Origin of the sequence: Actinotalea alkalitolerans, assembly GCF_023369855.1 — a bacterium.
GTDB lineage: Bacteria > Actinomycetota > Actinomycetes > Actinomycetales > Cellulomonadaceae > Actinotalea.
In genome coordinates this window covers 112,860-168,436 of the sequence record NZ_JAMBPP010000008.1, presented here as the reverse complement: position 1 = coordinate 168,436, position 55,577 = coordinate 112,860, and the positions used below count along the sequence as shown (strand labels likewise).

56 protein-coding genes (2 of these 56 cut by a window edge) are annotated in these 55,577 nt (G+C 72.4%); 23 read left to right on the top strand and 33 right to left on the bottom strand.

The features are described 5' to 3' along the window. The 3 genes in view from M1R94_RS11945 to M1R94_RS11935 are tightly spaced (each overlapping or abutting the next) and all read left to right on the top strand, a layout consistent with a single transcriptional unit that may run on beyond the window. Positions 1-690 carry the 3' portion of a carbohydrate ABC transporter permease gene (locus M1R94_RS11945; protein ID WP_249381925.1) on the top strand. The gene continues 237 nt to the left of window position 1, outside the view, so 690 of the gene's 927 nt are visible here — the last part of the coding sequence; its start codon lies beyond the left edge, outside the window; it ends in the stop codon at positions 688-690. After that, entirely contained in the window at positions 687-1,679 is a 993-nt protein-coding gene (locus M1R94_RS11940; protein WP_249381924.1) for an N-acetylglucosamine kinase, read from the top strand. Before M1R94_RS11945 ends, M1R94_RS11940 begins: the two co-directional genes overlap by 4 nt. Further along, positions 1,670-2,770: a serine hydrolase domain-containing protein gene (locus M1R94_RS11935; RefSeq protein ID WP_249381923.1), complete on the top strand. Its 1,101-nt coding sequence runs from the start codon at positions 1,670-1,672 to the stop codon at positions 2,768-2,770. Before M1R94_RS11940 ends, M1R94_RS11935 begins: the two co-directional genes overlap by 10 nt. A 21-nt stretch (positions 2,771-2,791) precedes the next feature. Here the strand turns inward: M1R94_RS11935 and M1R94_RS11930 are convergent, their stop codons facing one another. From M1R94_RS11930 to M1R94_RS11910, 5 genes are all read right to left on the bottom strand, one after another. After that, entirely contained in the window at positions 2,792-5,752 is a 2,961-nt protein-coding gene (locus tag M1R94_RS11930; RefSeq protein WP_249381922.1) for a glycoside hydrolase family 2 TIM barrel-domain containing protein, read from the bottom strand. Between the two features lie 25 nt (positions 5,753-5,777). After that, positions 5,778-6,596 carry a carbohydrate ABC transporter permease gene (locus M1R94_RS11925; protein ID WP_249381921.1) on the bottom strand — a complete coding sequence of 273 codons (819 nt, stop codon included), beginning with the start codon at positions 6,594-6,596 and terminating at the stop codon, positions 5,778-5,780. Beyond that, a complete protein-coding gene (locus tag M1R94_RS11920) occupies positions 6,593-7,561 on the bottom strand; it encodes a carbohydrate ABC transporter permease (RefSeq protein ID WP_249381920.1) in 969 nt (322 codons plus the stop codon). The genes M1R94_RS11925 and M1R94_RS11920 overlap by 4 nt, the downstream gene beginning before the upstream one ends. Positions 7,562-7,632: 71 nt before the next feature. Further along, entirely contained in the window at positions 7,633-8,916 is a 1,284-nt protein-coding gene (locus M1R94_RS11915; RefSeq protein ID WP_249381919.1) for an ABC transporter substrate-binding protein, read from the bottom strand. A gap of 12 nt (positions 8,917-8,928) precedes the next feature. Continuing rightward, the gene (locus M1R94_RS11910) at positions 8,929-9,849 is read right to left on the bottom strand and encodes a family 43 glycosylhydrolase (RefSeq protein ID WP_249381918.1); all 921 of its coding nucleotides are present in this window, start codon (positions 9,847-9,849) and stop codon (positions 8,929-8,931) included. A gap of 421 nt (positions 9,850-10,270) precedes the next feature. On the opposite strand from M1R94_RS11910, the gene M1R94_RS11905 reads away from it, so the two are divergent. Then, positions 10,271-11,284 carry a LacI family DNA-binding transcriptional regulator gene (locus M1R94_RS11905; protein WP_249382005.1) on the top strand — a complete coding sequence of 338 codons (1,014 nt, stop codon included), beginning with the start codon at positions 10,271-10,273 and terminating at the stop codon, positions 11,282-11,284. A 161-nt stretch (positions 11,285-11,445) separates the two neighbouring features. On the opposite strand, the gene M1R94_RS20780 is transcribed toward M1R94_RS11905, so the two are convergent. Beyond that, positions 11,446-12,831: a methyl-accepting chemotaxis protein gene (locus tag M1R94_RS20780; protein ID WP_249381917.1), complete on the bottom strand. Its 1,386-nt coding sequence runs from the start codon at positions 12,829-12,831 to the stop codon at positions 11,446-11,448. Between the two features lie 88 nt (positions 12,832-12,919). On the opposite strand from M1R94_RS20780, the gene M1R94_RS11895 reads away from it, so the two are divergent. Further along, a complete protein-coding gene (locus tag M1R94_RS11895) occupies positions 12,920-13,069 on the top strand; it encodes a hypothetical protein (RefSeq protein WP_249381916.1) in 150 nt (49 codons plus the stop codon). Positions 13,070-13,217: 148 nt separating this feature from the next. On the opposite strand, the gene M1R94_RS11890 is transcribed toward M1R94_RS11895, so the two are convergent. From M1R94_RS11890 to M1R94_RS11865, 6 genes are read right to left on the bottom strand one after another with little or no spacing between them, the layout of a single operon-like run. Continuing rightward, positions 13,218-14,969 carry an ABC transporter ATP-binding protein gene (locus M1R94_RS11890; protein WP_249381915.1) on the bottom strand — a complete coding sequence of 584 codons (1,752 nt, stop codon included), beginning with the start codon at positions 14,967-14,969 and terminating at the stop codon, positions 13,218-13,220. After that, positions 14,969-16,714: an ABC transporter ATP-binding protein gene (locus tag M1R94_RS11885; RefSeq protein WP_249381914.1), complete on the bottom strand. Its 1,746-nt coding sequence runs from the start codon at positions 16,712-16,714 to the stop codon at positions 14,969-14,971. The genes M1R94_RS11890 and M1R94_RS11885 overlap by 1 nt, the downstream gene beginning before the upstream one ends. After that, the gene (locus M1R94_RS11880) at positions 16,711-18,129 is read right to left on the bottom strand and encodes an ABC transporter ATP-binding protein (protein ID WP_249381913.1); all 1,419 of its coding nucleotides are present in this window, start codon (positions 18,127-18,129) and stop codon (positions 16,711-16,713) included. The genes M1R94_RS11885 and M1R94_RS11880 overlap by 4 nt, the downstream gene beginning before the upstream one ends. Next, on the bottom strand, positions 18,126-18,944 hold the full coding sequence (locus tag M1R94_RS11875; RefSeq protein ID WP_249381912.1) for an ABC transporter permease: 819 nt from the start codon (positions 18,942-18,944) through the stop codon (positions 18,126-18,128). Before M1R94_RS11875 ends, M1R94_RS11880 begins: the two co-directional genes overlap by 4 nt. Beyond that, positions 18,941-19,906 carry an ABC transporter permease gene (locus M1R94_RS11870; protein WP_249381911.1) on the bottom strand — a complete coding sequence of 322 codons (966 nt, stop codon included), beginning with the start codon at positions 19,904-19,906 and terminating at the stop codon, positions 18,941-18,943. Before M1R94_RS11870 ends, M1R94_RS11875 begins: the two co-directional genes overlap by 4 nt. Positions 19,907-19,909: 3 nt before the next feature. Beyond that, the gene (locus M1R94_RS11865; protein WP_249381910.1) at positions 19,910-21,424 is read right to left on the bottom strand and encodes an ABC transporter substrate-binding protein; all 1,515 of its coding nucleotides are present in this window, start codon (positions 21,422-21,424) and stop codon (positions 19,910-19,912) included. 126 nt (positions 21,425-21,550) lie between these two features. Here M1R94_RS11865 and M1R94_RS11860 point away from each other — a divergent pair, with 126 nt between their 5' ends. Both M1R94_RS11860 and M1R94_RS11855 read left to right on the top strand, forming a co-directional pair. Continuing rightward, positions 21,551-22,225: a TetR/AcrR family transcriptional regulator gene (locus M1R94_RS11860; RefSeq protein WP_249381909.1), complete on the top strand. Its 675-nt coding sequence runs from the start codon at positions 21,551-21,553 to the stop codon at positions 22,223-22,225. 143 nt (positions 22,226-22,368) lie between these two features. Next, a complete protein-coding gene (locus tag M1R94_RS11855; protein ID WP_249381908.1) occupies positions 22,369-23,862 on the top strand; it encodes a vWA domain-containing protein in 1,494 nt (497 codons plus the stop codon). A 114-nt stretch (positions 23,863-23,976) separates the two neighbouring features. On the opposite strand, the gene M1R94_RS11850 is transcribed toward M1R94_RS11855, so the two are convergent. Beyond that, positions 23,977-25,272, bottom strand: coding sequence for a cellulase-like family protein (locus M1R94_RS11850; protein WP_249381907.1), 1,296 nt, complete (start codon positions 25,270-25,272; stop codon positions 23,977-23,979). After that, positions 25,263-27,740: a beta-galactosidase gene (locus tag M1R94_RS11845; RefSeq protein ID WP_249381906.1), complete on the bottom strand. Its 2,478-nt coding sequence runs from the start codon at positions 27,738-27,740 to the stop codon at positions 25,263-25,265. Before M1R94_RS11845 ends, M1R94_RS11850 begins: the two co-directional genes overlap by 10 nt. Before the next feature lie 157 nt (positions 27,741-27,897). Here M1R94_RS11845 and M1R94_RS20775 point away from each other — a divergent pair, with 157 nt between their 5' ends. Both M1R94_RS20775 and M1R94_RS11830 read left to right on the top strand, forming a co-directional pair. After that, entirely contained in the window at positions 27,898-28,647 is a 750-nt protein-coding gene (locus M1R94_RS20775; RefSeq protein WP_308199907.1) for a VOC family protein, read from the top strand. A 9-nt stretch (positions 28,648-28,656) separates the two neighbouring features. Next, positions 28,657-28,944 (top strand): GNAT family N-acetyltransferase, encoded by a 288-nt coding sequence (locus M1R94_RS11830; RefSeq protein WP_249381905.1) that lies wholly within the window; start codon positions 28,657-28,659, stop codon positions 28,942-28,944. Between the two features lie 70 nt (positions 28,945-29,014). Here the strand turns inward: M1R94_RS11830 and M1R94_RS11825 are convergent, their stop codons facing one another. Beyond that, positions 29,015-29,506: a MarR family winged helix-turn-helix transcriptional regulator gene (locus tag M1R94_RS11825; protein WP_249381904.1), complete on the bottom strand. Its 492-nt coding sequence runs from the start codon at positions 29,504-29,506 to the stop codon at positions 29,015-29,017. A gap of 119 nt (positions 29,507-29,625) precedes the next feature. Here M1R94_RS11825 and M1R94_RS11820 point away from each other — a divergent pair, with 119 nt between their 5' ends. Beyond that, positions 29,626-30,486 (top strand): VOC family protein, encoded by an 861-nt coding sequence (locus M1R94_RS11820; RefSeq protein WP_249381903.1) that lies wholly within the window; start codon positions 29,626-29,628, stop codon positions 30,484-30,486. 24 nt (positions 30,487-30,510) lie between these two features. Here M1R94_RS11820 and M1R94_RS11815 read toward each other — a convergent pair whose 3' ends face one another. Beyond that, the gene (locus tag M1R94_RS11815) at positions 30,511-30,936 is read right to left on the bottom strand and encodes a DUF1761 domain-containing protein (RefSeq protein WP_249381902.1); all 426 of its coding nucleotides are present in this window, start codon (positions 30,934-30,936) and stop codon (positions 30,511-30,513) included. 121 nt (positions 30,937-31,057) lie between these two features. Further along, a complete protein-coding gene (locus tag M1R94_RS11810; RefSeq protein ID WP_249381901.1) occupies positions 31,058-31,639 on the bottom strand; it encodes a GNAT family N-acetyltransferase in 582 nt (193 codons plus the stop codon). A 322-nt stretch (positions 31,640-31,961) separates the two neighbouring features. Between M1R94_RS11810 and M1R94_RS11805 the strand changes: the two genes are divergently transcribed. After that, positions 31,962-32,453: a hypothetical protein gene (locus M1R94_RS11805; protein ID WP_249381900.1), complete on the top strand. Its 492-nt coding sequence runs from the start codon at positions 31,962-31,964 to the stop codon at positions 32,451-32,453. Here the strand turns inward: M1R94_RS11805 and M1R94_RS11800 are convergent. Genes M1R94_RS11800 through M1R94_RS11790 form a run of 3 tightly spaced genes read right to left on the bottom strand, consistent with a single transcriptional unit; the run spans position 32,347 to position 34,025 of the window. Then, on the bottom strand, positions 32,347-32,904 hold the full coding sequence (locus M1R94_RS11800; RefSeq protein WP_249381899.1) for a TetR/AcrR family transcriptional regulator: 558 nt from the start codon (positions 32,902-32,904) through the stop codon (positions 32,347-32,349). The genes M1R94_RS11805 and M1R94_RS11800 overlap by 107 nt on opposite strands. Before the next feature lie 14 nt (positions 32,905-32,918). Then, positions 32,919-33,515: a sugar O-acetyltransferase gene (locus M1R94_RS11795; protein ID WP_249381898.1), complete on the bottom strand. Its 597-nt coding sequence runs from the start codon at positions 33,513-33,515 to the stop codon at positions 32,919-32,921. Between the two features lie 48 nt (positions 33,516-33,563). Next, on the bottom strand, positions 33,564-34,025 hold the full coding sequence (locus tag M1R94_RS11790; RefSeq protein WP_249381897.1) for a type II toxin-antitoxin system PemK/MazF family toxin: 462 nt from the start codon (positions 34,023-34,025) through the stop codon (positions 33,564-33,566). 90 nt (positions 34,026-34,115) lie between these two features. Between M1R94_RS11790 and M1R94_RS11785 the strand changes: the two genes are divergently transcribed. After that, entirely contained in the window at positions 34,116-34,544 is a 429-nt protein-coding gene (locus M1R94_RS11785; protein ID WP_249381896.1) for a VOC family protein, read from the top strand. 4 nt (positions 34,545-34,548) lie between these two features. Here M1R94_RS11785 and M1R94_RS11780 read toward each other — a convergent pair whose 3' ends face one another. Continuing rightward, a complete protein-coding gene (locus tag M1R94_RS11780; RefSeq protein ID WP_249381895.1) occupies positions 34,549-36,021 on the bottom strand; it encodes a glutamate synthase subunit beta in 1,473 nt (490 codons plus the stop codon). 301 nt (positions 36,022-36,322) lie between these two features. Here M1R94_RS11780 and M1R94_RS11775 point away from each other — a divergent pair, with 301 nt between their 5' ends. Beyond that, positions 36,323-37,150 carry a S1 family peptidase gene (locus M1R94_RS11775; RefSeq protein WP_249381894.1) on the top strand — a complete coding sequence of 276 codons (828 nt, stop codon included), beginning with the start codon at positions 36,323-36,325 and terminating at the stop codon, positions 37,148-37,150. A gap of 57 nt (positions 37,151-37,207) precedes the next feature. On the opposite strand, the gene M1R94_RS11770 is transcribed toward M1R94_RS11775, so the two are convergent. Both M1R94_RS11770 and M1R94_RS11765 read right to left on the bottom strand, forming a co-directional pair. Beyond that, entirely contained in the window at positions 37,208-38,197 is a 990-nt protein-coding gene (locus tag M1R94_RS11770; protein WP_249381893.1) for a pirin family protein, read from the bottom strand. Between the two features lie 629 nt (positions 38,198-38,826). Continuing rightward, positions 38,827-39,354 carry a DinB family protein gene (locus M1R94_RS11765; protein ID WP_249381892.1) on the bottom strand — a complete coding sequence of 176 codons (528 nt, stop codon included), beginning with the start codon at positions 39,352-39,354 and terminating at the stop codon, positions 38,827-38,829. Positions 39,355-39,392: 38 nt separating this feature from the next. Between M1R94_RS11765 and M1R94_RS11760 the strand changes: the two genes are divergently transcribed. Further along, positions 39,393-39,983: a TetR/AcrR family transcriptional regulator gene (locus M1R94_RS11760; protein WP_249381891.1), complete on the top strand. Its 591-nt coding sequence runs from the start codon at positions 39,393-39,395 to the stop codon at positions 39,981-39,983. A 43-nt stretch (positions 39,984-40,026) separates the two neighbouring features. After that, on the top strand, positions 40,027-40,524 hold the full coding sequence (locus M1R94_RS11755; protein ID WP_249381890.1) for a CinA family protein: 498 nt from the start codon (positions 40,027-40,029) through the stop codon (positions 40,522-40,524). 75 nt (positions 40,525-40,599) lie between these two features. Here M1R94_RS11755 and M1R94_RS11750 read toward each other — a convergent pair whose 3' ends face one another. From M1R94_RS11750 to M1R94_RS11740, 3 genes are all read right to left on the bottom strand, one after another. Beyond that, positions 40,600-42,540 (bottom strand): NHL domain-containing thioredoxin family protein, encoded by a 1,941-nt coding sequence (locus tag M1R94_RS11750; protein WP_249381889.1) that lies wholly within the window; start codon positions 42,538-42,540, stop codon positions 40,600-40,602. A 77-nt stretch (positions 42,541-42,617) separates the two neighbouring features. After that, entirely contained in the window at positions 42,618-42,953 is a 336-nt protein-coding gene (locus M1R94_RS11745) for a hypothetical protein (RefSeq protein ID WP_249381888.1), read from the bottom strand. Beyond that, positions 42,950-43,165, bottom strand: a complete 216-nt coding sequence (locus tag M1R94_RS11740; RefSeq protein ID WP_249381887.1) for a thioredoxin domain-containing protein — start codon at positions 43,163-43,165, stop codon at positions 42,950-42,952. Before M1R94_RS11740 ends, M1R94_RS11745 begins: the two co-directional genes overlap by 4 nt. A gap of 145 nt (positions 43,166-43,310) precedes the next feature. Between M1R94_RS11740 and M1R94_RS11735 the strand changes: the two genes are divergently transcribed. Beyond that, complete coding sequence (locus tag M1R94_RS11735) at positions 43,311-43,799, top strand: hypothetical protein (RefSeq protein ID WP_249381886.1); 489 nt, start codon at positions 43,311-43,313, stop codon at positions 43,797-43,799. An 87-nt stretch (positions 43,800-43,886) separates the two neighbouring features. On the opposite strand, the gene M1R94_RS11730 is transcribed toward M1R94_RS11735, so the two are convergent. The 3 genes from M1R94_RS11730 to M1R94_RS11720 all read right to left on the bottom strand — a co-directional run bounded on the left by M1R94_RS11730 (position 43,887) and on the right by M1R94_RS11720 (position 45,998). Further along, positions 43,887-44,105 carry a hypothetical protein gene (locus M1R94_RS11730; RefSeq protein WP_249381885.1) on the bottom strand — a complete coding sequence of 73 codons (219 nt, stop codon included), beginning with the start codon at positions 44,103-44,105 and terminating at the stop codon, positions 43,887-43,889. 65 nt (positions 44,106-44,170) lie between these two features. Next, on the bottom strand, positions 44,171-45,172 hold the full coding sequence (locus M1R94_RS11725) for a S1 family peptidase (protein WP_249381884.1): 1,002 nt from the start codon (positions 45,170-45,172) through the stop codon (positions 44,171-44,173). 67 nt (positions 45,173-45,239) lie between these two features. Next, positions 45,240-45,998, bottom strand: coding sequence for a helix-turn-helix transcriptional regulator (locus M1R94_RS11720; RefSeq protein WP_249381883.1), 759 nt, complete (start codon positions 45,996-45,998; stop codon positions 45,240-45,242). Positions 45,999-46,101: 103 nt separating this feature from the next. Here M1R94_RS11720 and M1R94_RS11715 point away from each other — a divergent pair, with 103 nt between their 5' ends. From M1R94_RS11715 to M1R94_RS11685, 7 genes are all read left to right on the top strand, one after another. After that, positions 46,102-46,857 (top strand): alpha/beta fold hydrolase, encoded by a 756-nt coding sequence (locus M1R94_RS11715; protein WP_249381882.1) that lies wholly within the window; start codon positions 46,102-46,104, stop codon positions 46,855-46,857. A gap of 178 nt (positions 46,858-47,035) precedes the next feature. Further along, complete coding sequence (locus M1R94_RS11710; protein WP_249381881.1) at positions 47,036-47,866, top strand: DUF4397 domain-containing protein; 831 nt, start codon at positions 47,036-47,038, stop codon at positions 47,864-47,866. 240 nt (positions 47,867-48,106) lie between these two features. Then, positions 48,107-48,784 carry a class F sortase gene (locus M1R94_RS11705; RefSeq protein WP_249381880.1) on the top strand — a complete coding sequence of 226 codons (678 nt, stop codon included), beginning with the start codon at positions 48,107-48,109 and terminating at the stop codon, positions 48,782-48,784. Then, positions 48,781-49,434, top strand: coding sequence for an RNA polymerase sigma factor (locus M1R94_RS11700; protein ID WP_249381879.1), 654 nt, complete (start codon positions 48,781-48,783; stop codon positions 49,432-49,434). Before M1R94_RS11705 ends, M1R94_RS11700 begins: the two co-directional genes overlap by 4 nt. Next, the gene (locus M1R94_RS11695) at positions 49,418-50,278 is read left to right on the top strand and encodes an anti-sigma factor (RefSeq protein ID WP_249381878.1); all 861 of its coding nucleotides are present in this window, start codon (positions 49,418-49,420) and stop codon (positions 50,276-50,278) included. The genes M1R94_RS11700 and M1R94_RS11695 overlap by 17 nt, the downstream gene beginning before the upstream one ends. Positions 50,279-50,375: 97 nt before the next feature. Next, positions 50,376-50,954: an ArsR/SmtB family transcription factor gene (locus tag M1R94_RS11690; RefSeq protein ID WP_249381877.1), complete on the top strand. Its 579-nt coding sequence runs from the start codon at positions 50,376-50,378 to the stop codon at positions 50,952-50,954. Beyond that, entirely contained in the window at positions 50,951-51,742 is a 792-nt protein-coding gene (locus M1R94_RS11685; protein WP_249381876.1) for an SRPBCC family protein, read from the top strand. The genes M1R94_RS11690 and M1R94_RS11685 overlap by 4 nt, the downstream gene beginning before the upstream one ends. Positions 51,743-51,848: 106 nt before the next feature. Here M1R94_RS11685 and M1R94_RS11680 read toward each other — a convergent pair whose 3' ends face one another. The 4 genes from M1R94_RS11680 to M1R94_RS11665 form a co-directional block, all read right to left on the bottom strand. Beyond that, complete coding sequence (locus M1R94_RS11680; protein WP_249381875.1) at positions 51,849-52,079, bottom strand: DUF6458 family protein; 231 nt, start codon at positions 52,077-52,079, stop codon at positions 51,849-51,851. Between the two features lie 109 nt (positions 52,080-52,188). After that, on the bottom strand, positions 52,189-54,216 hold the full coding sequence (locus M1R94_RS11675) for a bifunctional copper resistance protein CopD/cytochrome c oxidase assembly protein (RefSeq protein ID WP_249381874.1): 2,028 nt from the start codon (positions 54,214-54,216) through the stop codon (positions 52,189-52,191). An 84-nt stretch (positions 54,217-54,300) separates the two neighbouring features. After that, the gene (locus tag M1R94_RS11670) at positions 54,301-54,912 is read right to left on the bottom strand and encodes a hypothetical protein (RefSeq protein ID WP_249381873.1); all 612 of its coding nucleotides are present in this window, start codon (positions 54,910-54,912) and stop codon (positions 54,301-54,303) included. A 99-nt stretch (positions 54,913-55,011) separates the two neighbouring features. Next, positions 55,012-55,577, bottom strand: partial view of a dihydrolipoamide acetyltransferase family protein gene (locus M1R94_RS11665; protein ID WP_249381872.1) — the 3' end only. Its footprint extends 910 nt past the window's final position; 566 of the gene's 1,476 nt are visible here — the last part of the coding sequence; its start codon lies off the right edge, out of view — the gene reads right to left on this strand; the stop codon is at positions 55,012-55,014.

The window sequence follows — 55,577 nt, the reverse complement described above, 5'->3', positions numbered from 1 at the left end:
GGTCTGCCGTTGGAGCCGACCCTCGACAGCTACCGGGAGGCGTGGCTCACCGCGTCCTTCGAGACGTACTTCATCAACTCCGCGATCGTGACCGTCGGGTCGGTCGCCCTGGGCACCGTCGTCTCGGTGCTCGCCGCCTACGCCTTCGCCCGCAGCCGCAGCCGGTTCCTGGCCGGCACGGAGATGGTGTTCCTGTCCGGGCTGATGCTCCCGGTGCACCTGGCGATCCTGCCGCTGTTCTACATGCTCGACGCCCTGGGCATGACCAGCAGCCGGCTCAGCCTGATCCTGGTGTACGCGGCGCTCGGGATCCCGTTCAGCACCTTCGTGCTCGCGGTGTTCTTCCGCCAGATGCCCGTCGAGCTCGAGGAGGCCGCGCGCCTGGACGGGGCCGGACCGTTCCAGACCTTCGTCCGCGTGCTGCTCCCGCTGGTCCGCCCGGCCCTGGCCACGGTGATCGTCTTCCGCTTCGTGCCGGTCTGGAACGACTTCTTCTACCCGCTGATCCTGCTGCGCGACCGCGACACCTACACCCTGCCCGTGGGGCTGACCCGCTTCTTCGGGGAGTACTCGACCGACTGGCCGCAGCTGTTCGCGGGCCTGACCATCGCGACGGTCCCGCTGGTGATCATCTTCCTCATCGCGACCAAGCAGATCATCAACGGCCTCACCGCCGGCATGAGCAAGTGACTCCGGGCGTGCTGGTCGCGGTCGACGTCGGCGGCAGCAGCAGCCGCGCGGTCGCCGTCCGCGACGACGGCACGACGATCGCCTCGGTCGTGGCGCCGGGAGCGGCGAAGACGGGCGCGGCGATCGAGGCCGCGGTCCTCGGAGTGGTCCGCACGGTGCTGGGGGATGTCCGGGCCGCTGCCGGGGGCGGCGGAGCGGTCGCCTCGATCGCGGTCGGCGCCACGGGCATGTCCTCGCTCGCCGCCGAGCACGGCCGGTTCGCCGCGCGGCTCGTCGAGGTGAGCGGGACCACCCGGGTCGCCCTGGCTGCCGACGCGCTCACCGCGCACCTCGGCGCCCTCGGCGACGGTCCGGGCGCGGTGCTGGCCGTGGGGACCGGGTCGGTCGCTCTCGGCCGGACCGACGACGGGCACTGGTACCGCGCCGACGGCTGGGGGCACCTGCTGGGGGACGACGGCGGTGCCGCGTGGCTGGGTGCGCAAGGACTGCGGCGGGCACTCGCCGAGCACGACGGCCGGGCAGTCGACGGCGCTGCGGTCGACGGCGGCACGGGGGCCGGTGCAGACGGCGCGACCCTGCTCGCTGCCGGTCGCGACCTGCTCGGCGACCCCTCCGGGTGGCCGCGTGCGGTGCACGGCCGGGACGATCCGGCGACCCTCTTCGCCTCCTTCGCGCCGGCCGTCACGGCGCTCGCCGCGGCGGGTGACCGGGCGGCCACGGAGCTCGTCGACCGCGCCGGTCGCGCGCTCGCAGCCACCGCCTCCGCGGTGCTGCGCGACGGGGTGCCGCCCGTGCTGTCCGGGGTCGGCGGGGTGCTCGACGTCCCCACCGTGAGCACTGCGTTCCGGCGTCACCTGGCCACCGCACGACCCGAGGTTCGGCTGGTCGACCCGGCCGGTGACCCGCTCGCCGGGGCCGTCGCCCTGGCCCGTGCCCTGGCGGCCGGTGATCCGCCGGTCGAGGCGGTGAGCGGGCTGCTATGGACCTGAGCACCACGCAGCCCTCCGCTGTCCCCGAGGCCCGAGCGGCGGACGACGCACTCGAGCGGGCGGTCACCCGCGTCTTCGACGAGGCCCATGCCGCAGGAGTGCCGGGCACTGCGGTATCGGTCGCCGTGCACGCACCGGGCGGGCCGCCCGTGCGGCTCCTGCAGGGGCGGGCCGCCGAGGGCGGCGCGGAGCTCACGGCGGGCGACCGGTTCGACCTCGCCTCGTTGACCAAGGTCGTCGTCGCCGTCGCGGCACTGTCCCTCGTCGAGGAGGGCGTGGTCGAGCTGGACGCCCCGGTCGCGCAGACCCTGCAGGTCGGCACGGGCGAGGGTGCCGACGAGATCACGCTGCGACACCTGCTCACGCACACCGCAGGGCTGCCGCCGACGTCGACGCTGTGGCAGGCCGAGCGTGGGCAGCGGCTGCTCGACCGCGTGCTCACCACCCCGCTCGAGGCGCCGCCCGGCACCCGCCCGGACTACTCCTGCCTGGGGTTCGTCGCCGTCGGCCGCTTGCTCGAGCTGGTGACAGGGGCCCGTCTCGACGAGATCCTCCGCGATCGCGCGCTCGTCCCGCTCGGCGCCGGCTCGATGGCGTTCGGACCGGTCGACCTGCCGGCTGCTGTCGCCACCGAGACCCAACCGCACCGCGGGAGCATCCGAGGCGAGGTCCACGACGAGCTCGCCCACGCCCTCGGCCGACCGGTCGGCAACGCCGGACTCTTCGGCACAGCCGACGACGTCCTCGCCGTCGGGCAGATGGTGCTGCGGTCCGGCGAGGGCCGGGCCGGGCGTGTGCTCGACGCCGCGTCCGTCGAGCTCCTGGTGCACCCTGCTGTCGCCTCACCCGCCGGCTACGGGCAGGCAGCCGGCTTCCGGGTCGCCGACGCGACCTTCATGGGCTCGGTATGCGGGATCGGCCACACCGGGTTCACCGGCACATCCCTCGTCGTCGACCCCGTGGGGGGGACGGTGACCGTCCTGCTGACGAACAGGGTGCACCCCACGCGCGTGGGCACGGACGTCGGACCGCTCCGACGCGCGCTCGCGGAGGCCGTTGCCGCGGTCGCGACGCCGCACGCGAGCTCCTGACGCCCGACGACTCCACCGGGCTCACCCCACCGTCAACCTGATCTGCAGTGTCACCGGCGTCGGGCGCAGCACAGCGTTCGGCAGCACACCGGGGCCGCACGCCGCCGACCCGAGCCCGTGCTGGGCAGCGTCGACGTGCAGCCACAGCACGCCGTCGGGGGCGAGCTCGTGCGGGTGGGCGGCGGCGTCGAGCGCGGTGTCCGACCAGGGTCGGGCGGTGAGCTCGACGCCGTGCACGGGACGCCCACCGACCCGCACCTCGACCGCGCGCAACGTGAGCGGACCGGCCGCGAGGTCCAGGCGTGCCCGGGTCACCCCGCGGCGAGCACCGTTCTCCTGCGGGTGGGTGTATCGGGTCTGCCAGTCGTCGACGGTGTGCCGCCACCGGCCCGCGAGGGCGGCCCGGGCGGAGTCGGCGTAGGACTCGTGCGGCCCGAGGCCGGTCCAGTCCACGGTCACGTCACCAGCGCTGGGCTGCTCGAGCGCCAGGAGCCACCCGAGCCGCGGTACCGAGCCCGGCCAGCTCCCCTCGGGGGTGAGCCGGAGGACGAGGTCGGCGGTCGTGTCGTCGACGGTCCGCCACTCGTACCGCACGGTGAAGCCGCAGTCGCTGGCCGCACCCGCGGTGCGTGCGGTCACGACGAGCGTGTCGCCCTCGAGCTCCACACGGTCCACGCGCTCGTGGAGTCGGTCCAGCCCGGCCCGCCGCCAGGCCTCGCCGTCCCCGATCGGATCACCCCAGGCGCGCCGGGCGTCGTTGTCGGTGAGCGCGCGCCAGGCGTCCATACGTGCGAGCCGCACCGGGGTCGCCCCGACGCGCAGGAGACGACCTGTGGCATCGAGCACCACCGGGCCGACGGCGTGGTGGCCGTCCGCGGTCCGGGTGAGGGGACCGCGCGCCGGGGCCAGCGGTGCCGCCTGCCGGACCAGCACCTGCCCGGCGCCGAGGTCGAAGGCCTCCGGCGCCCACGACGGCGCCTCGCGCGGCACCGCCCGGACCAGCCACCACAGCCCGCCGTCGCCGGCCGACTCGATGAGCGCGTCGCCGACGACCTCCGCTGCACCGACCACCCGCGACTCACCGGGCGCGAGGATCTCCTCCAGCTCTCCCTGCCCGACGACGCCGTCCTCCCCCATCAGGGTCCACTCGAGGCGGGCGCCCTCGGTGCTCGTGAACGCGTACCGGTTGCGCAGCTCGAGTGCCCCCGGACGCGCGGCGGCCGGCCGCACCTGCAACGGCGCGTACGCCGCAGCGAGCTCGACGAGCCCCGGAGACGGGGTCCGGTCGGGCAGGAGCAGGCCGTCGGCGATGAACGTGCCGTCGTGCAGCTCCTCGCCGAAGTCGCCCCCGTAGGCGTAGAACGGTGTGCCGTCGGCGTCCCGCCGCACGATGCCATGGTCGATCCACTCCCAGACGAACCCGCCCATCAGTCGCGGGTGGGCGTCGATCAGATCGAGGTAGTCGGTGTACCCGCCGGGGCCGTTGCCCATCGCGTGCGCGTACTCGCACAGCACGAACGGCAGGCCGCGTCGGTGACTGTCCAACGCTCCGTCGGGCAGTGCGGTCTCCTCACCGCGGCCGATGAGGGCGACCTCCGGGCTCGCGGCGTACATCCGCGAGTACATGTCGACCTCGCCGCTCGCCCAGTCCCCCTCGTAGTGCAGCGGGCGCGAGCCGTCGAGACTGCGCACCGCCTGGGCCATGGCGGCGAGGTTCTGGCCACGCCCGGCCTCGTTGCCGAGCGACCACACGACGACGCTCGGGTGGTGGGCGTCGCGTCGAACCATCCGCACGACCCGATCCACCAGCAGCGGCGCCCACGCCTGGTCGTCGGTCGGGTTGCCGCGCCAACCGAGCGGCTCGAAGCCGTGCGTCTCGAGGTCGTTCTCGTCGACGACGTACAGCCCGTGCTCGTCGCACAGGTCGAGGAAGTGGGGGTGCGGCGGGTAGTGGCTGGTCCGCACGGCGTTGACGTGGTGCTGCTTCATCAGCAGCACGTCCGCGAGCATCGTCTCGGGGGTGACGGCACGGCCGCGGGTGGGCTCGAACTCGTGGCGGTTGACGCCGTAGAGCTTCACGGCCCTGCCGTTGACGCGGAACACGCCATCCTCGGTGGTGACGGTTCGGAAGCCGACGCGCAGGGTGACCGTCTCGGCAGGAGTGGAGACGGCGACGTCGTACAGCCGCGGGCTCTCGGCGCTCCACGGCTCGACCGGCACCCGGACCGTCTCGCCGTCCCGCGCCTCCACGCCGAGCTCGGCCACCCGGACGACGGCGGAGCCCGCGCCGGTCTCCACGTCGACGCGCAGCTCGCCCGCTCCTGTGCGGTGGTCGTACCCGGCCGTCACCGAGACGTGCTCGAGGCCGCCGACGGGCCGGTGCTCGAGGCTGACGCTGCGGAAGATGCCGGACAGCCACCACTGGTCCTGGTCCTCGACGTAGGTCTGTGCCGACCACTGCGTGACGCGCGCCGCGAGCAGGTTCTCCCCGTCGACCAGGGCATCGGTGACGTCCACCTCGGTGGGCAGTCGCGACCCGTGGGACTGCGCCAGCACCTGACCGTTGACCGCGACCTCGAACCACGAGTCCACGCCCTCGAACCGCAGGACCACGCGGCCCTGGCTGCGCCACGCCGGAGGGACGGCAAACGTGCGCCGGTACTCACCGGTGGGGTTGGCGCGCGGCACCCGCGGTGGGTCCACCGGGATCGGGAACTGCACGTTGGTGTAGGCAGGAGTCCCGTACGGCCACGCGTCGGGCGCCCCGGCGAGCTGCCAGTGCCCAGGGACGTCGAGGGTGGCCCAGTCGGACCCGGCGTCGGCGGGATCGGCTCCCGTCGTCGCCTCGGGGTAGAGACGGAAGCGCCAGGGACCGTCGAGGCTCTGGCTGGCGGTGCTCGACGCGCCGGCCGGCGGGCGGAACCGCGGCGCTCGCACCCCCTGGGGGAGGACGACCGACTCGTGGGTGTGCTGTGCCGTCATGACTGCGGGTCCTTCCGTTGCGGGCTCATCCCTTGACACCGCCGGCGACCAGGCCGCTGACGATGAAGCGCTGCATCGTGACGAAGAAGATCACCATCGGGATCAGCACGATCACGGTCAGGGTCATGAACATCGGCCAGTTGACGGAGAACTGCCCGACGGCGGAGTAGACGAGCAGCACGAGGGTCCGGTTGCCGGTCGAGCTGATGAACACGTTGGGGATGATGAAGTCGTTCCACACCCACATGGTCTGGAAGACGCCGACGGTGATGAGGATTGGTCGGATGAGCGGCATGACCACGTTCCAGAAGATCCGGAGCGGCCCGGCGCCATCCAGACGCGCAGCCTCGATGATCTCCGTCGGCACCGTGCGCATGTACCCGAGGATGAGGAAGTAGCAGAAGATCGCCCCCGTGGCGTAGAGCACCACCAGACCCTGGAGCGTGTCCACGAGCCGGGCGGTCACAAGCATCCGGTACAGCGGCAGCAGGGTGGCCTGGAAGGGCACCAGGAAGGCGAGCACCATCAGGGCGCCGAACCACGTGTTGAACCGGGTGCTGCGGATGATCATGCCGAAGGCGCCCATCGCGCCGATCAGCAGCATCGTGGTCACCGAGGCGGCCGTCACGATGACGGTGTTGAGGAGGTTCTGCAGCACCGGGAGGGTCTCGAACACCTCGACGTAGTTGTCGAGGCGGAGCCCGCTCGGAAGCGCGAGCGGGGAGGTCGCCGTCTCCTGGTGCGTCTTGAAGGTGTTGACCACGATGTAGTAGAAGGGCACGGCCACCAGTGCCGCGAGCGGCACCATGACCAGGCTCGTGAGGACGTGACGGCTCTTGTTCACTGGATGCGCCTCTCCAGTCGTCGGGCGACGGCGAGCTGCGCGGCGACGATCAGGCCGATGACGAGCATGAAGACGACGGCCAGCGCCGAGGCCTGCCCGAACTCGGACTGGGCGATGCCGCGCTGGATGATCGCCTGGGTGAGGGTGAAGGTCGAGTAGCCCGGTCCCCCGCCCGTCAGGGTGACGGGTAGGTCGTACACCTTGAGCCCTCCGGTCAGCAGGAGGAGCTGGCTGACGGTCATGGCCGGCGCGAGCATCGGCAGGGTGATGTGGAAGAACCGTTGACGGCCGTTGGCCCCGTCGATGATGGCCACCTCGGTCAGCTCCTCCGGGATGGCCTGCAGGTAGGCGAGGTAGAGGATCGCGTGCCAACCGACCTGGCTCCACACGCCCACGAGGATCACCGAGAAGCGCGCGAGGCCAGGAGTCGACAACCAGGGGACCGACGCGCCGCCGAACGTCTCGATGACGCGGTTGATCACACCGCTTCCCAACGGCGACAGGATGAAGCCCCACACGAGGCCGAGCACCGCGATGCTGGGGATCGCGGGGAAGAAGAAGGCCGACCGGACGAAGTTGCGTCCGATGAACTTCCGGTTGAGGACGACGGCGAGCGGGATCGCCAGGCAGGTCACGACGAGGGTCGTCGCCACGGTGTAGAGCAGCGTGAAGACGAAGCCGGAGACCATCGCGGTGTCGGAGAACAGCCGGCCGTAGTTCGCCAGCCCCACGAAGTCGTAGTCCGGTGTGTAGCCGTTGTAGTTGGTCAGGCTCCACCACCCTGACCGGATGACGGGGATGAGGAAGAGAACGACGAAGACGACGCCGACCGGTAGCAGGAACAGCCGGTCGGCAACCGCCGCGCGGTCCCATCGTCGCCCTCGAGCCCGGGGCTCGGTCCCGGTCCCCTCACCCGGTCCGACGCGATCGCCCACCGCGAGGGGAGCTGGTGCTTGCTGTGACATGGCGCCTCCTTCCGATACGGAGCCTGACCGCCCGCGCCCGGCCGGTCGTCCGGCGGGGCGCGGGCGAGTGGTCAGCTCTGCTGCTCCAGCACCTCGTCGAGGGCGGTGGCCACATCGGCGGGCTCACGCTGGCCGAGGATGACCTGCTGCAGGCTCGCGACGGCAGTGGTCATCAGCACGTCCTCGTAGCGAGGCCAGGAGATCTGGGCCAGGTAGACGCGGCCTTCCCGGATGGGCTCCACGACGTCCTCCAGGACCGGGTCGACGGTCGGCTCGAAGTCTCCCGTGGTCGTGATGGCGGAGCTGGACTCGTTGTAGAGCTGGACGCCCTCGGGGCTGGCCAGGAAGGCGAGGAAGGTCTTGGCAGCCTCCTCGTTGTCCGTGGCCGAGTTGATGGCGTACCCGGGGGACGCCGCACCCGGGAGGTAGGCCTCCTGGCCGGCCGGCGCTGGGAACGGCATGAACCCGAAGTCCATGTCGGGTGCGGTCTCGCGGATGGTCGGCAGGCTCCACGGCCCGGTGGCCATCATCGCGACGCGACCGTTGGCGAACTCGTCCAGGATCTGGTCGCCGCTGAGCCCGACGACGTCCGGAGACATCAGGCCGTCCTCGAACAGCGCCGCCCAGGTCTGCAGGGGCTCGGTCCACTCCGCCTCGAAGGTCGTCTCTCCGTCGAAGATGCGCTGATCGACGGTGAAGTCGCTCTCGTAGGAGCCACCCACGAGTGCCTGGAGGGACATCGGGATCTCCTGCAGGTTCTCGTAGAACGCAGCGACCCCGGTGTCCTCCAGGTCAGCGAGCAGGTCACGGAAGGCGTCCCAGTCCGTCGGCGGATCGCTCATCCCGACGGCATCGGTGTGCTCGCGGTTGTAGACGATCCCGCCGCCCCAGGACGACAACGACATCGCGTACACCTCGCCGTCGGCGCCGTACGTCTGCTGGTTGAACTCGGCGATGTTCTCCATGAACGGCTCACCGGTGAGCGGCACGACGAACTCGCCCTCGATGAGGTTGGTCTTGTTCTCCGCGGCCATGATGAAGACGTCTGCCGCGGTGCCGGACGAGATGCGGGTCTGGAGCGTGGAGATGTACTCCTGGACCGGTGGAGCGCTCGAGAACTCGATCTGGATGTCCTGGTGCTGCTCCTCGAACGCCTCGATGACGGGCGCCATCACCGGTTCGCCGTCCCACGAGAAGAAGCTCAGGGTCGTCGTCCCGCCTGCGTCCTGCTCGCCGTCCGTGCTGCAGGCCGAGAGAGCGAGGAGGGAGCCGGCGACCGCTGCTGCGATGCCGACGCGGGCTGGAGCACGCCGCACACCCGACGTCGGGCTCGGACGGTTCGTGAGGATGGACATGTCAGCTTCTCTCTACTGGGTGGCGAATCGGGTCAGGGGGTACGTGAAGGCGTCCGGGCTGTTCCGCACCGGTTCCAGGAGCCCGTCGGGCCGGTGTCTGAGCTCGTCGAAGACGAGCTCGCGGTGATAGCCGTCGCCGTCCGGGACGGCGAAGCGGTGGTAGGCGATGAGCCATGCGTCCAGGCCGGGAAGGCGCAGGATCGCGTGGTGCCCCGTCCCGCGGATCCCACGGCTGAGCTCCTTCTCGAGCAGGACACCGCGGTGGGTCCACGGCCCGAACGGACCTGGGCCGGTCGCATATCGGACCCGGTAGTCCTCTTCGCGGGTGTCGTTCTCGGACCAGGACAGGTAGTAGATGGCTCCACGGCGGTGGACCCAGCCTGCTTCCCGGAAGCCTGGCGGCTCCCAGCTCCGAACCTCGGCGGGGTCGAACGACACCAGGTCGTCCGCCAGGCGTACGCCGTGCAGGACACCGTTCCCCCAGTACAGGTAGGCGGCCCCGTCGTCGTCGACGAACACCGCCGGGTCGATCGTCGTCCCGGGGAACTGCCCGCGCTCGACCAGGGGATGCCCGATGTCCTGGAACGGTCCGGTCGGGTGGTCGGCGACCGCGACACCGATGTTCTCGTCGGCGGTGAAGTACAGGTACACCTTCCCGCCGTGGACCAGGGCCGCGGGAGCCCAGGCCCGACGGTCTGCCCACTGGACCTCTCGCCCGAGGCGAAGGACCTCTCCGTGGTCCTCCCACTCGATCAGGTCGACCGACGACAGGACGCGGAAGGCGTCCGCGCCCCAGTCGGCGCGCCCATCGGTCGTCGGGTAGACGTAGTACCGGCCGTCTGACATGACGACTGCCGGATCGGCGTAGCTGCCGGAGATGGTCGACGGACCGGCCGGACGTGTGCCCTGGCCGGTCGAGGGAGGTCTCGTCATCGAGTGCTCCAGTGTCAGGAGGGGGAGGCGTCCGATCCACAGCGATCGGTCGACGCCCGGAGGCTCGCGTCCACGGCGCCGGGTGTGCGCGTCCGGCGGCTCTCATGCTGGGGTGCCGGTAGGCGCCCTCAGCACGACTCCGTCGTCGCGACCCCGATGTCTGCGTCAGCGACTTTAACGTTACATCGCGATCTGCAGCCTGCGCAAGCGCTGCGACCTGGGTCTTTGTTCAACCAGCCCCTCACGAGGGCTGAACTCATGTAGCGTTACATGTGCGAGATGCTGGGCGTACCCCGAAGAACCGATGGCGCAGAGGTGCTCTCCGATGCCCCGGTTCCCGCCTCCGGCGCCTGCGCAGCTGCCGCCGGCCGCCCCCTGAGGGAGCGACAGACGTGACGATGGGAGGCTCGCCGTGGTGACGATGCAGGACGTGGCGCGCGCGAGCGGGGTCTCCGTGATGACCGTGTCCAACGTGATCAACGGCCGCAACGTCAGCCCCGAGACGCGAGGCCGGGTGCTCGAGGCGATCGACACCCTGGGATATCGGGTCAACCTCGCCGCCCGCAACCTGCGCAAGGGCCGCACCGGGACGATCGGCCTCGCTGTGCCCGAGGTCGACAGCCCCTACTTCGCCCAGCTGGCCGCACGGATCATCACCCACGCCGAGGCAGCCGGGTTCCGCGTGGCGATCGAGCAGACCGGCCTGAGCCGGGAGAAGGAGCTGACCACACTCGCGCAGTCGCGCAACTACCAGTACGACGGCGTGATCCTCAGCGTGGTGGGCCTCGGCAAGGAGGACGCAGCACTGCTCCAGGTGGACTTCCCTGCAGTGATCCTGGGGGAGCGGATCTTCGACGGTCCGCTGGATCACCTCGCCATGGCCAACGTCGAAGGGGCGAGGGCAGCGACCGAGCACCTCCTGGGCGCCGGGCGACGTCGCATCGCCATGATCGCCGAGGTGGAGGCCGAGCCCGACTCCGGTGTCGCCAGCCTGCGGTTCCACGGCTACCGCGACGCACTCCTGGGCGCCGGCATCGCGGTCGACCCCGATCTGGTCGTCGCACCGCGGAACGTCACCATGCCGGCGGGCCGTGACGCCGTGCGCGAGCTCCTGGACCGAGGGCACGACATCGACGCGGTGTTCTGCCTCACCGACACCTTGGCCATCGGGGCGATGCGAGGGCTTGCGGATGCCGGTCTGCGGGTGCCGGACGACGTGATGGTCATCGGCTTCGATGACATCATCGAGGCCCGGTTCACCATCCCGTCACTGTCCACGGTGGATCCCGGCCACGACTTCATGGCCCGCACCGCTGTCGAGATGCTGATCGAACGGATCGAGCGCAAGGGCACCGCCGGGCCACCGCGGGAGGTCATCTCCCCAGCCCGCGTGGTGGCCCGCGAGTCAACCCGACCGGCCGCGGACCGCGCCTGACCGCGGCGGGTCTTGCGGTCCGACCTAGGCCACCGCCCCGGTGCGCGAGCAGCTCGAAGGTCGCTGATCACGGCTTCGGCTCCGGCTGCGCGTACCGCCGGATCGTCACAGGATGCAGATGCAGCCCCACTCCCTCACGCGATGGAAGCGCGTGGACGGTGTCAGTGCTGGCTGGCGAAGCGGGAGATGTCGCTGTGGAGGGTCTCGGCAAGGTCGGACAGGCCTTGGTTCCCACCGGCCGCCTGTGCGATGGCCACGACCTGGTCGTTCATCTCGTGGATGGCTCCTGCGACGCGGTCGATGGCCTGGACGGCGACCTCGGTCGCAGCGCGGGAAGCCGCGACCTGTGCAGTGATGTCGTCGGACGAACGGGCGGACTCGTCGGCCAACGTCTTGACCTCCGCGGCGACGACCGCGAAGCCTCGGCCGAACTCGCCTGCGCGGGCGGCCTCGATGGTCGCATTCAAGGCGAGAAGTCGGGTCTGTGACGCGACGTTCTTGATCATCAAGACTGCCTGCTGGATCTCCTTCGCCGACAGCTCAAGTGCCTGCACGGTGCTCAGTGCGGCGTTCGCCTCGTCCACGCCGGACTGCGCTGACGCTGCCAGGACCTGGGCAGAGGCGCCGAGCTCGGTCGAGGCGGACGCGACGTGCACCGAGACCTCGATGGCCTTGTCGACCATGAGCTGGCGGGTCGCGTTCTGCTCCTCGAGGGAGCGGGCGCCGTCGCGCATGGAGTCCCGCGCGGTGTTGATGCGCTGCGCACCATCGCGGAAGGTGCCGGGCATGCCCCGGACGAGGAACTGGCGGTGGAAACGGCCTTGTGCGGCGGCGGTCAGGGAGGCCCCGGACTCACGGACGAACGCGTCCATCACGTCGAGGCTGAGATTCACGTCATCGCGCAGCGCGGCGAGCGCCGACGGCCCGGCCAGCGGCGGGATGCGGACCTCAAGATCCCCACCGGCCACGCTGACGAACGCCTGCGCGAGCACGTCGACCGCGCGACGGTAGCTCTCGAGCTCGGCGAGGCTCCACACATACTCGTCGTAGGTCATCTCGAGCGTCGCGAGCTCGTGCTCCAGGAGCAGCCCCGAGGCATTCATCGCGTCCGCGGGCCGGCTGTGCTTGCCCTCCTCGGCACTGAGCCGACGGTACAAGCTGTCAACCGCCTGGACCGCGCCACGACCCGGGCTGCGGCGGTTGGAGTGATAGCCGACGGGAGTTCCGTTGCTTGCTGTCGAGGGTGTGATGTGGGCGAAGACCCAGTAGTGCGCGCCGTCGGAGGCGAGGTTGTTCACGTACGCGAACATCTCCTGGCCGTCCTGGATGGTCTCCCACATCACCTTGGAGATGATCCTGGGCATCTCGGGGTGGCGGATCTTGCTGTGAGGTTGGCCGATCAGGTCGGCCTCGTCGTACTCGGACACCCGCAGGAGGTCCGCGTTGGCATAGGTGAAGCGACCCTTGGCGTCAATCTTGGACACGATGATCTCGTCGTCTCCGAAGGTGCGCTCGACACCGGTCGGGAGAACGCTCGTTGCACGCACGCAGTCCTACTTCTCCTCGGAACGGCAGACCATCGGATCTGATATCGGCGGCCTCACGGCCCATGTGAGGTGCCCAGGGGGTGAAGACGTGGTCCGCGCGTCTCACGCGCGCGGACAGGTGCTCGTCGAGGTTGTCTACGGGGCACTGATCAGCTTCACCCTTGCGCCCTTGCGCTGGTGGAGCCCCGCCCACGCCGGCCTTCTCGTCGTCTTCGCGATCCTGCCGTTGGCGTCTTGACCGACACCCGCGCAGAACACCAACGCTACGAGTAGCGACGCGAGGACCACGAGCGCTGCCGCCGAGCACTCGCGGAGAGCCCCGAGGCCGCTCCACCAACCTGCCGGTGTATGGCAGCGCGGCGGGCCTCGAGGGCGTACACACCGATCTAGGCGAACCGACCCGATGTGCCTCTGACGCCCGCCACCTCACCACCCGCATGGTCCCGCAGCAGCTCCCGATACCGGCCAGGCCTGTCGAGGAGCTGCGCGTGCGTCCCCTGCTGGACGATCCGGCCACGGTCGAGCACGAGGACCTGGTCGGCGTGGACGACGGTGTCAAGGTGGTGGGCGATCACCAGCACGCTGCTCGTCCGGGCGAGCTCACGGGCCGCCGCGCTGACCAGGCGCGCGTTCTCAGGGTCGAGGGCCGAGGTGGCCTCGTCCATGATCGTGAGCGGGGCGGCCTTGAGGAGCGCCCGGGCGATCGACACCCGTTGGCGCTGCCCCCCGGACAGGCGGGAACCGCCGGGTCCGTTGGGGGTGTCGAGCCCCGCCGGGAGCTCGACGATGGTCGAGTCCAGTCCCGCGGCGTGGACGGCGTGGTCGAGCTCTGCCTGTGTCGCGCCCGGGTTGGCGGCACGGATGTTCTGCCCGATGGTGCCGTCGGGCAGGTAGTCGTCCTGGAGGACCATCGCGATGCCGGCGTAGAGCGCGTCGGGCTCGAGGGTGCGCAGGTCCGCCCCTGCCAGCAGGACACGGCCCGCGCGGGGGTCCCAGAAGCGGGCGAGCAGCCGGCTGATGGTCGTCTTGCCCGAGCCCGACGGCCCGACCAGCGCGGTCAGGCCACGTCGCGGCAGGGTGAAGCTGACGTCGTCGATCACCGTGGTGTCGTCGTAGCCGAAGGTCACGCCCTGGACCTCCACGAGCACCTCGTCCCGTGGTTCGGGTTGCGCGCCCGGCACGTCGAGCACCTCGAGGGGCTGCACGCCCAGCACGTCACCGATGCGGTCGAGGGCACCGCGCTGCAGGCACAGACCGGCGGCGAGCTCGGCACCGGCCGCGACCAGCGAGATCAGCCGCGCCGTGGTCACGAGCAGCCCGACGAACGCGGCGGCCGAGAGGGTCGCGTCGGTGACCCAGAGGACCCCCACCGCGATGAGCGCGGCAAACAGGGCGTTGAGCGTGAAGCTGAACAGCAGCAGCCCGGGCAGCACCGTGACCGTCGACCGACGAGACTCACGGGCGGCCTCGTGGAGGGCGCGCTCGAGCACGTCGTCGTCCTCGGGGCGCAGGTCGGTACGGATCACCGGCTGCCGGACGGCGTACTCGAGGATGCGGTGGGCAGCCTCGGCGTCGGTCCGGTGGCCTCGGTCATCGACGGTCTGCGCGAGGTGCCGGCTCAACGTGCTGACGTACCAGGCCACGACGCACGCGGCGAGCACCGCGAGGCTGAAGCGCCAGTCCAGGACGGCCAGGGTCGCCGCGGCGGCGACCGGGGTGACCGCGGCGGTGATCGCGGGTCGCAGCAGGATCGCCGGGTAGGACATCAGCTGGGGAACACCCGTGGTCGCGGTGTCGACGAGCTCGGCCTGCCTGGCGGGGGTGAACCACCCCAGCGGGACCCGCGCGACGTGCTCACCGAGCGAGAGGTGCAGGGCACGGGCAGTCTGGCTACCGGTGCGGAAGGCGATCATCTGCGCCACCCACTGCACGACGACGAAGGCGGCCGCGGTGACCGCGAGCGCGACCAGCCAGGGCCGCGCGCCCTGGTAGCCGGTGTCCACGAGAGCGGCGACGGCGACCCCCGCCACTCCCAGCACGACGCCCTGCAGGACGGCCGAGGCGACCAGCCACGCGGTGAGGACGGACAGCGCCCGGGCGTCGGCGGCGGGGAGCAGGCGGTGCAGTGCGCGGAGCATCAGACGTCCTTCGGGGTGGCGGCGACGGGGGTCCGGTACCGCTCCGGGGGCGGGGGCGGCTCGGTCTCCCAGAGGGTCCGGTAGGCCGCGCAACCTTCGAGCAGCTCGTGGTGGGTCCCGACCCCGGCCAGCCGTCCGGACTCGAGCACGACCACCTGGTCCGCCCGGGTCACCGTGGCCAGCTGATGGGTCAGGAGCAGGACCGTCCGCTCGGTCGCCTCACGGGTGAGGGTCTCCATCACGACCGCGCGGGTGGTGGGGTCCAGCGCCGAGGTCGCCTCGTCGAGCACGAGCACGGTTGGACGACGCAGCAGGGCGCGCGCCAGGCACAGGCGTTGACGTTGCCCACCGGACAGGTCGGTGTCCTGGCCCAGGACGGTGTCGTATCCCCGCGACAGGGCGAGGACGTCGTCGTGGATCGCCGCCGCGACCGCAGCCCAGACGACGTCCCGCTCGGGGGTGGGCCGGCCCCCGGTCAGGACGTCACGGATGCTGGCCTGGCGCAGCCCGGTGTCCTGGAAGACGAACCCGACCTGCTGGTACAGGGTCTCCTCGCTCAGCTCGCGCAGGTCCACGCCACCGAGCCGGACGCTGCCCTGGGTGGGGTCGATGAAGCGCGCGAGCAGCCCGGCCAGGGTGCTCTTGCCGCTGCCGGACTCCCCGACGACGGCGACCAGGCCCGTGGCGGGCAGCTCGAGGGTCACGTCGACCAGTGCCGCCTGCTCGTCGCCGTAGGCGTAGCTGACGTGGTCGAGGCGCAGCACGCCCGTCCCACCCGGCGTACCGCCGTCCCCCCAGACCAGACGGGGTTGCGCCAAGAAGGCGTTGATGGACCCCACCGCGGACAGCCCCGTGCGGATCGCCTGGATCCGTGGCCCGACGACGGCCACGGGCGCGCAGACCGCAGGCCCGAGGAGCACCCCGGCGACCAGCGCGGTCGGGGTCACCCAGCCGAACCGCAGGCCGACGGCGCCCGCAAGGGTGAGCAGGGCGACTGCCACCGCCGGCGTCACCACGAGCCACGACGCGGTCGTCGCCGGGGCGGTGCCCCGGGACCACGCCCGGAAGAAGTCGTGGAAGTCGGTGACCGCCGAGCGGAAGCGGGCCTGCGCGCTGCCGGGGCCGCCGTAGACCTTCGCCACGGGCAGCCCGCGCACGAAGTCCACGATCGCGGTGCTGATCCGCTGCTGCTGGGTCGCGTACTGGACGAAGTTCGCGGCCGAGCCGCGCATCGCCCGGACGAAGCACCCGGTACCGACAACGAGCGGCAGCAGGGCCAGCAGGGCCAGGCGCCAGTCGATCAGGGCGAGCGCGACCAGCCCCGCGAGGGGGGTCACGACGAGCGCGGTCAGGTCCAGCAGGGTGTGGGCCACCAGGTAGTGCAGCGCACCGGTGTCGTCGTGCAGCACCTTCTTGATCCGACCCGCACCGTGCCCGGTCACCACGGGGACGGGCAGGTGTCGGATGGTCCTGGCCAGGCGGGTGCGCAGCTGCCAGGTGAGGTCGGCGTCGGCCCGGTGCGTCAGCACGGTCGCCAGGGCCGCAGCCCCCAGGCTCCCGAGCGCCCCGCCCACCGCTGCCAGGACGACCCCCGGACCAGGGGCCGGGTCACCCTCGAGCCAGGCACCGGTGAACGCGATCAGCGCGAGCAACGGAACCAGGGTCAGCGCTGCGGCAACGGCCTGGAACGCGGCAGCGAGGATCAGCAGCCCACGGACGGGGCGGAGCAGGTCGAGCTGGTTCATCGCAGGAGTCCTTCGCTGAGGGTGAGGGTGCGGTCGCAGCGCGTCGCGACGTGGTCGCGGTGGGTGATGAGCAGCACCGGGGTGCCGCGGTCGCGGCGGAGGTGGTCGAGGGCGTCGAGCACACGCTGCTCGGTGCGCGCGTCGAGCGAGGCCGTGGTCTCGTCGCACAGCAGCACCGCAGGTGCGGCGGTGATCGCACGAGCGAGGGCGACCCGGTGCCGTTGCCCGCCGCTGAGCCGGTCGGGTGTCCGCTCGAGCTGCTGCGGGTCGAGCTCGAGCCGCTCGAGCACCTCCTCGAGGCTCCAGCCACGGGTGCGGCCCGTGCGGGCTGCGGAGGCCAGGGCCCGGTGCAGGGTCCGGCGCACGGGCTCGTGCGGGTTGAGGGTCGCGCGAGCGTCCTGGCCGACGTAGGCCAGGAACGGTCCACCGGCCCGTGCCCGGGCGGCCGCGTCCCACCCGACCGGCGAGCCGTGCAGGTGCAGACGTCCGGCGGTCGGTGCCGCGAGGCCGGCCAGGGCGCGGGCGAGCGAGGTCTTGCCGCTCCCGGAGTCCCCCCGTAGCGCGACTAACTCACCCAGGTCGACGGCGAAGCTCGCCCCGTCGATGATCCGCTGGTCACCGTGCCGGATGCGCAGGCCCGCCACGGACAGCATCGCGTCCCGCGACGCGACGCGACGGCGCAGCGGCGCCGGGGCCGGTGCCGGGGTTGCAGCGGTGCCCGTGGCCCGCGGCGCGCGTGAGAGGCGGCCCGCGTCCACCTCGAAGGTGCGGTCGGCCATCCGGGCGACGACCCCCGCGTCATGGCTGATGAGCAGGACCGCGGGCCGCCAGGGCAGGTCGACGAACGCGGCGGCCACCGCGAGTGCGGTCTGGGGGTCCAGCCCGCTCGTGGGCTCGTCCAGCACGATCAGTCGTGGCCGGCTGACGAGCATCCAGGCCAGCACAGCCCGCTGCGCCTGCCCTCCCGAGAGCCGTCCCGGGTGCCGGCGCAGCAGGTTCTCGTCGAGCGAGGCGGCGCGGGCGGCTGCGGCGACCCGTTCGGCCCGGTCACGGCGGCGCGCCCCGGGGTGGGCGATCCTGTCGGCCGTGCCGAGCTGGGTGAGGATGCGTTGCCGGGGGTTGAGGGCGCTGGCGGGGTCCTGCGGCACGTATCCCGTGAGGCGGCCACGCAACGCACGTCGGCCATCAGGGGTGAACGGATCGAGGCCCGCGACCTGCACGGTGCCCGCCGTGCGGCGCAGCCCAGGGGCGAGGTGCCCCAGCAGGGCGCACGCGAGGGTGGTCTTGCCCGCCCCCGAGGGTCCGACGAGCCCAGTCACGGTTCCGGCGGGGAGCTCGAGGTCGACCCCCTCGAGGATCGCGGTGCCGCCAGGAGTCAGCACGGTCAGACCGCTGATGCTCGCGACGACGGTCATGCCGCTCGCTCGATCCGCTCGGGCGCGAGGCGGGTGGACACCGAGGTGCGGTCGATCAGGACGGTCACGCTGACCGCGAGCACGACCAGCAGCGCGGCCGGGACGATCACGGGCAGCGGGTTCATCGCGGCGCCGGTGCTGTTCTCGCGCACCATCCGACCCCAGTTCGCCACGGGTGCCCCGGCGCCGAGCCCCAGGAAGCCCGCGGTCGCGGCGAGCTGGGTCGCCGCCACGAACCGGATGCCGGCCTCGGCGAGAGCGACCGGGACCAGGCCCGGCAGGATGTCGGAGCGTGTCCGCGTGAGCAGTCCCTCGCCGCGGGCCTCGGCGTGACGCGCGTAGTCGGTCGCAGCCAGACGGGCCGCGCTCTCGTGAAGCACCCGGACCGAGAAGGGCGCGCTCACGATCGCGATCCCCGCCGCGACCGCGACGTCGTTGCCGGGCATCCCCGTGGCCAGCAGCATCAGCAGCAGCAACGCCGGGAGCGCGGCGAGGCCGTCCACGACCCGCATGAGGGACCGCCCGACGGCCCGGTGGTGGGTCACGCCTGCCCAGACACCCACGGTGAGTCCCACCAGACTGCCGAGCAGGGTCGCGGCGACGGCCTGGGCGACCAGCACCCGGCCCCCGGCCAGGGCCCGCGCGAAGACGTCGCGGCCCAGGACGTCGGTGCCCAGGGGGTGCTCGGCGGTGGGCGGGGCGAACGAGGCGCCGATCGGTGCCGTCACGCTTCCTGCCGGGACCCATGGACCAGCCAGGGCGACGGTCAGCACGAGCAGCACCGGGACGGCGAGAACCCAGCGGCGCGCGGTCACCGGTGGCCACCCGAGGTGGCCGGGGCGTGACGGTGCAGCAGTTTGGCAGCGACGTCACCGACGAGCAGGAGCAGCAGCGTCATCGTGCCGAGCACGAGGCTCAGTCCCTGGACGAGAGGCACGTCGCGGCCCGCGACCGCCTGGGTGAGCTCGGAGCCCATTCCGGGCACGTTGAACAGGGTCTCCACGACGATCGCCCCGCCCAGGAGCCCAGCGGTCATCACCGCCAGGGCCATGACAGCCGGGGCCAGGGCGTTCGAGACCACGACCCCCCACACGTAGCGGTGCCCGCGCACCCCGTTGAGCCGCGCGAACTCGGCGAAGGGGGTGGTGACGGTCTGCGCGACCGAGGCGCGCAGCAGCCGCATCGTGGAGCCGAACCCGCCGAGCGCGAGGGCCACGGCGGGCAGGACGACCAGCTCGGGATGGCTCCACAGGGACTGCCCGGGCGGGATGAGCGCGACGGCGGGCAGGACCGGCCACCAGGCGGTGAGCAGCACGAGCAGGGCGGTCGCGATCAGGAAGTCCGGGGTGCCGATGAGCCCGAGGGTCGTGCCGCTGAGCCACCGGTCCAGCCGGCCCCCGTGACGGAGTCCCGCGGCGGTGCCGAGCGTCCCGGCGAGCGTCACGATCAGCAGCACGGCAGGCACGAGGACGGCCAGGCTCGTGGACAGCCGGGCGCCGACGAGCGGGGCGACCTCGCGACCGGAGACCAGGGATGTGCCGAGGTCACCCCGCAGCGCGCCCCCGATCCACTCGAGGTACCGCTCGAGGGCCGGACGGTCCAGGCCGAGGGCGAGTCGGACGGCCTCCCTCTCGGCGTCGGTCGCGGTCGGCCCGGACAGCACGCCGACCGCGTCACCCGGGAGCACCTCGGTCGCCCAGAACACGATCACGGTGAGCACGGCGAGGGTCGCCGCAGCGGTGACGACCCTCGCCGTGATCCAGACGTCGACGCGCACCGGTCAGCGGGTGACCGTCGCCTGGGAGAGATCGGGGAACTGCAGCTCCCGGACGCCGCCCACCGCGGTCGAGGCCGCGCTGATCGCCGGCACGAACACCGGGGCGATCTGGTTGCCCTGCTCCCACAGCAGCCGTTGTGCCGCGTGCGAGGCCTCGAGCCTCTCCTGGGCGGTGGGCGCGCTGCGCGCGGTCTGCACGAGCACGTCGACCTCGGGGAAGGTGCCGGGTGTGTAGTTCGGCTCGAACAGCGCCGGGGGGCTGTAGCCGACCTTGAACGGCAGGGCGAGGTAGGCCGGGTAGTCGGCGAAGAGCTGGCCAGGGGCGAGCTCGCGCAGGGTCGCGTCGACCCCCACGGCCTTGAGGTCCTCGACCAGGAGCGTCGCGGTCTCGACCATTCCCGGGAGCTCGGGCCCAGCAGTCAGCTCGACGCTCATGCCCTCCTGGCCGGCGTCGGCGAGCAGCTCGCGCGCCCGGTCGGGGTCGTAGGCACGTTGCTCGAGGGTCGTGTCGTAGCTCCTGAACCCCAGGGCCGGGACGTCGTTGCCCTCGAACGCGTGCCCGAAGTAGACGTTCTCGATGATCTGCTCCCGGTTGACGGCGAGCTTGAACGCCTCCCGCACCCGCGGGTCGGCGAAGGGCTCGACGTCGAGGTTCATCGAGAAGAACTGGTACGAGGCGTAGGGGAGGTCGCTCGTCACGACGGTGACCTCGCTCTCGCCCTCGAGGGTCTGCGCCTGCGCGGGCGAGAGTCCGCTGACGTAGTCCACCTGCCCCTGGCGCAGGGCGTTGACCCGGGCCGTGCCGTCCGCGATCGAGACGAGCGCGATCTCGTCGAGGGTCGGGGCCGGTCCGTAGAAGTCGTCGTTGCGCTCGAGCAGCGTGGACTGACCTGGCTCGAATGCGGCGATGGTGAACGGCCCTGACGACGGGGTCTGCGGGGTGAACTCGGTCGTGCCGTCCTTGATCGCGAGCATGCTCTGGCAGATCAGCTCGCGGCCGTCCGCGACGGGGGCGAGCGTGGGCAGCACGACCGTCGAGGGGTCGGTCACCGTGGCGGCGTCCAGGTCGAAGCTTCGCGCCACGAGCCTCGTGAACGGCAGGCCCTCGAGCAGGACCGGCGCGCGCAGCGAGTACAGCACGTCCTGCGCGCTCAGCGCGGTCCCGTCGGTGAAGGTCACCCCGTCCCGGATGTGCAGGGTGTACTGCGCGAGGTCCTCGCTCACGTCGATCTGCTCGACCACCCCGTAGGCGACCCCCTCGGGGGCGCTCGGGTCGAGCTCGCACAACGGTGCGTGGACCAGACGTGCGCGCACGTAGTCCAGGGCCGTCGGGCCCTTCAGGTAGTTCAGCGTCTCGGTCGACCCACCGGCGAAGGCTGCGCGCAGCGCACCGCCGGTCGTGGTCACGGGGGCTGCCGCCTGCTCCGGCCCGGGCCCCGGCTCGGGTCCGGCGGAGCACCCCACCAGGACCAGCGACACCGCCACTGGTGCGATTCCTGCGGCGGTGAGCCTACGCATCGTGCTCCAAGCCATGCGGCACCTTCCCTCACGGTCGTCCCACCAACCCGATGTCGGTGTTTACTGCGTATACTACCAGCAATTGAGAACCAGTCTCATTCACCCGACGCTCGATAGGATCGTGCGATGGCGGCCGTGGCGACGTTGGGCAGGGAGGCCATCGTCGATGCCGCGGTCGACATCACCCGGCACGGTGGCCTCTCGGCGCTGACCATGCGCGCCGTCGGAGCCCGGTTCGACGTGACCGCGATGGCGCTCTACCGCCACGTGTCCAACCGCGAGGACCTGGTGCGTCTCGTCGCGAACCAGATCGGCGCGCAGGTCCGCCCCGAGGTGACAGCCGACGGCGACTGGCAGGACCGGGCGCGCGCGTGGGCGGTGGCCCAACGACGGGTGCTTCGTCAGTACCCCGGCGTCGCGACCTGGCTCATGGAGAACGGACCGGCAGGACCCGAGGCGTACCGGCTCCTGGAGCTGTTGACCTCGGCCCTGGCCGAGGCGGAGCTCGACGACGCCACCGTCGCCCGCGGGTCGGCGCTCATCATGAGCTGGACATTCTCCCGGATCAGCATCGAGGACGGTGCCGATGCCCGGCGGATCGCCGAGCGACCCAGCCGCGCGAAGGCTTTCGTGTCAGGCCTCGAGGCGATCGACCCGTCCGAGCACCCGACCGCAGCCCGCGTCGGACCGGCCTTCTTCACCCTGGGCATGGACGAGATCTTCGACACGGGCCTCGACTGGATCCTGGCCGGGATCGCCGCCACACCCCGACCCGCGCGCCCCGTCCCCCGAACGGCGTAACGCCAGGTCACGGTCCGGCCACGAGTCGGCTCCCTGGGACACGGAACGGTGATCATTTCGATCACATCCCGGCAACTCCGCCACGAACGAACAGCCCGCCTCCTAGCGTGTGGCCCACGCCACGCCTCGAGATGGGGACTCAGATGATGATCTACCGCCGCAGGATGATCGGTCTTGCCGGAGCCACGCTCGCTGCCGTGGTGGTCCTGACCGGCTGCACAGCGGGCGACAGCCAGTGGGACGGGTCCGGCACCATCGAGCCCGGGCCGGACCGCGCCGAGGCGCCCTATCCCGACCCTGTTCCCTCGGAGCTCGCACCCGACCTCGGGATGACCGACCCGGCGCGGGACGCCCTGTCGACGTTCGCGCTCGACATCGACACCGGCTCCTACACCCGGTTCCGCGACGCCGTCGCCAACGGGAGGTCGATCGACCCGAGCGAGGTCCGCACCGAGGAGTTCGTCAACTACTTCGCCCAGGACTACCCGACCCCCGAGCGGGGGCTCGGCGTCAGCATCGACGCCACCGTGCTGCCCTTCCGCCCCGAGCACCGGCTCGTCCGCGTGGGCATCAGCAGCACGCCGGCCTCGAGCATCACCCGGGTCGACGCCGACCTCGCACTCGTCGTCGACTGCTCGGGGTCGATGGACGAGGCCGGGAAGATGGAGACGACCAAGTCGGCCCTCCGGACGCTGGTCTCCTCGCTGCGGCCCACCGACCGGGTGGCCATGGTCTGCTACTCCACCGAGGCCGACGTGGTTCTCGAGCCGACGCCGGCGTCCGAGCGTGACGGCATCCTCGCGGCCATCGACGAGCTGGCGCCCCGGGACTCGACGAACGCTGCGGCCGGCCTCGCGCTCGGCTACGACGTGGCCATGTCGATGCGCACCGAAGGTCGGATGACCCGCGTCATCCTCATCAGCGACGGGGTGGCGAACGTCGGCGAGACCGACCCCGAGGGGATCCTGGCGCGGATCAGCACCCAGGCCAAGGCCGGGATCAACCTCATCTCGGTCGGCGTCGGCATCACGACCTACAACGACCACCTGCTCGAGCAGCTGGCCAACCAGGGCGACGGGTGGCACGTCTACATCGACACCGCCGCCGAGGCCGAGCGGGTGTTCGCCACAGGACTGACCGGCTCGCTCGTCGTGGCCGCCACGGACGCCAGGGCCCAGGTCGAGTTCGACCCCGCCCAGGTCTCCGGCTACCGGCTCCTGGGGTACGAGAACCGCGCCATCGCCGACGAGGACTTCCGCAACGACGCCATCGACGGTGGGGAGGTCTTCGCGGGCCACGCGACCACGGCGCTCTACGAGGTCGCCCTCCGCGAGGGCTGGTCCCAGGAACCGTTCGTCACGGCGACGGTGCGCTACCTCGACGACACGGGCCGAGCCGTCGAGGCCTCCGCAACCCTGGCCGGTTCCGCCTGTGCCACCTCACCTCGCGAGGCCTCGCCCCGTCTGCGTCAGGACCTCGTGGTCGCGCTGCTGACCGATCGCCTCGTCGGCGGGCCGTGGTCCGCGATCGTCAGCGCCGCGGACCTTCGCGCCGAGGCCGAGGGCCTGCCTGCAGCTCTCGACGGGGACCCCGACGTGACGCAGCTCGTCGACCTTGTCAACCGGGCGACCGCCTGACCGGCAGCGCGAGCGCCCGTCGAGCACTGGTCCATCGGTCGATACGACGGTCGTCGCCTCGGGAGCCGTCGCCGCGACAGGCTGGCGGGGCGGTCCCTCGGCCTCCGTCCTCTGTCAGCCGTCAGCCGTCTCGCAAATCACCGCGGTGCACTCCTTCTGCAGCGCCTCGTCGGCCCACATGGCGTGGTGCGGTGCGGCGTTGGAGCAGACCACCGCACCCCAGGCGCCGACGCGGGCGGCGTGGGCGACCGCGTCCCGGCAGATCTGCGCTCCCACGGGGCCCTCCTCGAACCTGCAGTCGCGAGGGGTGTAGCCGACCCACCCCTCACCGAGCACCAGCGGGACGCCGAGGCGCTGGGCGTTGTCCGCGGCGATGCCGATCCACTCCTCGAGCCGCACCGCCATCGCGACCCGGTGCGCGCCGTAGCGCTCGTAGAGCCATCGGTCGACGGCCGCGGGGTCGCACCAGTGGTGCAGGTAGATCTCGGCGTGCCCGACGATCGACGCGTGCCGCTTCCACTCCTCGTCCGCGGGTGGCGCCCAGTCGGCCAGGCGTGGTGCGCCCGGTCGGAGCAGCTCGGCGTCGGCGCGGTCCTGCGGGAAGTCGGCGGGGTCGCCGCGCAGGGCGAACTCGCGCACCAGGTCGTCCAGGACGCCGTAGACGTAGGGGTGGAACACCAGGACGCCCACGTTGCGCGGAAGCCCACGCATGGCCGTCACCGGGACCGCGGCGTAGCTCGGGCCGCACAGGATCTCGGGGTGCCGGGCGCTGAACGCCGCGATACCCGCCTCGAGCCGGTCACGCAGCTCGACCACGGGATCGTCGCGACCGGGCAGGCCTGCGGTGAGGTGCCCGGCCTGCACCTCGTTGTGCGGCTCGACGAAGGCCAGGACGTGAGCCAGTCCGTGCTCGGAGAGCAGGTCGACGAGGTCCGCGAGCGCCTCCCCGAGGACGACCATCCGATCGTCCGGCTCGACGGCGTGCAGCGCGTCGTACCAGGCCCGGTCCGCCGCGAACGCCGGGCTCTGCTGGTACTCCCAGGACGACGCGATGACCACCATGCCGTGCCGGTCGGCCGTCCGGAAGAGGTGCAGCAGGTGCTCGCGGGCGTCGATCGTCGTGGGCCGGCCGACGTCGTACCACCGCACCCGCCCGGCGTAGTCGCCCCCGATCGGCCCCAGCCGCAGCGCGGTCGTGTCCAGCCCGGAGCGGAACAGCAGGAACGGCATCGCGCAGATCCGGACCGCGTTGTACCCCAGCTCGCCGGCTCGGGCGAAGGCCGCGTCCAGGTCCTCGAACGGCTCCCCGGGGCCGGTGCGGACGTACCAGGAGAAGTCCCACAGGGTGATCGCCAGACGGTCCGGCAGGTGCCGGCTCCCCCGCGTCACGTCCGGACGGTTCAGCCCCATGGCTCTGCCTCCTCGAGCTCGAGGCGGACCCGGGCGACCCGGACCACCTCGACGTCGTCGACCACGACGCCGTCCTGGATGCCCCGGACCGTGGGATCGACCCACACCCCCGCGTCGCCGTCCCAGGGCAGCAGCTCGAGGCGGACCCCCTGCTCGACGACCTCGTCGCGCAGGGGCGTGAGGTCGAGGTCCCAGGGGCGACCGTGCCAGAAGTGGTCGCTGATCATCCGGTCCCCGACGTAGGCCCGCCCGACGTCGCCGCGCCAGCGCACCCGCAGCAGCACCCTGTCGACGCCGTCGAGCATCTCGCGGGGCACGTCGAGACGAACCTGCGCGGCACCGGACCAGTCCGTGGGCGTGCTCAGGCGGTCCATCGGTCCCCCGTGGACGGGCTCGGGCGCGGTCGCGTCGAGGGCACGCGGCCCGTCGAGCAGGGAACGGTGCCCCGCCGCCGGCACGTCCAGCGACCAGCTGTGCCACGGGGCCTCGTCGCGCGGTGGCCCCGCCTGCCCGCCGAAGGCCCGCAGCCCTGCAGGCGCGGGAAGCAGCGACACGGTCACCTGCTCGCTGTCCGTGTGCACGACCAGCGCACCGTCCTGGACGTACAGGGGGGCGTCGGACAGCACCAGGCGGTCACGCCCGCCGACCTCGAGACGGTAGAGACGGTCGGCAGCAGCCTCGTCGAGCACCATGATCCGCACCCCGGGCAGGTCGACGACGCACCCAGGCCCCGGCGCTGCGCGCAGGTGGACCACCGTCGCGCCGTCGCGGTGCTCGCCGTGCCCGGCGCCGGTCACCCCGACGTCTCCCTCGAGGACCAGCTCCACGGGCACGCCCGCGGTCGCGACGAGCACCACGACCTCGTGGTCGGCGACCGCGAGACGGGTCAGCACCTGCGCGGTGGCGCTGCGCAGAACCAGGCCCGGGGTCAGCGCGTAGCGCAGGGGCCAGGCCACCGACACCCCCGCCGGGACGTCGACGGGCACCGTCGGGACCCTCACCTCGACGTCGTCGTCGAACGCTACGGTCACCTGGACCCCGTGCTGCGCGGCAAGGGGCTGCCGCGCCGGCTGGTAGGTGGTCAGGAACAGGTAGCCGCTGCGTCCGTCGCCCCGCACGGCCCACCGCAGGTCGTCGGGGTGCTCGCTCCCGCCACCGGTCGTGCTCGTCATGGTCGCGAGACGCTCCCCCTCGGCCGCCAGCCACAGGTGCTGGCGCCGCAGCAGGTGGTGGTGCGGCCTGATCTGACCGTGCTCGCCGATCGGGGCGTGGAAGTCGTAGGTGAGCTCGGGGACGTCGTTGGGGTACCCGGTGGCGTGCGACTCCTGCTCACCCCCGACCTGCCCGGCCCGCACCGCGGTGCGCTGCGTCCCGCCCGCGTACATGTAGTAGCCCTGCCAGACCGAGCCGCTGCCGATCTTCGCCAGGGTCAGCGCGGCCACGTCCTGCGGGGTGACCAGGGGCCGCCGGTGGTAGGCGACGTGCATCCCGCCGCCCAGCTCGCACGTCGCGAACGGCACGACGTCGTCGTCGGCGAGCGGCACGAGGTCGTCGTCGAGCGGTCCCGTCCCCGGGTCAGCGCCCGGCCCGTCGAGCACCACGTTTCCGTCGAGCACCACGTGCCCGTCGAGCACCTCGCGGACGTCGGCCCCGACGGACAGGTCGTCGCGGACGGCGTCGTAGCGGAAATGGGTCGCGGCGAACCGGGGCCACGGCGTGAGCGAGTCCTCCCAGAAGCCGTCCGCGTAGGCGCCGTAGACCGGCAGGAGCGTGCGCGGAACCTTCGCCCCGCCCCACCCTGTCGCCGTCCACAGGGGGACCCGCAGCCCGAGGTCCTCGGCGATCTCCCGCAGGGTCGCGAGGTGCCCGGGCTGGTCGTAGAGCTCGTTGTCCATCTGCGCGGCGACGACCGGCCCACCCTCGGCGTGACCCAGACCGCTGAGCTGGGTGACCGTCGCGGCGAAGAACGCCCGCACGAGCTCGAGGTAGGCGGGGTCGTCGGTGCGGGTGTCCAGCCGACGCTCCACCAGCCAGTCCGGGAAGCCTCCGTGACGGGCCTCGCCGTGCGCCCACGGCCCCATCCGGACGACGACGTCGAGCCCGTGCGAGGCCGCGAGCTCGACGAAGGCGCGCAGGTCGAGGTTGCCGTCCCAGCGGAAGTCACCCGGCTCGGGCTCGTGCGCACGCCACAGCACGTAGGCCGCCACCGAGTCCAGCCCACCGGCCCGCGCGTGCCCGAGCACCTCGGACCAGCGGTCCCGTGGGACCCGGGAGTAGTGCACCTCGCCCGAGACGGGGAACCACGGTCGGCCGTCGCGCTCGACCCATCGGCTCGTGACCTCGAGGCGATCGGCCGTGCCGGCCGGCTCTCCGAGCGGGAGGTGATCCCGCAGCGGCACCGGCGGAGCGGTGACCCGGAGCCGTCGGGGGGCAGGTCGGGGAGGGGTCCGTGACGCGTCGCTGGGCACCCGCCGACCCTAGGCCAGCACCGGGTGCCGGGCCGATGGGTGATCCGCCGCCGTGCATGGACGAAACCCCGGCGGCGCGCGTGTCGGACCCCGGCCATACGCTGCACTGAACGACCTCGACGACCCGACGGGGCCGCCCGGCTGAGGGGAGACAGCAGTGGCGCACGGAGACATCACCCACACCGAGATCCCGTTCGACGACATGCAGCGCGCGATGGACTTCTACCGCGCGGTCGCCGGCTGGGACGTCCAGGAGTCACCCGAGTACGAGGGCTACCCGATGTGGCGGGCACCCAACCAGGTGAGCGGCGGCGGGATGGGCCGTCGCGAGGAGGGGTTCAGCACGCCCCGCTTCTACGTCGAGGTGGGGTCGGTCGACGACGTCGCCGCGCGGGCGACCGAGCTCGGGGGCCGCCTGCTGCAGGACAAGGACCCGATCAGCGACACCAGCTGGGTCGCGGTGATCGCCGACCCCGAGGGCAACCAGATCGGCCTGTACGAGGGCAGCATGCCCGAGCCCGTGCGGGACACGGTGACCATGTCCCACGGCGACATCACCCACGTGGACATCCCCGTGACGGACACCCGGCGCGCCCAGGCCTTCTACGGCGACCTGTTCGGGTGGGACATCCGCGAGGTCGCGGGGTTCGAGGGCTACCCGATGTGGCAGGCGCCGAACGGTGCGCTCAGCGGAGGTCTCGCGCCACGGGACGCATCCTTCACGCAGCCGCGCAGCTACATCCACGTGGACTCGATCGACGAGGCGCTCACGATCGCCGAGGCGAACGGCGGCAGGGTGGTGCAGCCCCGGCAGGCGATCGACGGGTCCAGCGGGTGGGCGGTCCTCGAGGACACCGAGGGCAACGAGATGGGGGTCTACGAGCAGACCCCGGCCACGGACCGGTAGGGACGAGACGTGCCACGCGTGGTCCACGCCGCGGAACGGTCCCGGTACGAGCTGGTGGTCGACGACGCAGTCGTCGGGCACCTCGAGTACTCCGAGCGGCGTGGCGGGGACGTTGCGCTGCTCCACACCGAGGTCGACGAGCGACGTCAGGAGAAGGGACTGGGCTCGGCCCTGGTCCGTGGGGTGCTCGACGACCTGCGTGCACGCGAGGTGCGGATCGTGCCGCTGTGCCCGTTCGTCCGTGCCTTCCTCGAGCGGCACCCCGAGTACCGGGACCTGGTGGCCACGGACGCCTGAGCCCGCGGACGCCTGAACCCGCCGGCGTCCGCACCGGCCGACGCCTGAGCTACCGACGCCCGGCCCCGGGTCAGGGCGTGGGTGGCCGGTAGGGCGCCGTCATCGCGCCGTTCGGGTCGAGGCGGGTCAGGAGTGCCGCGGAGATCTCACCGAGGGCCTGGACCTGGTGGGGGGTGAGGGCGTCCAGCACGGCCTCACGGACCGCCATGACGTGTCCCGGTGCGGCCTGCCGGACGGCCTCCCACCCGGCCTCGGTGAGGGCGACGTCGATGGCGCGGCGGTCCTCGGCGCAGGGCGTGCGACGCACGAGGTCACGCGCCTCCAGCCGGCTGACCACGTGGGAGAGCCTCGGCAGCGTCGCGTTGGTCCGCGAGGCGAGGTCGGTCATCCGCAGGGTGCGCCCGGGCACCTCGGAGAGCATCGCGAGGGTGTAGTACTCGAAGTGCCACAGGTTGGAGTCCCGACGCAGCTGGGTCTCCAGGGCCCGGGGCAACAGCTCGACGACCGCCACGAAGCTCGTCCAGGCCCGGAGCTCGTCGGGCGTCAGCCACCGCGTCGTCATGCGCCCACGCTACCAAAAGGTTGACGCTACAAGTTTCCGTGCCTAGAGTGTGGTTGTCGCTTCAACTAATTTCCGGTCCGCCGGAGGCAGGAGAGCACCATGACCCACGTGAGGCTGACATGACCGACCTCCTTCCCGCCGTCACCGACGTCGACGCCGTCGCCCTCCACGTGGAGGACCTGACCGGCATGGCCGCGTACTACCGCGAGGCGCTCGGGCTGACCACCGTGACCGAGGGCGACGGCTCGGTCGTCCTGGGTCGCGGGCGCACCGCCGTCGTCGTCCTGCAGCACACGCCCGGCCTGCCGCGGCCCGCCCGCCACCAGGCCGGCCTGTTCCACACCGCGGTGCTGTTCCCGACCGCGGCCGACCTCGCGGCCGCCGTGCTGACCGCCTCCCGGCACCCGCGCTCGCAGTTCGTCGGGAGCGCCGACCACCTGGTGAGCAACGCGTTCTACTTCACCGACCCCGAGGGCAACGGCATCGAGCTGTACCACGACCGTGACCGCTCGGGCTGGCGCTGGGACGGCGGGCAGGTCGCCATGGACACCATCGCCCTGGACCCGCGGACCTACCTCGAGCAGCACCTCACCGAGGACGCGCTGAGCGGCATCACGGCCGCCCGGGCCAAGGTCGGCCACGTCCACCTGCAGGTCGGCGACATCGACCTCGCACGTGGCTTCTACGTCGACACCCTCGGCTTCGAGACCACGTTCGCGATGCCCAGCGCGCTGTTCGTCAGTGCGGGCGGGTACCACCACCACCTCGCGGTCAACACCTGGAACAGCAGGGGCGCCGGCCCCCGGGCCTCGACCCTGGGGCTCGGCGAGGTCACCATCACCGTCCCCGACCGCGAGGACCTGGACGCCGTGAGCGACCGCCTGCGCCTGGCCGGGTTCGCGGTCGCCGACGACGGTGCGACGGTGCGCACCCAGGACCCGTGGCTCAACAGCATCGCGCTGACCACGCAGCCCGCCTGACCGCGCAGCCCGCCTGACCACGCGCTACGCGGCCGGCGAGTCGATCCCGAACGCCCCGATGATCACCGCGATGACGAGGAACGTCACGAGCTCGTGCGCGACGTTCATCAGCGTGAGCCGCCAGGGGCGGTTCTCGAAGGCGTCGTGCGTGATGAACCGGGCGGCGGTCAGGCCCGCCCAGAGGATCACCGCGGTCACCACGGCGTTCGTGAAGAAGGACCCGCCGTAGAAGTACCACGCGATCGCGGACGCCCCCGCCAGGACCCACGAGGTGAGGAGGCTGACCAGGAGCGTCACGCCGATCGCGACAGAGGCGTTCGCGGGGCTCTCGATCTTCGCCAGACGCTCCCAGCGGGAGCCGAACACCTTCGGTGCGTACCAGATCGAGCCGACCACCATGGTCGACACGGTGGCGACCACCACCGCCCACCAGTTGATCTCCGGAACCATGATGATCGCCGCCTCCCCGTCGAGGCACCCCGGCACGGGCGCTGAGCCGGGATGCTACGCCCGGCGCCAGCTCGACGGCGAGCCCTCCAGCACCGTCGGCACCGGCGCTCAGTACCGGCGCTCAGGCTCCCGCGCCCGGTGCGGTGCTGAGCCGGGCATGCAGGTGCATGTCGTGCCAGCCGTCGGCGTGCAGGCCCCGCGCCAGCGCGGTCCCCTCGACGTGGAACCCCGCCTTCGTCGCGACACGGCACGAGGCGTGGTTGCGCGTGGAGTGGTCCAGCTCGGCGCGGTGCACGCCCAGGGCGAAGGCCCACTGCGTGACGGCGGTCAGGGATGCGGTCGCCAGCCCCCTGCCGCGGGCCGGAGGCAGCACCCAGTAGGACAGCTCCACGCACGCCTCGTGCAGGTGGACCCGGCGCAGGCTCACCTGCCCCGCGACCCGACCGCCGTCCTCGACGGCCCAGCCGGCGCCACTCTCGTGCGACCAGCGGTCGGGCCAGTCCGCGATCCACGCCTGCGCCTCGGGCAGGCTCAAGGTGCGCGCGTGCCACTGCTGGATGCTCGGGTCGGCATATGCCGCGACGACAGCGGCGGCGTCGGTAGGGGCCCATGGTCGGAGCACCGCCGCGCCGGCGTCGAGCACCGGCTGGTCCCTCCGTGCGAGGCTGCCGACGGGCAGTGCGGGCGTGGTGAGGATCGGCACCAGGCCATCCTGCCCGGTGGGCCGTCGCGCGACCACACACCTCCCTCATCGGCTCGACGACGTCGCGCAGCGCCTCGACCTGGTCGCCGAGGTCCGCGACCGCGACGGAGCAGCCAGCCCCCCGAGGACCTCTACGAGCCGTGGACCGAGGCCACGCGCGACCGTCTGCGCCTGCGGTACCTCGAGCTGCTGCGCGAGGAGACGCCGTCGCCCTCGCGCTCGCCGAGCCCTCACCCTCCCACGAGGCGATCATGGACGGACGGACGGCGGTCACCTAGCGTCAGGAGCACGCCGGGCGCCGGCGTCGGACGAGGAGGTCGCCGTGGTCAGCGGTTCATCAGGAGGACGGACCTCGGGCGTGCTCCGGCTGCTCGGGGCGGTCGCGCTGGGGTACTCCGGGTACCTGCACCTGCGTCTCGCGCTCGAACGCCCCCCGCTGCTCGCCGACGGCGGGATCACGCTCAGCGGGCTCTTCCTGGCGCAGGCGGCCGCGGTCGCCGTGGTGGTCCTGTGGGTCGCGGTCCGCGGGAGCCGTGCGGCATGGGTGGGTTTCGCCGCGGTCGCGGTGGGTTCGCTGCTCGCGGTGCTGCTCAGCGTCTACGTGCAGATCCCGGCGATCGGCCCGATCCCGTCCCTGTACGAGCCGCTGTGGTACTTCGAGAAGACCTGGTCGGCGATCTCGGCGGGGGTCGCCGTCCTCGTCGCGGTCATCGCGCTGGTCGTGCTGCGGCGACCTTCCGGACCGCCTCCAGGGTCAGGTCCCGGTCGAAGGGCTCGTCGTCCAGCGCGCGGTGCAGGGCGAGCCCCTCGATGAGCGCGTCGATCTGCCGGGTCACCCGCGGGTCGAAGTGCCGCTCGAGCTCCTGGCGGCTGCGGCGCATCCACGAGGTCGTGATCCTGCGGTACCGCGGGTCGCGGGCGGCGAGCGTGTAGAGCTCGTAGCTGACCATCTGGTCGCGGCTGCTCGCAGGGTCGGACAGCTCGTGCACCAGGTCCGCGACCGCCTCGAGGGCCTGGTCGACGTCATCGGCCGCGCGCAGACGCACCTCGAAGGACGCCGCGATGCGCTCCGCGAAGCGGGTGAACGCCTCGTGCAGGAGCTGGTCCATGCCCTCGAAGTGGTAGGTCATGGAGCCCAGCGGCACGTCGGCGCGTGCGGCGATCCTGCGGTGGGAGATGCCGGCGACGCCGACCTCGGCGATGAGGTCGATGGTTACGTCGATCAGCCGGTCGCGGCGGTCGGGGTCGGCACGGCGAGCTCTCACGGGCTGCCCTCGTCTCAGATGGTGCGGATCACCCTGGCCGGGTTCCCCACGGCCACGCTGTTGGCGGGGACGTCGCGGGTCACCACGGCGCCGGCGCCGATGACGCTGTTCTCGCCGATCGTGACCCCGGGGCAGATGATCGCTCCCCCGCCGAGCCACACGTTGTCCTCGATGGTGATCGGTCTGGCCGCCTCGAGCTTGTCGCGTCGCGGCTGCGGCTCGACGGGGTGGGTGGGGGTGAGCAGCTGGACGTGCGGCCCGATCTGGCAGTCGGCACCGATGCGGATCTCGGCGACGTCGAGCGCGGTCAGCCCCATGTTGACGAAGGTCCGGGGACCGATGGTGATGCGGCTGCCGTAGTCGACGTGGACGGGGGCGCGCACGAACGCGGTCTCGTCGAGGTGGCCGAAGAGCTGCCGTGCCACGACCTGGCCCTCGTCGGGGTCCTGGTCGTACACGGCCAGGAACCGCGCGGCGAGCCGCACGGCCGTCTTCTGGGCCTCGAGGATCGTCGGGTCGTCGGAGATGTAGAGGTCCCCGGCGAGCATCCGCTCGTGGTTGCTCCGGGGGTCACCGGCGAAGTAGTCGGTCGGGGTCGGGGAGTCGGTCATGTGGACGATCGTACGCATGTCGACCGGGGTGTCACGGTGTCCACGGTCTCAGCGCCGACGGCGACCCTCGACGGCGTCCTCGTACCAGGCCACCAGCGCCTCACCCGGTGCACCCGTGCGACGCCGCATCGCCGACCGCGGCAGTCGCACCGGACGGGTGCTCACCCAGCTGGTCCGACTCAGCCCGGGGATGCCGTCCGGCACCCGCACGTGGTCTCCCCGCACGCCCTGGTCCTGCGAGGTGAACGACGCGACCGTGCACCGGCGTCCGCCGACGGCCAGCACCAGGACGGGACGGTCCTTCCTCCCGGTGCCGTCGCGGTACGGCACCCGGGCGAACCAGATCTCGCCGACCGCCGGCCGGGGACCACGGCGACGGCGGGCCCCGAGGACCGTCAGGAGCAGGAGGAGTCCGAGCACTCCCGCCACGAGCGCCGGCGACGACACGAGCTCCCGTCCACGCTCACCGAGCAGGACGACGACCTCGGACCAGTCGTCGGTACCCATCATCACCTGCCCTCCCGGCCCGGCGGCTCGGAGCCGTCGACCCGAGCACTCTCCCACCTACCGCGCGCGCCCGTGCCGCGCGATCCTGGACGCATGGCCACCCACGAGCAGGCAGGAACCGACCCCGGGCGACCACTCCTCCGACTGACCTCGGTCACCGTCGGGACCGACGACCCGCACGGGCTGGCGCACTTCTACGCGCGGCTCCTGGGATGGCCGGTCGGTGTGGACGAGCCGCCCGGCCCGGACGAGCCCGGGGGCTCCGCGCAGATCGGGCCACCGCGGGGACAACCCGGGCCCACCCTGAGCTTCGAGTACGAGCAGCACTTCGCCCGTCCGGTGTGGCCCGCCGTCGCAGGCGAGCAGGTCGCCTCCCAGCACCTCGACATCCAGGTCGAGGACCTCGACGCGGCGACCGCGTGGGCCGTGGCCCAGGGCGCGACGCTCGCCGACGCCCAGCCGCAGGCCGACGTGCGGGTGCTCCGTGACCCCTCGGGTCACCCGTTCTGCCTGTTCCGCTGACCGGCTACGGCCGCAGCGCCATCGTCGAGGCCGTGACCGGCACGGGAAGCGCCGAGCTGCCCGTCAGGTAGGCGTCGACCGCCGCGGCGGCCGCCCGTCCCTCGGCGATCGCCCACACGATCAGCGACTGCCCTCGGCCCGCGTCACCGGCGACGAACACCCCGGGGACGTCCGTCGCGTACTCGTCGCTGCGCACGATGGTGCCCCGACCGGTCAGGCTCACCCCGAGCTGGTCGAGCAGCGGACCCTGCTCGGGACCGATGAACCCCATCGCGAGCAGCACGAGCTGGGCCGGGATGTCACGCTCGGTGCCCTCGACCGGCGTCGGCCGGCCCTCGATCATCTCCACGTCGACCAGCCGCAGCGCCGCGACCTGACCGTCCTGGTCGCCCGTGAACTGCTGGGTGCTGACCGCGTAGACACGCTCGCCACCCTCCTCGTGGGCGCTGGTGACCTTGTAGAGCGTCGGGAAGGTCGGCCAGGGCTGGTGGCCGGGGCGGTCCTGCGGAGGCTGAGGAAGGATCTCCAGCTGGGTGACCGAGCGCGCACCCTGCCGCACCGCGGTGCCCAGGCAGTCCGCGCCCGTGTCGCCACCGCCGATGACGATGACGTCCTTCCCGGTCGCCACGACCTGACCGGTGACCTCGTCCCCGACGGCCACGTGGTTGGCGGGCGGGAGGAACTCCATCGCCTGCAGGATCCCGCCCAGCTCGCGGCCGGGCACCGGGAGGTCACGCGGGGTGGTCGAGCCGACGGCGAGCACGATCGCGTCGTAGCTCTCCCGGAGGTCCTGCCCGGTGAGGTCCCCGCCGACGTCGACCCCGGGGCGGAAGCGGGTGCCCTCGGCCTCCATCTGCTCCAGACGCCGGTCGATGTGGTGCTTCTCCATCTTGAACTCGGGGATGCCGTAGCGCAGCAGCCCGCCGATCCTGTCGGCCCGCTCGTAGACGGCCACGGTGTGGCCGGCCCGGGTGAGCTGCTGCGCGACGGCCAGGCCGGCGGGTCCCGAGCCCACCACGGCCACCGTCTTGCCGGTCAGCCACTGCGGCACCTGGGGTGTGACGAGGCCACGCGACCACGCCTCGTCGGCGATCGCGACCTCGACGTTCTTGATGGTGATCGCGGGCTGGTTGATGCCCAGCACGCACGACGCCTCGCACGGGGCCGGGCACAGCCGCCCGGTGAACTCCGGGAAGTTGTTGGTGGTGTGCATGCGCTCGCTGGCCTCGGCCCACTGGCCGCGCCAGACCAGGTCGTTCCACTCCGGGATGAGGTTCCCCAGCGGGCACGCGCTGTGGCAGAACGGGATCCCGCAGTCCATGCAGCGCCCGGCCTGGCGGTTCAGCACGGCGAGGTCCTCGGGGTGCCCGGCGCGGTGCTCGTGCACCTCGCGCCAGTCGAGGATGCGGACGTCGACCGGGCGGTTGGCCGGCAGCTCGCGCTCGCGGTTCTTCAGGAAGCCGCGGGGATCAGCCACGTGCCACCTCCAGGTTCGGGTCGCGCCCACCGTGTACCGCAGGGTCGAGGAGGTCGACGCGGGTCACGCAGGCGCACTGCGGGGGACTGGCGCGCCCGGCCCGCGGGTCTCGCGGCATCCGGACGACGGTCGCACGGGGATCTGCGTGCGTGAACCGCAGCCTAAGCCCTCGGGCTTCCGGGCCGCCCGGACCGAACGTCCCTCGGACAGCTCACGGCGCCCGACTCTCCGAGGGCGGGTGTCCTGACCCGGGAGTAACGTCCCGGGTCATCCGTCGTGCCCGTCCTCTGGAGGAGATCCCATGCGTCGACCTCGACTCTTCGTCGGTCTGGCTGCCCTGGCGCTGGCAGTTGTCGGAACCGCATCACCCGCATCGGCCATCCGCTACGGCGAGCCGGACGCCGGCGAGCACCCCTACGTCGGGCTGATGATCGCCGACGTCGACGGCGCACCCGCCTGGCGGTGCAGCGGCACCCTCGTCTCGCCGACCATCTTCCTGACGGCCGGTCACTGCACCTTCGGGGCCGACGGGGCCCGGGTGTGGTTCGAGGAGGACCTCACCGACCGCGCGGCGGTCGGGTACCCCACCGGTGGTGAGACCTCGATCGAGGGCACCGCCTCCACGCACCCCGACTACGACGACGACGCGTTCTACCTCAACGACCTGGGTCTGGTCGTGCTGGACGAGCCGGTGCTGCTGGACGAGTACGGCGCCCTGCCCGACCTCGCCTACTTCGACGCCTTCTTCGTCAAGAGAGGTCAGAACAGGCAGGTGTTCACCGCAGTGGGATACGGGCTGCAGCGCAGCATGCCGGCGCAGACCGGCCTGACCGAGGCCGAGCTCGTCCGACTGCAGGCAACACTGAAGATCATCAACCAGGACGCCGCCTTCGGCGAGAAGAAGGCCGGCAACTCGGTGCTCTTCACCAACAACGCCTCGACCGGCGGCACGTGCAGCGGCGACTCCGGCGGTCCGATCTTCGTCGCGGGCAGCAACGTGATCGCCGCTGTGACCTCCTACGGCATCAACGCGCGCTGCGCCGGGACCGGGGGCGGGTACCGGGTCGACACCGCCGACGACCTCGAGTGGCTGGCCACCTTCGGCCTCGTCCCTGGCGAGAACGGGTGACCCGGAGCTCCTGAGCGACGCTGACGACGGCCCGCTCCCGTGACGGAGGGGCCGTCGTCAGGCGCGGGGCAGCAGCCGGTGGTGGGGCAGCACCGGTGCGGGCAGCGCAGGCGCGGGGTGACCGACCACCTGGCCGAAGCGTGAGCCACCCCCGACCGCGATGGCGTCGGGCGCCCCGATCTCGGCCTGCCAGGCGGCACGTGCCTGCTCGACCTGCTCGTGCGAGCTGCCGATGAAGTTCCACCACATGACGATCCGCTCACCCAGGGGGACCCCGCCCAGGAGGACGACCCGCAGGTCGGCGTCGCCCGCGGCCCGGACCGTCACGGTGGTCGTCCCGACCGGGAGGTAGAGCAGCTCACCGCGGTCGGCCGAGACGCCGCCGACCTCGAGCCCTCCGGTGTCGACCAGGAACCCGTGCTCGAACCGGGCGTCGAGGACGAGCACCTGCTCGTGGCCCGCACGCAGCCTCACCTCGGCCCCGACCAGGGGCGAGAAGGTCCCCACGGGGGACGTCGAACCGGCCAGGCTGCCCAGGAACACCCGCACCTCACCGGCCGGCAGCGGCTGGACGGGGGGCACGTAGCTCTCGAAGGCCGGCAGTGCGCCCCGGTCCTTCTCGGGCAGCGCCAACCACAGCTGGACGCCGTGCAGCACCGCGGTGTCGGCGGTGGAGTCCTCGGAGTGGCTGATCCCCCGGCCGGCGGTCATCAGGTTGAGCTCGCCCGGGCGTACCAGGGCGTGGGTGCCGAGGCTGTCGCGGTGCTCGATCTGCCCGCTGAACAGCCAGCTCACCGTCTGCAGCCCGGTGTGCGGGTGCGGGGGCACCCGCATCCCTCCGGTGACGGCGACGTCGTCGGGGCCGTAGTGGTCCACGAAGCACCAGGCACCGATGAACGACCTGCGACGCTGCGGCAGGGTCCGGCGCACCGACATCGCCCGGATGCCTCCCAGCGGGACCTCCCGCGGGAGCAGCACCTCGGGGGCGGGCACCCGCTCGGCGTCGTCGCAGACGAGCTCGGTCGGGGCCGTCTCCAGGTTTGTCATCGCCACTCCTCGCACGGGGGGTCGCACCTCTCCCCCGGTCCAACACCGGCGAGCGGCCTGACCTTCCCCCGACCGTCGCGTGTCGCTCACAGGGTGTTCACCGAGGGCGATCTACCCTGGACACAGCGAAGGCCCCTCGGAGTAAGCGTCCGAGGGGCCTTGCTGTGACCGTCTGCTGTGAGTTCCGGTTGCCCGGTCCTCACCGCCCCGCTCTGGCGATGCGGTCGATCCCTCGCTCTGCGGTCTCCCGCGAGCGGTCAGGTTCGCTGACGATCCACCGTCCGGTCCGTGCGAACACCTGCGCCACCATCCGCAGCCCGTCGGGTTGCCCCGACGAGATGGTCCGTCGTTCTCCGGTCGATCACGACTCCGTCGGTTCTGCTCCCGGTCCGGGTCTCCCCGTCCTGGGCGCCGTTCCTGTGGTGCCGTAGGTCAATTTCTAGACCTCTCCCGACCGCCCCGCAAGGACTTCTGGGGGCGACTTTCGGGACATCCTCTGTGCACAGAGTCATCCACAGGCGGCCCGGCTCACGCACGAGTCCACGCACAGGGCTGTGGACAAAAGATGTGGACCGCGATCGGTCGGCGACGGGCGTGACGTCACCCGAACGGCCTATCGGTGGCTCGTCTCAGCCCTGCACGTCGTGCAGGTGGTGGACGACGTCGTGCACGAAGTACTTCGCGAGGGACTCGACCGTGAAGACCGATCCGTTGCTGCGGAAGCCCCGGCGTGCCCACTGGTCCGCCTGCACCGAGGCGAAGGTCGCGGCCGCGCCGTCGGCCGTGGCCGCCAGGTCCACCGCCACCTGTCCCGGGTCCTGCTCGGCGTAGCGCTCGGCGAGCGCCGTGGCGTCCTGGTCCCAGTTGGCGAAGGTGGGGCCGTCCTGCGCGAGCATCAGGGCGGCCCGCTCGTCGAAGACCCGGAACACGTCGCGCACGTGGCAGGCGTACTCGAGCGGTGACCACACGTCCGGTGCCGGACGGGTGGCCACGTCCGGCCGGGTCAGCACCCGCTCCCACCGGACGGCGCACTCGGCGACCAGTGCCGGGACCTGCGGTCCGTCGACCTCCTCGGCACGGAAGCCGCACTCCGCGCAGGGCTGCTCGAGCACCCAGGTCCAGTCCTTGGTGTCCGGGATGATCGCGTCGTCAGCCATGGACCGAGCGTAGTGACCGCAGGTGGGAGAATGGTCGGATGCCGAAGATCATCGGTGGATCCCTCACCGAGCACCGTGAGCAGACGCGCCAGAAGCTGTTCGCCGCGCTGACCTCCCTCATGTCCGAGCGAGGGTTCGACGCGATCACCCTGGCGGACATCGCGAGCGCCGCGGGCATCGGCCGCACCGCGGTCTACAACCACTTCCCCGACAAGGAGTCCCTGCTCATCGCGTTCATCACGCATGAGACGGAGCAGTACGTCGCGACCCTGGAACGAGCGCTGGACGGTGTGGACGACCCGGTCGAGCAGCTGCGCACCTACGTGCGTCAGCAGGCCCAGCTCAAGCGGGTGTTCCACCTCGCCCCGGGCCCCGACCTGCGCAGCGTGCTGTCCCGCGGGACCATCGCCCGCCTGCGTGAGCACGCCGAGGTCGTCGAGGACATCCTGCGACGCATCCTGACCGCCGGGATCGACTCCGGCGCCCTGCCGGCCCAACCCATCGAGACCACCGTCCCGCTGGTCAACGCGTGCCTGTCGAGCCGCGGGATCCCCGACGAGGGCCGCGGGCGCGAGGCGGCGATCCTCGCGACCGAGACGTTCGTGCTGCGGGCGGTCGGCGCGCTCTGAGGGTCGCCTCGCGCACCCCGAGGCTCCTTGGCAGGCTGGCTCCATGTCACACCTGAGCAGGGCGGTCGGGCAGACGGCCGACGCGGCCGAGGATCACACGAAGGAGCTGGTCGAGGCCCTCGGCCGCCGGGGGTGGGGGGTCGCCACGGCCGAGTCGCTCACCGGTGGGACGATCGCGACGGTCCTCGCGGCGGCGCCGTCGTCCGGGGACTGGTTGCGCGGAGGTGTCGTGGCCTACTCCCCCGAGGTGAAGTTCGGGCTGCTCGAGGTGCCGCGCGGTTCAGTCGTGACCCAGGAGTGCGCGCGCACCATGGCCGAGTCCACGGCGCGCCTGCTGGGGGCCGACCTGTGCGTCGCGGTCACCGGGGTCGGCGGTCCTGACCCGGACGAGGGCGAGCCGGCGGGGACGGTGTGGTTCGCGGTGCGGTCTCCGTCGGGCGTACGCACGCAGAAGGCCCGTTTCGAGGGCTCGCCCCCCGAGGTGATCGTCGCGACGACCCAGCGGGCGATCGCCCTGCTACGGGAGGCGGCGCAGGGGTAGGGCGCCCGCCGGTACCGCTCCGCGCTCGCACCGCACCACCCGTGAGCCGGCCGTCACGGCGGTGCACGCGGGGCCTCAGCCGTGCAGCGGCAGGCTCAGCTCGGCCGGACCCCCGCTGACCACCCGCACCGGCACACCCCAGTCCTGCTGGTTGAGGTGGCACGCGGGGAACTCGATCGCAGGGTCGGCGTCGCAGGACGCCGCCTGGGCCGTGACGTGCAGCACGCCTTCGGCGACCTCGGGGTTGATCCGCAGGGTGCGGGTCAGCGGGACGTCGTCCCCCGCGCCGTCGAGCAGCAGCCCGGGCGGGGTCGAGGAGACCTGCAGCCGCGTCGAGGCGCCGTATCGGTCGTCGTACTTCTGCCCGGTCGCGGGGGTGAAGACGACGTCGAGCGTCACCGCGCCCGAGCCGATCTCCGCGACGGGCCGCTGCGTGCGGTGCGCCCCGCCGTCGAGGATCTCGCCCGCGAGCCTTGCCGGCAGCCGCAGTCGGGTGATCCGGTGCGCGGCCGACTCGACGACCAGCAGGTCGAGCGCTCCGTCGTCGTGCGCCTCGACGAGCAGCCCGCTCGGCTCGGCCAGGTCCCGCGCCAGGGTGGTGACCTGCGGGCCGCCGTCGGCCGCCGGGTCGTAGCGGCGCACCGCGCCGTTGTAGGTGTCGGCGATCACGACGGACCCGTCGGGCAGCACGGCGACCCCCAGCGGGTGCTGGAGCAGCGCCTGGTCGGCCGGGCCGTCCCGGTGACCGAAGTCGAAGAGCCCGGCGCCCACGGCCGTGCCCACCACGCCACCCTCGGTCCCCAGGTCGAGGTGACGCAGGGCGGAGACCTCGGAGTCCGCGAGCCAGACGCGGCCCCCGGCGTCGACCGCGAGGCCCGAGGTCTGGGCGAACCAGGCGTCGGCGAGCGGACCGTCCACGAGCCCCTCGTTCATGGTCCCGGCGAGCCGGGTGAGCTGGTTCTGCAGCAGGTCCAGGGTCCACAGCGTGTGGTTGCCGGCCATCGCGACCACGAAGGCCGCGGCCGCCGGGGACCAGACGATGTCCCACGGTGAGGACAGCCGCAGCTGCCGGGGGTCGCTGCTGTAGCCCACGCCCGACCGGTCGTCGACGGGGGCCGTGCCGTCGGGGTAGAGGTCGACGTTCTCCCCGCCACCCACCATGTACTGCTCCCCGGTGCCCGCGACGGTCGTCACCTGCCCGTCGGCCAGCCGGACGCCCCGGATCGTGTGGTTGACGGTGTCCGCGACCAGCACGTCGACGTCGAGCTCGTGGTCGACCAGCTCGCGCGGGACCAGGCACAGGCCGTTGGGCTCGCTGAACCGGGCCTGGTCAGGTCCGCCGTCGACCAGGCCACGGGTCCCCGACCCGATGCGCCGCACGAGGGTCTCGCCGTCGGGCGCCAGCTCGGCCAGGGAGTGGTGGCCCGCGTCGGCGACCAGGAGGTTCCCGTTGGGCAGTCGGATCGCCTTGGCCGGGAAGCGCAGGGTCGACGAGGTCACGGGCGGCGGGACGTACGGACCGTCGCCGCGGTTCAGGGTGCCCTTGGCCTCGTGCTCGGCGACCAGCTCCCGGACCAGCACCGCGACGTTGTTCTTGTGCCCCTCACCGGCCATGTGCGCCACGATGTAGCCCTCGGGGTCGATCACGACCAGGGTCGGCCAGGCGCGGGCGCTGTACGCCGACCAGGTGGTCAGGTCCGGGTCGTCCAGCACGGGGTGGTGCACCTCGTAGCGATCCACGGCCGCGGCCAGCGCGACCGGGTCGGCCTCGTGGACGAACTTGGGCGAGTGCACCCCGACGATCACCAGGACGTCACGGTGCTGCTCCTCGAGCTCGCGCAGCTCGTCCAGGACGTGCAGGCAGTTGACGCAGCAGAACGTCCAGAAGTCTAGGAGCACAAGACGACCTCGGAGGTCCTTCAGCGTGAGGTCCTTGCCGCCCGTGTTGAGCCAGCCGCGTCCGGTGAGTTCGGATGCGCGGACGCGGGGCAGGCGGCTGCTGCTGGTCTGGGTCACGGAGGTAGTCAACCGGAAATGCCTGTCGTCTTATGCCCAGGTCCGGCCAGCGAGGTCGCCCATCGTCGTTCCGGACGTCAGAAGAGGGTGACGATCCAGCGGACCACAGTCCAGAGACCGACGAGAGCGAGCGCGATCACCAGCACGATGCCGGGGACCAGAAGCGCGTCGAAGACTCGGTCTCCGCGGGAAGGTGTCAGGAGCGCGACCGGCTCTGGGGCAGGCAGCGGACCGGCAAGCCACTGCGAGGCGTGCTCCTGGCTGCAGAAGATCGCGTTGAGATAGTCGAAGCCGACGACTGACGACTCCGCGGGACGCGCGCGATCTACCTCAACGGTCAACCATGCGTCGTCGGGAACTGGCGCACCGCAGAGGTCACACAGCGGCTGAGCGTCGACCGGTTCCTGGATCATTGCTCGTCCGATCCGGCTCCGAGTGGCGCCGACAGCGAGTTGCTCTTGGGGAAGCAGAACGTCCAGAAGTCGAGCAGCACGATCTTGCCGCGCAGGTCCGCGAGGGTCACGTCGCGCCCACCCGTGTTGAGCCAGCCGCGACCGACCAGCTCGGAGGCGCGGACCTTGGGGAGGCGGGGGCTGCTGCTCTGGGGGTCGCTGCTCGAGGTCACACCGGTAGTGAACACGAGGTGCGCGAGGTCTATGCCGGTCGTCCGCGCAGCGACCCGCCCGCGTGCTGCCAGCGCGCCTCACCACTGTCCGTGCGACGCGCTCCGCCCTACGGTGCAGGGGTCCGCCCTCGACACCGGAGCCCCGATGCACCTCGCCCTGCCGTTCACCGAAGCCCTCGCCCTGGCGACCGCCCGGGAGCCGCTGCCGCCGCTGGTGCGCTCGGTGCGGGCCGAGGGGTCGGTCGTGCACGCGCAGATCGACCTGCGCGAGATCCCCGACCCCTCGACGGCCCTGCGGTTCGCGGCCGCAGCGGTCGGCATGGTGGACGTGACCGTGCGCTTCACCGGGTACGACGACGGCGTCGCGACCGCGGAGATCACCGCGCACGCGCGGGCGTTGCCGGCCCACAAGCTGGTCACCTTCCTGATCGGCCCGATCAACGCGGCCCTGGTCGACGCGGGGCTCCCCGAAGGGCTGGTCGAGGTGCGCAGGGGCTCGGGCGACCCGGTCGTGGCGGTACGCGTCCAGGACGCGGTGGACACCAGGGTCGCCGGGGTCACCGTGGTGACCCTGGACCTGCACGACGCCGTGCTGCACGTGAGCGCCGTCATCGGCACCGTGCGCGTCCTCTGAGGCTCCCGGAGGCGGCCGGGTGCGACCCGGGCCATCGGCCCCCGGCGGCAGGCTCTGCGACCCCGGGCGACAGCTCCGGGTGGCGGCTCAGCCGCTGGCGCGGATCGGTCCGACGACACGGACCCGGACGTCCACCCCGTCGATCGTGTCCGGCACCGCCTCCCGGTCGCCCTCGTCGCTGACGTTGACCTGCAGGCAGTACCCGTCCGCGGTGGGGGCCACCCCCACCGCACCGATGCCGTGGCACCCCTGCAGCGCGGTGCGCAGGTGCGCCTTGGCGACACGCGCCTGCTCAAGGTCGGTCATCGCCACCTCGCCTCGTCGGCGGCAGTCCGGGGGAGGGCCTGCCCGGCCGACCCACGACCACTCGCTCAGATCGCGAGCTGTGCGCCCAGCAGCGCGAGCACCGGTCCGATCGGGTTGAGGTAGGTCAGCCCGGTGCCATTCTCCCCTCCCGTCTCGCTCCCGGCAAAGAGCAGCCCGACCGCTGCCCCGTCGGCAGCCCGGTAGACGAGCGAGCCGCTGTCCCCGCCGCGCGAGAACGGCGCCCGGCCCAGCCCCTCCACCTCGATCTGGTCGTCGAAGGCCAGCTCGCCGAGCTCCTCGCCGTAACCGACCACGACGTCGTCGAGCTCGATGGCGGTGACCCGCCCACGGGTGATGCCCGTGGTCCGCCCGATCTTCTCGACCTCGACCGCGTCGGTGACCTCGGCGGTCCGCGTGACCCGGCCCACCGGGTAGTCCAGGTCCACCTCGGGCTGGTCGAGACGCGCGACCGCGGCGTCCACCAGGGCCCGCTGCCCGCGCTCGAGGGCGACCAGGCCGGCCAGGCTGCCGACCCGGTCGTCGGGGTCCCAGCCGCCGTCGGCCGGGCCGGGCTGCAGCACGGCGTCGCCGATCGACGCCGTGGGGGAACCGACCAGCACGTGGTAGTTCGACAACGCGTGCAGCACGCCGTCGACGTGGACGAACGCCCCCAGGGTGCCGGCGCTGACGTCCACGTGGGCGATGGACACCCCGGGTCGCAACGGGCGGGCCCGGCCGGTCTCCCCGACGGCCAGGGCCGAGACGACCGGAGGTCGCGGTGCGGTGCCCCCGTGCCCGGGTGCGACCGCGCGGATCCGTCCCGTACGGCGCACGTCCACCCCCGGACCCACCTGCTGGGCGACGCGGCGCGCGACCATCCGTGCGGTGGGCACGCCGAGCCGGTAGCGCACGGCGACCGAGAAGCCGCCGTCGGGCTGCGGGGCCAGGCCCAGCGAGATCGCGGGGGGCGCCGTCGTGAGCGCCCGGGTCTCGACCTTCTGCTCGAGGAGGTCGTGCACGTAGGCACTGACCTCCTGCTTGGTACGACGTGCCTCGGCGTGGTCCATGTCTCCCCCTGCGTGCTCGGTGACCCGAGTGTGCCGTTCGGTGCTGACACGCGCACGGCGCCGCCCGTCAGTCGTCCCCGCCGACCGCGGTCGCCCCCGCGGGGGGCGCACCGGCCTCGCTCACGTCGCGGGCGGGGTGCTGCTCACGGGTCAGGTCGGCACGCTCGATCCGGGAGAGCCGGAACCAGCGGATCGCCTGGCGCGAGCGGCACCAGGCGATCAGGTACCAGGCCCCCTCGGCACGGCCCAGGATCACCGGCTCGACGCTGCGCCTGGTGACCTCCCCCGCGGCGGAGCGGTAGGTCAGGGCCAGCACGAGCCGTCGGGTCAAGGCGGTCTCGATCGCCCGGAGGACCGGTGGCGGCACCGCCCCACCCGGTGCGCCCGTGGTCCCGTCAACGGCGGGGGCGGTGCGATCGTCCGGGGACCGGGATCCGGCGTCGAACCAGATCCGCGCGGCCAGGTCGCGGGCCCTGTCGCGGTCGGCCGGTCCCAGGGCGTCCCAGACCTTGCCGCGGGCCGAGGCGCCGTCGGCCGAGAACGGGCTGCCCGGGGGCAGCGCCGCGAGCGCCACGGCGACCGCGACCGCCTGCGCCGGGGTGAAGTTGACCGGCGGGAGGCTCGCCGAGGCCTCGAGCACGTAGCCGCCACCGGGACCCGGGCGGGCACCGATCGGGGCGCCGGCCTGCTGCAACGCGGAGACGTCCCGCTTGATGGTGCGCTCGCTGACCTCGAGCAGCCGCGCAAGCCGCGCGCCGGTGGCTCCTCGCCGGCCAGCGCGACGCAGCTCCTCGGAGACGGCGTACAGGCGATCGGTCCGGTTCACGGTGCCTCCTTCGGCCCGACCCGCGAGCACCTCGCGGATCCTGGACGGACTCCTGAGAATAGGTGACAGACCGGTGTCATCGACAGTGCCGCACCGTGGTCTCATGAGCACACAGACAGCACCCCAGCAGCCCTCCTGCTCCTCGGCGCCCGGCACGGTGCACGTCGTCCTCGTCCCCGGCTTCTGGCTCGGTGCGTGGGCGTGGGACGACGTCCTGCCCGGCCTGCGCGCAGCCGGTCTCGTCCCCCACCCGGTCACCCTGCCGGGGCTCGGCTCCCCTGCGGAGGACCGATCCGGCCTGACCCTCGAGGATCATGTGGAGGCCGTGACCGCCCTCGTCGACGACCTCGACGGCGACGTCGTGCTCGTGGGCCACAGCGGTGGGGCGGTAGTCGTGCAGAGCGTCGTGGACCGCCACCCAGAACGCGTGCGCCGGGTGGTCTACGTCGACAGCGGACCGCTGCGGGACGGCGTCGCGCTGCAGCCCGGGGTGCAGAGCGACGGTCCCGACCTGCCGCTGCCCACCTGGGAAGAGCTCGAGGCCGAGGGCAACAGCATCGAAGGGCTGGGCCCGGAGGACCGCGCCACCCTGCGTGACCGCGCCGTCCCGCACCCGAGCGGCGTCGCCGGCTCGCCTGTCCTGCTGGGCGACCCACGACGCCTGCAGGTGCCCGTGACCCTGATCTGCACGAGCATCCCCGCGGCGCTGCTGCACGAGCTGGTCGCCGCGGGTCAGATCCCGGCCGAGCTGCCCGACCTGCACGACGTGACCTCGGTGGACCTGCCGACCGGCCACTGGCCGATGTTCTCCCGACCCGCCGACCTGGCCGCCGCGATCGCCGCGGCCGCGACCTCCTGACGCCCATCCCCCTCCCGGCGCGCGCCGCGACGACCCGCTCCGCATGGGCGTCGCGGCGCGCACCACCGGGCCGCGCAGAAAACTCCTCCGCATCTGCTGCATCCGAACCCGCCCCTCGCCGGGTAGTAGAGGTGTCAAGCAGTTCACGTGCCCCTCGGGGCAGCCACTTGGAGGAACCATGCGCACTCGACTTCTCGCAGCCGGCACCGCCGGCGCAGCAGGCCTCGCCCTCGCCCTGGTCGGCGCCGCCCCGGCGCTCGCCGACAACCACGAGGCCAAGCTCTCCGTGCTGCACGGGGTCCCGGGCCTGACCGTCGACGTCTACGTCAACGGCGACCTGACCCTCGACGACTTCGCCCCCGGCGACCTGGCCGGCCCGCTCGACCTCCCGGCCGGGACCTACACCGTGGCGATCACCGCGTCCGACGCGGCCGACGACAGCGAGCCCGCCATCGGCCCCATCGACCTTCCCCTCGAGGGCGGGATGAACTACACCGCGGTCGCCCACCTCGACGCCGACGGCGCCCCGACGGCCAGCCTGTTCACCAACGACATCTCCACCACGGCCGCCGGTGAGGGTCGACTGACCGTCCGCCACACCGCAGCCGCCCCCGCAGTGGACGTCCTGGCCGGTGACACCGCCGTGATCACCAACCTGTCCAACCCCGACGAGGAGGTCCTGAACCTCCCGGCCGGCACCGTCCCGGCCGCCGTGGCCGCGACCGGAACCACCGAGCCGGTCATCGGGCCGGTCGACGTGGCCGTGACCGAGGGCGTCAACACGATCGTCTACGCGTGGGGAAGCCTGGCTGACGACAACCTGGACGTCGCCGTCCAGACCATCGAGGGCCTGCACTCCGCCCCCGCGGGCGTTCCCTCGGGTGAGCTCGGCCTCGCTGCCGGCTCGTCCACCGGCACCGCCTGGATGGTCGGCGCGGCCCTGCTCGCCGCCGCCGGTGGCGCCGCCCTGGTCGCCCGTCGCCAGACGGCCGTGACCGCGAACCGCTGAGCCTGCCCGAACCTGGACAGCTGAGCACCTGAACGACCGGTCGGCCGGGTGGTTCCTCCGGCACAGCGGAGCTGACAGCCCCGTTGTCAGGTCCGCTGACAACGCGGCCGGCCGGTCCCAGGGGTGCGGCGCCTCTCCTTCCCGAGGGCGCCGCACCCCGTCCGCGTCTGACCAGCACCACCCCGCCGAGCACCATCCCGCGCACGACCCCGAGCACGACCGATCCGACCGGAGCCCCGCATGTCGACGACCCACCGCCGCCGCGAGACCGCCCGCACCCTCGGGCTGGCCCTCGTCGTCGCAGCGCTGGCCGCCTGCGGCTCCACCCCCGAGCCGCCCGTCGACCCCGTACCCGCGGCGAGCTCAGCCCCTGCTGAGCAGCCCGCCCCGGCAGCACCCCCGACGCCCGTGGTCGACGTCCCGGTGCGCAGCTCGAGCCTCGCCGCCCTCGAGGCCTCGGCCCCCGTCCCCCCGGTCTCCGTCTCGGTGCCGGCGCTGGGGATCGACCTGCCGATCGACCCCGTCGGGGTTCAGGACGACGGCCAGATGGAGATCCCCCCGCTGGCCGAGCGCGCCGGCTGGTACCGGTTCGGCGCGGCCCCCGGCCAGCAGGAAGGCACCTCGGTGATCGCCGCCCACGTCGACTCGGTCGCCTCGGCCGGCCTGGGCCCCTTCGCCCGGCTCAAGGACCTCGCGCAGGGCGACCTGGTGGACGTGACCCTCGAGGACGGCACGACCCACCGGTACGCGGTGACCTCGGTCGTCGCCCTGGCCAAGCCCGAGGTCACCTGGGACGACATCTTCACGCGCGAGGGCGGCCACCGCCTCACGCTGATCACCTGCGGTGGTAGTTTCCAGCGCGAGGCACGGAGCTACACCGACAACGTGATCGTCACCGCCGAGCCAGTCGGTGGATGATGGTCGCACTGACCCTGACCCGACCGCCGGCATCCCCCGGCCCGACACGGCAGAGGAGGAGCCCGCTGTCCACGCCCCCGCGCACCTCCTCGCTGCGCGCGCCGGTCACCTGGGAGGACGACGTCCTGGGACAGGCCTTCCGTGCCGGCGACGAGACGGCCCTCGCCGAGGCGTACCGTCGCTGGTCGGCCTTCGTGCACACCCTCGCCCTGCGTTCGCTGCGTGACGTGACCGACGCCGAGGACGTCACCCAGCAGGTGTTCGTCAGCGCCTGGCGCGGTCGCCACGGCTTCGACCCCGACCGGTCCCCGCTGCCTGCCTGGCTCACCGGCATCGCCCGGAACGCCATCGCGGACGTGCACGCGCGGCGGGCGCGCGACCGACGCAACGAGCTCGCGGTGGCCACGACGACCGGCCCCGCACCCGAGCCCGAGACGGCGTCCGTCGCCGACCGGCTGACGGTGACCGACGAGCTGACCCGGCTGGGGGAACCCCAGCGCACGATCATGGCCCTCGCCTTCTACGAGGACCTCACGCACGACCAGATCTCCCAGCGGCTCGAGCTGCCGCTCGGGACCGTCAAGAGCCACATCAGACGCAGCCTGCTGCGCCTGCGAGACCGGTTGGAGGTGGATGGTGGAACACGTTGACCCGGAGGCCCTCGCGCTGACCGCGCTGGGCGAACCCCTGAGCGACACCGATCGTGAGCACCTCGCCCTCTGCGCCGCGTGCTCCGACGAGGTGGCGACCCTGACGGCAGCGGTGGCCGTCGGCCGGTCGGCGACCGCCGCCGACAGCCTGGTCACGCCGCCCCTGGCCGTCTGGGAGCGGATCCGCGCCGAGCTCGACCTGACCCCGGGGCTCCTTCCCGACGGCGGGTCCACGGGCCCCCACCTCGCGGAGGTCCCCACCACGGACCCGGCCACGGTCGAGGCGACCCCTGGACGACACCGGGCCCCCGGGCCTGACGACCTCTCCACGGGTGCCGGCTCCGCGCCGAGCAGCGCACCGGAGGTGGACGGCGCACCGGGCGGCCTGGCCCCCGTGGTGCCGCTGCGTCGCCGCCGGGGACCGTGGGTCGCCTCGGCGGCAGCCGCCGGGCTCGTGCTGGGCGGGGTCGGTGGGGCGTGGTGGGCCGGTCAGGACGACCCGGACACCAGCCAGGTGCTCGCCAGCACGACCCTGGACCCGCTGCCCGGCTGGGCGGCCACCGGTGAGGCCACCGTCGTGGAGGCCGCCGACGGCACCCGCGAGCTCGTGCTGAGCCTCGAGGGCGGTGAGGACCTCGAGGGGTATCGCGAGGTGTGGCTCATCGACCGCGAGGTGACCCGCCTCGTCAGCCTCGGGGTGCTCGAGGGGGCCGAGGGCCGGTTCAGCATCCCGACGGACCTCGACCTGGCGGACTTCGCCGTCGTCGACGTCTCCGACGAGCCCTACGACGGCGACCCGGCCCACTCGGGGGACAGCATCATCCGCGGCATCCTCGACGCCTGACCGCCCGCGCACACGCCCGATCTCGGCGCCGCGATGCCCTCCTGGGCGGTGACGCGCATGCCTTGACAACATTTCTTGTCAATGGCACGGTGGCGTCATGCAGGACGTCGAGGTCATCGAGAGCGTGGAGGCGTCCGCCGCCGCGCTGGATCCGGTCCGGGCACGGCTGCTCGGCGAGCTGGCCGTCCCGGCCTCCGCCGCCGGTCTCTCCGCCCGGGTCGGCATCGCGCGTCAGAAGGTCAACTACCACCTCAAGGCGCTCGAGGCGCACGGCCTGGTGGAGCTGTCCGAGGAGCGTCGGCACGGCGGGCTGACCGAGCGGGTGCTCCAGGCGTCGGCGGCGTCGTACGTCGTCTCCCCCGCGGCGGTCAGCGCGTCCGCGGCCGACCCGGACGCCAACGCCGACCACCTGTCGGCGGGCTACCTCGTCGCGCTGGCCGGCCGTCTGGTGCGCGAGGTCGGCACCCTGGCACGCCGCGCAGGCACCTCGGGCAAGCGTCTGCCGACGCTGACCATCGACACCCAGATCGGCTTCCGTTCGGCGGCCGACCGGGCTGCCTTCGCGGACGACCTGACCGCTGCGGTGCTCGACCTGGCCGCTCGCTACCACCACGACGACGGGCGCCCCCACCGGCTCGTCGTCGCCGCCCACCCACTTCCTGAGGAGAGCTCATGAGCGCGACACCGAACGTCCCGTACCGCCTGGAGTTCAGCGTCGAGGTACCGGGAACCCCCGAGCAGGTCTGGCAGGCCGTCGCCACCGCCACCGGCATGAGCGCCTGGTTCCTGCCGACCGAGATGGAGGAGCGCGAGGGCGGCGCCCTGCACTTCTCCATGGGCCCCGAGATGGGCTCGGACGGCCAGGTCACCGGCTGGGACCCGCCGCGCCGCATCGCCTACCAGGAGGACTGGGCCGCCCTCATGGGCAAGGACCCGGACTCGCTCAGCCCGCTGACCTCGGAGTTCGTCGTCGAGGCGCAGTCCGGTGGCACCTGCGTCGTGCGTGTCACCAGCAGCGGGTTCGGGACCGGCGCCGACTGGGAGCAGGAGTGGTGGGACGACATGGGCTCCAGCTGGATGCCGTTCTTCGACAACCTGCGCCTCTACCTGTCGCACTTCCCCGGCCAGCAGGCCACACAGCTCGAGGCGAGCGCCTCCTACCCCGGCACCCCCGAGGCACTCTGGTCGACCCTGCGTGACACGCTCGGGCTCGACGACGAGGGCACGACGGTCGAGGCACGCGGTGTCACCGGCACGCTCGAACGGGTCGGCGAGCGGCAGGCGCTGGTCCGGCTCACCGCCCCGGTGCCCGGGATGCTCACCGTCTACACGTACGGCGAGGGCGAGGGCACGACGACGGCCGGCGTGCGGGCGTACCTGTTCTCGGCCGACGCCGCGGACTACGTGCGACGCGAGGAGCCCGCGTGGCAGACCTGGCTGCAGGGGCTCTCCGTCCCGGCCTGAACCTCGGCACGGGACCAGCTGCGTGCGCGCGGCGCCGGTGACACGACGGACCGCCCGCACCCAGGTGGGTGCGGGCGGTCCGTGACGTGCGAGGTGCGGGCGCTGCTCAGACGGCGGGCGGGGGCCGGCGGTCGTCGTAGTGCTCGGTGACCTCACGGTGGCTCGTGTTCGCACGCTGCTGGTTGTAGATCAGGCCCAGGATGAGGGCGAGGATCCCGGCGCCGATGCAGATGTAGCCCACCACGTTGAGGTTCACCACCTCCCAGGTGTCGGGTGCGATGGCGAACGCGAGGATCGCGCCGATCACGATCAGGAAGATTCCGCTTCCGATTCCCATGGTCGTGTCTCCTTCTCCAGGGACGGGTGAACCGTCCGATACGCCCCGAGCATGGCGAAGATCGACCGGTCCCGCCTGTTGAGAGGGGGTGAAGGCGGGCCGACGGCGGTCAGGCGTCCCGGTCACCGAGGCGGGTCAGCATCGCGTTGTACTCGGTGAGGTCCGCGTCGCCGTCCCGGTCGGCGGCCCGGTCACGCCGCCGTGCGGTGCGCTCGTCGTCACGGGTCCACGCGAGGGCCAGCACGATCGCCAGGGCGAGCATCGGCAGCTCGCTGATCCCCCAAGCGATCGCCCCGCCGGTCTGCTGGTCGGCGATCGCCGAGGGGCCCCACGGGCGACCCAGCAGCCCGAACCACTCGGGGACCAGCAGGGTCTCGGCGCTCACCAGCGCGACCCCGAAGAAGGCGTGGAAGGCCATGGTCGCGAAGAGCAGGAGCATGCGCACGGGGTAGCCGGGACGCTGGGGCCCCGGGTCGATGCCGACCAGGGCGTTGACGAACAGGTACCCGGCCACCGAGAAGTGCGCGATCATTCCCAGGTGCCCGATGTACGTCGTCAGGGACAGCTCGAACAGCACCGTGTAGTAGAAGACGATCATCGAGCCGGCGAAGTTCACCGCGGCGACCACGGGGTGGGCGAAGAACATGGCCCACCGCGAGTGGACCAGCCCGAGGATCCACTCGCGTGGTCCGCGCGAGCCGTCCAGCCGAGCGGGCAGGGCGCGCGCCGCGAGGGTCACCGGCGCCGAGAGCACGATGAAGATCGGCACGATCATCACCAGCACCATGTGCTGGATCATGTGGGCGCTGAACAGGACGTGCCCGTAGACCGCCGGCCCGCCCGACGTGGTCCACGCCAGCAGCACCAGACCGGTCAGCGCCGACAGCGTGCGACCCACCGGCCACCGGTCGCCGCGCCGCCGCAGCCGCCGCACCCAGCGCAGGTAGACCACCGCACCAGCCAGGCAGCCCAGGGCCGGGATCAGGTCCCAGCGGAAGCTCGTCAGCCACAGCTCGACGGTCGGCGCCGGGGGCAGCGGGTGCCCGGTGACGATCTCCGCAGGGGTCAGCTCACCCACGGGGAGCTGCGGAACGGGCGGGGCGGTGCTGGACAGTGCGACCGCGACCCCCGAGACGGCGCCCATCAGGGCCAGCTCGACCGCGACCAGCCGCCAGAACAGCCACGGTGCGCGGGTGGCCGCACCCGGCTCGAGCGAGCCGGTCCGTGCCACCAGCCGGGGGATGACGGCACGTCGGTGCGCCAGCCCCAGCAGCCCGAGCCCGCAGAACAGCACGACCTTGACCACCACGAGGGAGCCGTAGGTCGTCGTCAGGCCCTCGAGCCCACCGACCCGGATCGCGGCGTTGACCGTCCCCGAGACCGCCACGGCCACGAAGCACCAGGCCGCCACGGGCGAGTAGCGGGCCACCGCGGGCGCGAGGTCGGGCCCCAGCCGGTGGGCGACCAGGGCTAGGGCCGCGAGGCCACCGATCCAGGTCGCGGCGCCCCCCAGGTGCAGGAACATCGAGGAGATGCTGAGGTCGTGACTCACGCTGCCCGCGGCGTGCCCGGTCTGGGACTGCATCGCGAGCGCGACCCCGGCGAACAGCGCGGTGCCCAGGGCCCCGACCGGCGAGGTCACCAGCAGTGCGAGGGCACACGTGACGGCGGCCACGACGATGATCCCCAGCAGCGTGCGCCCCAGCGACACCGACGCCACGAACAGGCCGAGCTCCGAGCCGAACGTCGGGCCGCCGACGGCGCTGCCGGTGACGCTGCCGTAGGTCAGCACCAGGTGCACCACCCCGGTGACCGCCCACGTGCCCGCGGCAACCGAGGCCACGACCATCACCGCAGGCCAGGCACGCCCGTCCGACGGGGTGCGTCCGGTGCCACGCGGCAGGACGAACGCGGCCAGCACGAGGGCGCCCAGGCTCACCGAGGCGGCGAGCTCGGCGACGACCGTCACCACCGGGAGCCCCCAGCGCACCACGCCCCCGGGGTCCAGGATCACCGAGGGCAGCGCCGCCCCGGAGTACGCGACCCCGGCCACGGCCGCCAGGACACCGACGACCACCACGCCCACGACCGCTGCGACCGCGAGCGGGCGGGGGGTGGTCACGCTCTGCTCGGGCACCGACCCAGCCTACGGCGACGCGCAGGTCGGTCCCGGACGAGGTCGGTCCCGGACGACATGGTCCCGGGCCAGCAGGGGGCGGCCTCAGACCAGGCGGTGCAGCCGCATCCGCGGCTCGGGCTGCGCCGGCATGGGCAACGAGGTCACCCAGGGCCCGGCGAACTTGCCGACCAGGCGAACCGGGACGGGATCGTCGTCGCCCGCGTTGTGGATCGCGCGGGTGACCCGGCGCACGACCTCCTCGACCGTGGTGCCCCATGCCACCGGAGGGTGGATCACCCCGGTCACGTCGAGCTCCTCGAGGATCCTCACCTCGAGGTCGGGGTCCCGCAGGCGCAGGGTGGTCAGCGGACGCCAGACCGAGCCCGGTCGCAGCACGACCTCCTGCTCGTCGGGATGAGGCGAGAAGGAGGAGATGTCCCGGCCCGAGCGGTTGAGCACCGCCAGGACCGTGGAGCAGGTGAAGTTCTCGGTCGCCACCCGGGCGCTGTGGGAGCTGGCCATCACCCCGGCGGCCGCGGCGACCATCGAGGGTGCCGGTTCGCTGCGCGCGAGCCCACGGAAGGTGATGCCGTCGTAGGGCGGAAGCTTGTGCAGGGCGGCCAGGAACCCGGCGTTGTCGAGCCTCGTCTGGTCGATCATGTCGTCTCCCCTGCGGGTGACCTGCACGGCGGGGAGGTCACGGAGAACTGTCACGGGGGCACAGTAGCGTCGACCGCGGGTGCTATGGGAGGGTTCGCCCGGTTTTCTCGCACACCCGAGGCCGGCGGCCGTCGGCGTCGCGGCCCGGCGACCTCAGCTCCAGACCAGGCCCTGGCCCGGCTCCTCCAGGACCGCTGCGACGTCCGCCAGCAGCCGTGAGCCCAGCCCGCCGTCGATCAGCCGGTGGTCGAAGGAGAGCGCGAGCTGGGTGACGTGACGCACCCGGATCTTGCCCTTGTGCACCCAGGGCTGCTGCCGGATCGCCCCGAAGGCCAGGATCGCCGACTCCCCGGGGTTGAGGATCGGGGTGCCGGTGTCGATGCCGAACACCCCCACGTTGGTCACCGTGATGGTGCCGTCGGTCATGTCCGACGGCGTGGTGCGGCCCGCGCGGGCGGTGGCCGTCAGGTCGGCGAGCGCGACGGCGAGGTCGTGCAGCGAGCGGCGGTGGGCGTCCTTGATGTTCGGCACGATCAGACCTCGCGGGGTCTGCGCCGCGATCCCCAGGTTCACGTAGTGCTTGTAGACGATCTCCTGGGTCTCGTCCTGCCAGCTCGCGTTGACCTCGGGGTGCCGGTTGACCGCGATGAGCAACGCCTTCATCGCGATCAGCAGCGGGGTGACCCGGACGTCGGCGAACTCCCGGTCCTCGCGCAGCC

Excerpts from the sequence above, each read along its gene's own strand:
- M1R94_RS11860 (WP_249381909.1), top strand. The coding sequence starts at position 21,551 with ATGGCGGCCGTGGCGACGTTGGGCAGGGAGGCCATCGTCGATGCCGCG.
- M1R94_RS11700 (WP_249381879.1), top strand. The coding sequence starts at position 48,781 with ATGATGGTCGCACTGACCCTGACCCGACCGCCGGCATCCCCCGGCCCG.
- M1R94_RS11920 (WP_249381920.1), bottom strand. The coding sequence starts at position 7,561 with ATGTCACAGCAAGCACCAGCTCCCCTCGCGGTGGGCGATCGCGTCGGA.
- M1R94_RS11755 (WP_249381890.1), top strand. The coding sequence starts at position 40,027 with ATGTCACACCTGAGCAGGGCGGTCGGGCAGACGGCCGACGCGGCCGAG.
- M1R94_RS11855 (WP_249381908.1), top strand. The coding sequence starts at position 22,369 with ATGATGATCTACCGCCGCAGGATGATCGGTCTTGCCGGAGCCACGCTC.
- M1R94_RS11915 (WP_249381919.1), bottom strand. The coding sequence starts at position 8,916 with ATGTCCATCCTCACGAACCGTCCGAGCCCGACGTCGGGTGTGCGGCGT.
- M1R94_RS11770 (WP_249381893.1), bottom strand. The coding sequence starts at position 38,197 with ATGACAAACCTGGAGACGGCCCCGACCGAGCTCGTCTGCGACGACGCC.
- M1R94_RS11935 (WP_249381923.1), top strand. The coding sequence starts at position 1,670 with ATGGACCTGAGCACCACGCAGCCCTCCGCTGTCCCCGAGGCCCGAGCG.
- M1R94_RS11880 (WP_249381913.1), bottom strand. The coding sequence starts at position 18,129 with ATGACCGTCGTCGCGAGCATCAGCGGTCTGACCGTGCTGACTCCTGGC.
- M1R94_RS11825 (WP_249381904.1), bottom strand. The coding sequence starts at position 29,506 with ATGACGACGCGGTGGCTGACGCCCGACGAGCTCCGGGCCTGGACGAGC.
- M1R94_RS11865 (WP_249381910.1), bottom strand. The coding sequence starts at position 21,424 with ATGCGTAGGCTCACCGCCGCAGGAATCGCACCAGTGGCGGTGTCGCTG.
- M1R94_RS11885 (WP_249381914.1), bottom strand. The coding sequence starts at position 16,714 with ATGAACCAGCTCGACCTGCTCCGCCCCGTCCGTGGGCTGCTGATCCTC.
- M1R94_RS11760 (WP_249381891.1), top strand. The coding sequence starts at position 39,393 with ATGCCGAAGATCATCGGTGGATCCCTCACCGAGCACCGTGAGCAGACG.
- M1R94_RS11715 (WP_249381882.1), top strand. The coding sequence starts at position 46,102 with ATGAGCACACAGACAGCACCCCAGCAGCCCTCCTGCTCCTCGGCGCCC.
- M1R94_RS11790 (WP_249381897.1), bottom strand. The coding sequence starts at position 34,025 with ATGATGGGTACCGACGACTGGTCCGAGGTCGTCGTCCTGCTCGGTGAG.
- M1R94_RS11735 (WP_249381886.1), top strand. The coding sequence starts at position 43,311 with ATGCACCTCGCCCTGCCGTTCACCGAAGCCCTCGCCCTGGCGACCGCC.
- M1R94_RS11695 (WP_249381878.1), top strand. The coding sequence starts at position 49,418 with ATGGTGGAACACGTTGACCCGGAGGCCCTCGCGCTGACCGCGCTGGGC.
- M1R94_RS11685 (WP_249381876.1), top strand. The coding sequence starts at position 50,951 with ATGAGCGCGACACCGAACGTCCCGTACCGCCTGGAGTTCAGCGTCGAG.
- M1R94_RS11690 (WP_249381877.1), top strand. The coding sequence starts at position 50,376 with ATGCAGGACGTCGAGGTCATCGAGAGCGTGGAGGCGTCCGCCGCCGCG.
- M1R94_RS11775 (WP_249381894.1), top strand. The coding sequence starts at position 36,323 with ATGCGTCGACCTCGACTCTTCGTCGGTCTGGCTGCCCTGGCGCTGGCA.
- M1R94_RS11820 (WP_249381903.1), top strand. The coding sequence starts at position 29,626 with ATGACCGACCTCCTTCCCGCCGTCACCGACGTCGACGCCGTCGCCCTC.
- M1R94_RS11910 (WP_249381918.1), bottom strand. The coding sequence starts at position 9,849 with ATGACGAGACCTCCCTCGACCGGCCAGGGCACACGTCCGGCCGGTCCG.
- M1R94_RS11905 (WP_249382005.1), top strand. The coding sequence starts at position 10,271 with ATGCAGGACGTGGCGCGCGCGAGCGGGGTCTCCGTGATGACCGTGTCC.
- M1R94_RS11765 (WP_249381892.1), bottom strand. The coding sequence starts at position 39,354 with ATGGCTGACGACGCGATCATCCCGGACACCAAGGACTGGACCTGGGTG.
- M1R94_RS11930 (WP_249381922.1), bottom strand. The coding sequence starts at position 5,752 with ATGACGGCACAGCACACCCACGAGTCGGTCGTCCTCCCCCAGGGGGTG.
- M1R94_RS11725 (WP_249381884.1), bottom strand. The coding sequence starts at position 45,172 with ATGGACCACGCCGAGGCACGTCGTACCAAGCAGGAGGTCAGTGCCTAC.
- M1R94_RS11795 (WP_249381898.1), bottom strand. The coding sequence starts at position 33,515 with ATGACCGACTCCCCGACCCCGACCGACTACTTCGCCGGTGACCCCCGG.
- M1R94_RS11705 (WP_249381880.1), top strand. The coding sequence starts at position 48,107 with ATGTCGACGACCCACCGCCGCCGCGAGACCGCCCGCACCCTCGGGCTG.
- M1R94_RS11730 (WP_249381885.1), bottom strand. The coding sequence starts at position 44,105 with ATGACCGACCTTGAGCAGGCGCGTGTCGCCAAGGCGCACCTGCGCACC.
- M1R94_RS11890 (WP_249381915.1), bottom strand. The coding sequence starts at position 14,969 with ATGCTCCGCGCACTGCACCGCCTGCTCCCCGCCGCCGACGCCCGGGCG.
- M1R94_RS11680 (WP_249381875.1), bottom strand. The coding sequence starts at position 52,079 with ATGGGAATCGGAAGCGGAATCTTCCTGATCGTGATCGGCGCGATCCTC.
- M1R94_RS11785 (WP_249381896.1), top strand. The coding sequence starts at position 34,116 with ATGGCCACCCACGAGCAGGCAGGAACCGACCCCGGGCGACCACTCCTC.
- M1R94_RS11815 (WP_249381902.1), bottom strand. The coding sequence starts at position 30,936 with ATGGTTCCGGAGATCAACTGGTGGGCGGTGGTGGTCGCCACCGTGTCG.
- M1R94_RS11850 (WP_249381907.1), bottom strand. The coding sequence starts at position 25,272 with ATGGGGCTGAACCGTCCGGACGTGACGCGGGGGAGCCGGCACCTGCCG.
- M1R94_RS11710 (WP_249381881.1), top strand. The coding sequence starts at position 47,036 with ATGCGCACTCGACTTCTCGCAGCCGGCACCGCCGGCGCAGCAGGCCTC.
- M1R94_RS11745 (WP_249381888.1), bottom strand. The coding sequence starts at position 42,953 with ATGATCCAGGAACCGGTCGACGCTCAGCCGCTGTGTGACCTCTGCGGT.